Origin of the sequence: Clostridium tunisiense TJ (assembly GCF_000300195.1) — a bacterium.
Lineage (GTDB): Bacteria > Bacillota > Clostridia > Clostridiales > Clostridiaceae > Clostridium_J > Clostridium_J tunisiense.
The window spans coordinates 346,027-403,697 of the sequence record NZ_AMQH01000006.1; the positions used below are offsets into that span (position 1 = coordinate 346,027).

54 protein-coding genes and 1 other RNA gene (2 of these 55 only partly in view) are annotated in these 57,671 nt (G+C 32.0%); 5 read left to right on the plus strand and 50 right to left on the minus strand.

The annotated features are described in order from the left end of the window. The 12 genes from C661_RS0107075 to C661_RS0107130 form a co-directional block, all read right to left on the minus strand. Positions 1–117 carry the start of a hypothetical protein gene (locus C661_RS0107075; protein ID WP_017414623.1) on the minus strand. The gene continues 669 nt to the left of window position 1, outside the view, so only the first 117 of its 786 coding nucleotides appear in the window; it begins with the start codon at positions 115–117; its stop codon lies beyond the left edge, outside the window. 59 nt (positions 118–176) lie between these two features. Continuing rightward, positions 177–626: a DUF2712 domain-containing protein gene (locus C661_RS0107080; protein WP_017414624.1), complete on the minus strand. Its 450-nt coding sequence runs from the start codon at positions 624–626 to the stop codon at positions 177–179. A gap of 267 nt (positions 627–893) precedes the next feature. Beyond that, a complete protein-coding gene (locus C661_RS0107085) occupies positions 894–1,397 on the minus strand; it encodes a flavin reductase family protein (RefSeq protein ID WP_017414625.1) in 504 nt (167 codons plus the stop codon). 322 nt (positions 1,398–1,719) lie between these two features. Next, entirely contained in the window at positions 1,720–2,628 is a 909-nt protein-coding gene (locus tag C661_RS0107090; RefSeq protein ID WP_017414626.1) for an AEC family transporter, read from the minus strand. A gap of 616 nt (positions 2,629–3,244) precedes the next feature. After that, positions 3,245–4,315: an ornithine racemase Orr gene (gene orr, locus C661_RS0107095; protein ID WP_017414627.1), complete on the minus strand. Its 1,071-nt coding sequence runs from the start codon at positions 4,313–4,315 to the stop codon at positions 3,245–3,247. Then, positions 4,312–5,640, minus strand: a complete 1,329-nt coding sequence (locus tag C661_RS0107100; RefSeq protein WP_017414628.1) for a GlmL-related ornithine degradation protein — start codon at positions 5,638–5,640, stop codon at positions 4,312–4,314. Before C661_RS0107100 ends, orr begins: the two co-directional genes overlap by 4 nt. A 138-nt stretch (positions 5,641–5,778) precedes the next feature. Continuing rightward, positions 5,779–7,956 (minus strand): D-ornithine 4,5-aminomutase subunit OraE, encoded by a 2,178-nt coding sequence (gene oraE / locus C661_RS0107105; RefSeq protein WP_017414629.1) that lies wholly within the window; start codon positions 7,954–7,956, stop codon positions 5,779–5,781. Further along, positions 7,956–8,318, minus strand: a complete 363-nt coding sequence (locus C661_RS0107110) for an ornithine aminomutase subunit alpha (protein WP_017414630.1) — start codon at positions 8,316–8,318, stop codon at positions 7,956–7,958. Before C661_RS0107110 ends, oraE begins: the two co-directional genes overlap by 1 nt. 148 nt (positions 8,319–8,466) lie before the next feature. Then, the gene (gene ortB / locus C661_RS0107115; RefSeq protein WP_278243998.1) at positions 8,467–9,888 is read right to left on the minus strand and encodes a 2-amino-4-oxopentanoate thiolase subunit OrtB; all 1,422 of its coding nucleotides are present in this window, start codon (positions 9,886–9,888) and stop codon (positions 8,467–8,469) included. Positions 9,889–9,901: 13 nt separating this feature from the next. Beyond that, the gene (gene ortA / locus C661_RS0107120; protein WP_026050975.1) at positions 9,902–10,201 is read right to left on the minus strand and encodes a 2-amino-4-oxopentanoate thiolase subunit OrtA; all 300 of its coding nucleotides are present in this window, start codon (positions 10,199–10,201) and stop codon (positions 9,902–9,904) included. 232 nt (positions 10,202–10,433) lie between these two features. Beyond that, positions 10,434–11,480 carry a 2,4-diaminopentanoate dehydrogenase gene (ord, locus tag C661_RS0107125; protein ID WP_017414633.1) on the minus strand — a complete coding sequence of 349 codons (1,047 nt, stop codon included), beginning with the start codon at positions 11,478–11,480 and terminating at the stop codon, positions 10,434–10,436. Between the two features lie 347 nt (positions 11,481–11,827). Further along, positions 11,828–13,186: a sigma-54 interaction domain-containing protein gene (locus C661_RS0107130; RefSeq protein WP_017414634.1), complete on the minus strand. Its 1,359-nt coding sequence runs from the start codon at positions 13,184–13,186 to the stop codon at positions 11,828–11,830. Positions 13,187–13,654: 468 nt separating this feature from the next. Here C661_RS0107130 and C661_RS0107135 point away from each other — a divergent pair, with 468 nt between their 5' ends. Then, complete coding sequence (locus C661_RS0107135; RefSeq protein WP_017414635.1) at positions 13,655–14,422, plus strand: threonine/serine exporter family protein; 768 nt, start codon at positions 13,655–13,657, stop codon at positions 14,420–14,422. Between the two features lie 2 nt (positions 14,423–14,424). After that, a complete protein-coding gene (locus C661_RS0107140; RefSeq protein WP_017414636.1) occupies positions 14,425–14,871 on the plus strand; it encodes a threonine/serine exporter family protein in 447 nt (148 codons plus the stop codon). 760 nt (positions 14,872–15,631) lie between these two features. Here the strand turns inward: C661_RS0107140 and C661_RS0107145 are convergent. From C661_RS0107145 to hflX, 28 genes are all read right to left on the minus strand, one after another. After that, positions 15,632–16,936: a helix-turn-helix transcriptional regulator gene (locus tag C661_RS0107145; protein ID WP_017414637.1), complete on the minus strand. Its 1,305-nt coding sequence runs from the start codon at positions 16,934–16,936 to the stop codon at positions 15,632–15,634. A 636-nt stretch (positions 16,937–17,572) separates the two neighbouring features. Further along, a non-coding RNA gene (gene ssrS / locus C661_RS23105) (6S RNA) lies at positions 17,573–17,767 on the minus strand. A gap of 380 nt (positions 17,768–18,147) precedes the next feature. Continuing rightward, positions 18,148–19,929, minus strand: coding sequence for an aspartate--tRNA ligase (gene aspS, locus C661_RS0107150; protein ID WP_017414638.1), 1,782 nt, complete (start codon positions 19,927–19,929; stop codon positions 18,148–18,150). Positions 19,930–20,182: 253 nt separating this feature from the next. Then, entirely contained in the window at positions 20,183–21,439 is a 1,257-nt protein-coding gene (hisS, locus tag C661_RS0107155) for a histidine--tRNA ligase (RefSeq protein ID WP_017414639.1), read from the minus strand. Between the two features lie 50 nt (positions 21,440–21,489). Then, on the minus strand, positions 21,490–22,956 hold the full coding sequence (locus tag C661_RS0107160; RefSeq protein ID WP_017414640.1) for a coproporphyrinogen III oxidase: 1,467 nt from the start codon (positions 22,954–22,956) through the stop codon (positions 21,490–21,492). A 33-nt stretch (positions 22,957–22,989) separates the two neighbouring features. Then, on the minus strand, positions 22,990–23,592 hold the full coding sequence (locus C661_RS0107165) for an MBL fold metallo-hydrolase (protein ID WP_017414641.1): 603 nt from the start codon (positions 23,590–23,592) through the stop codon (positions 22,990–22,992). A gap of 11 nt (positions 23,593–23,603) precedes the next feature. Next, positions 23,604–24,053: a D-aminoacyl-tRNA deacylase gene (gene dtd / locus C661_RS0107170; protein ID WP_017414642.1), complete on the minus strand. Its 450-nt coding sequence runs from the start codon at positions 24,051–24,053 to the stop codon at positions 23,604–23,606. Positions 24,054–24,139: 86 nt separating this feature from the next. Further along, positions 24,140–26,320 carry a RelA/SpoT family protein gene (locus tag C661_RS0107175; RefSeq protein ID WP_017414643.1) on the minus strand — a complete coding sequence of 727 codons (2,181 nt, stop codon included), beginning with the start codon at positions 26,318–26,320 and terminating at the stop codon, positions 24,140–24,142. Between the two features lie 117 nt (positions 26,321–26,437). Continuing rightward, positions 26,438–26,956 (minus strand): adenine phosphoribosyltransferase, encoded by a 519-nt coding sequence (locus tag C661_RS0107180; RefSeq protein ID WP_017414644.1) that lies wholly within the window; start codon positions 26,954–26,956, stop codon positions 26,438–26,440. 142 nt (positions 26,957–27,098) lie between these two features. Next, entirely contained in the window at positions 27,099–27,944 is an 846-nt protein-coding gene (locus C661_RS0107185) for a DHH family phosphoesterase (protein ID WP_017414645.1), read from the minus strand. Between the two features lie 128 nt (positions 27,945–28,072). Further along, positions 28,073–28,957, minus strand: a complete 885-nt coding sequence (gene secF / locus C661_RS0107190; protein WP_017414646.1) for a protein translocase subunit SecF — start codon at positions 28,955–28,957, stop codon at positions 28,073–28,075. 4 nt (positions 28,958–28,961) lie between these two features. Then, positions 28,962–30,200: a protein translocase subunit SecD gene (gene secD, locus C661_RS0107195; protein WP_017414647.1), complete on the minus strand. Its 1,239-nt coding sequence runs from the start codon at positions 30,198–30,200 to the stop codon at positions 28,962–28,964. Positions 30,201–30,300: 100 nt separating this feature from the next. Continuing rightward, complete coding sequence (scfB, locus tag C661_RS0107200) at positions 30,301–31,668, minus strand: thioether cross-link-forming SCIFF peptide maturase (RefSeq protein ID WP_017414648.1); 1,368 nt, start codon at positions 31,666–31,668, stop codon at positions 30,301–30,303. A gap of 58 nt (positions 31,669–31,726) precedes the next feature. Continuing rightward, positions 31,727–31,864, minus strand: a complete 138-nt coding sequence (gene scfA, locus C661_RS21460) for a six-cysteine ranthipeptide SCIFF (protein ID WP_017414649.1) — start codon at positions 31,862–31,864, stop codon at positions 31,727–31,729. 66 nt (positions 31,865–31,930) lie between these two features. Next, positions 31,931–32,305: a TIGR04086 family membrane protein gene (locus tag C661_RS0107210; protein WP_017414650.1), complete on the minus strand. Its 375-nt coding sequence runs from the start codon at positions 32,303–32,305 to the stop codon at positions 31,931–31,933. 61 nt (positions 32,306–32,366) lie between these two features. Continuing rightward, positions 32,367–32,642 (minus strand): preprotein translocase subunit YajC, encoded by a 276-nt coding sequence (gene yajC / locus C661_RS0107215; protein ID WP_017414651.1) that lies wholly within the window; start codon positions 32,640–32,642, stop codon positions 32,367–32,369. Between the two features lie 18 nt (positions 32,643–32,660). After that, positions 32,661–33,791 carry a tRNA guanosine(34) transglycosylase Tgt gene (gene tgt / locus C661_RS0107220; protein WP_017414652.1) on the minus strand — a complete coding sequence of 377 codons (1,131 nt, stop codon included), beginning with the start codon at positions 33,789–33,791 and terminating at the stop codon, positions 32,661–32,663. Positions 33,792–33,971: 180 nt separating this feature from the next. Beyond that, positions 33,972–34,997, minus strand: a complete 1,026-nt coding sequence (gene queA / locus C661_RS0107225) for a tRNA preQ1(34) S-adenosylmethionine ribosyltransferase-isomerase QueA (RefSeq protein ID WP_017414653.1) — start codon at positions 34,995–34,997, stop codon at positions 33,972–33,974. Between the two features lie 26 nt (positions 34,998–35,023). After that, positions 35,024–36,034, minus strand: a complete 1,011-nt coding sequence (gene ruvB, locus C661_RS0107230; RefSeq protein WP_017414654.1) for a Holliday junction branch migration DNA helicase RuvB — start codon at positions 36,032–36,034, stop codon at positions 35,024–35,026. Positions 36,035–36,092: 58 nt separating this feature from the next. Next, a complete protein-coding gene (gene ruvA / locus C661_RS0107235) occupies positions 36,093–36,686 on the minus strand; it encodes a Holliday junction branch migration protein RuvA (protein WP_017414655.1) in 594 nt (197 codons plus the stop codon). Between the two features lie 193 nt (positions 36,687–36,879). Continuing rightward, complete coding sequence (locus tag C661_RS0107240) at positions 36,880–37,545, minus strand: hypothetical protein (RefSeq protein WP_017414656.1); 666 nt, start codon at positions 37,543–37,545, stop codon at positions 36,880–36,882. A 534-nt stretch (positions 37,546–38,079) separates the two neighbouring features. Then, positions 38,080–39,855, minus strand: a complete 1,776-nt coding sequence (locus C661_RS0107245; protein WP_017414657.1) for a M3 family oligoendopeptidase — start codon at positions 39,853–39,855, stop codon at positions 38,080–38,082. A 218-nt stretch (positions 39,856–40,073) separates the two neighbouring features. Next, positions 40,074–40,484 carry a DUF3785 family protein gene (locus C661_RS0107250; protein ID WP_017414658.1) on the minus strand — a complete coding sequence of 137 codons (411 nt, stop codon included), beginning with the start codon at positions 40,482–40,484 and terminating at the stop codon, positions 40,074–40,076. A 37-nt stretch (positions 40,485–40,521) separates the two neighbouring features. Beyond that, complete coding sequence (locus C661_RS0107255; protein ID WP_017414659.1) at positions 40,522–41,262, minus strand: YebC/PmpR family DNA-binding transcriptional regulator; 741 nt, start codon at positions 41,260–41,262, stop codon at positions 40,522–40,524. 268 nt (positions 41,263–41,530) lie between these two features. After that, complete coding sequence (locus tag C661_RS0107260; RefSeq protein WP_017414660.1) at positions 41,531–42,178, minus strand: YigZ family protein; 648 nt, start codon at positions 42,176–42,178, stop codon at positions 41,531–41,533. 15 nt (positions 42,179–42,193) lie between these two features. Beyond that, positions 42,194–42,862, minus strand: coding sequence for a HEAT repeat domain-containing protein (locus C661_RS0107265; RefSeq protein ID WP_017414661.1), 669 nt, complete (start codon positions 42,860–42,862; stop codon positions 42,194–42,196). Between the two features lie 332 nt (positions 42,863–43,194). After that, positions 43,195–43,419 carry a hypothetical protein gene (locus tag C661_RS0107270; RefSeq protein ID WP_017414662.1) on the minus strand — a complete coding sequence of 75 codons (225 nt, stop codon included), beginning with the start codon at positions 43,417–43,419 and terminating at the stop codon, positions 43,195–43,197. A gap of 133 nt (positions 43,420–43,552) precedes the next feature. Continuing rightward, on the minus strand, positions 43,553–45,340 hold the full coding sequence (gene hflX, locus C661_RS0107275) for a GTPase HflX (RefSeq protein WP_017414663.1): 1,788 nt from the start codon (positions 45,338–45,340) through the stop codon (positions 43,553–43,555). Positions 45,341–45,534: 194 nt separating this feature from the next. On the opposite strand from hflX, the gene hpt reads away from it, so the two are divergent. Further along, entirely contained in the window at positions 45,535–46,068 is a 534-nt protein-coding gene (gene hpt, locus C661_RS0107280; protein ID WP_017414664.1) for a hypoxanthine phosphoribosyltransferase, read from the plus strand. A gap of 117 nt (positions 46,069–46,185) precedes the next feature. Here hpt and C661_RS0107285 read toward each other — a convergent pair whose 3' ends face one another. Together C661_RS0107285 and yunB are read right to left on the minus strand one after the other, a co-directional pair. Beyond that, positions 46,186–46,746, minus strand: a complete 561-nt coding sequence (locus C661_RS0107285) for a hypothetical protein (RefSeq protein ID WP_017414665.1) — start codon at positions 46,744–46,746, stop codon at positions 46,186–46,188. A 181-nt stretch (positions 46,747–46,927) separates the two neighbouring features. After that, positions 46,928–47,587, minus strand: coding sequence for a sporulation protein YunB (gene yunB, locus C661_RS0107290; RefSeq protein ID WP_017414666.1), 660 nt, complete (start codon positions 47,585–47,587; stop codon positions 46,928–46,930). Between the two features lie 158 nt (positions 47,588–47,745). On the opposite strand from yunB, the gene C661_RS0107295 reads away from it, so the two are divergent. Then, a complete protein-coding gene (locus C661_RS0107295; protein WP_017414667.1) occupies positions 47,746–50,226 on the plus strand; it encodes a transglycosylase domain-containing protein in 2,481 nt (826 codons plus the stop codon). Between the two features lie 143 nt (positions 50,227–50,369). Here the strand turns inward: C661_RS0107295 and spoVAE are convergent, their stop codons facing one another. The 6 genes from spoVAE to spoIIAA form a co-directional block, all read right to left on the minus strand. After that, entirely contained in the window at positions 50,370–50,735 is a 366-nt protein-coding gene (gene spoVAE, locus C661_RS0107300) for a stage V sporulation protein AE (protein WP_017414668.1), read from the minus strand. Beyond that, the gene (gene spoVAD / locus C661_RS0107305) at positions 50,728–51,744 is read right to left on the minus strand and encodes a stage V sporulation protein AD (RefSeq protein WP_017414669.1); all 1,017 of its coding nucleotides are present in this window, start codon (positions 51,742–51,744) and stop codon (positions 50,728–50,730) included. The genes spoVAE and spoVAD overlap by 8 nt, the downstream gene beginning before the upstream one ends. Before the next feature lie 5 nt (positions 51,745–51,749). After that, the gene (gene spoVAC / locus C661_RS0107310) at positions 51,750–52,202 is read right to left on the minus strand and encodes a stage V sporulation protein AC (protein WP_017414670.1); all 453 of its coding nucleotides are present in this window, start codon (positions 52,200–52,202) and stop codon (positions 51,750–51,752) included. Between the two features lie 218 nt (positions 52,203–52,420). Further along, a complete protein-coding gene (gene sigF, locus C661_RS0107315; RefSeq protein WP_017414671.1) occupies positions 52,421–53,176 on the minus strand; it encodes an RNA polymerase sporulation sigma factor SigF in 756 nt (251 codons plus the stop codon). A gap of 9 nt (positions 53,177–53,185) precedes the next feature. Further along, positions 53,186–53,620: an anti-sigma F factor gene (spoIIAB, locus tag C661_RS0107320; RefSeq protein WP_017414672.1), complete on the minus strand. Its 435-nt coding sequence runs from the start codon at positions 53,618–53,620 to the stop codon at positions 53,186–53,188. A gap of 13 nt (positions 53,621–53,633) precedes the next feature. Beyond that, on the minus strand, positions 53,634–53,969 hold the full coding sequence (spoIIAA, locus tag C661_RS0107325; protein WP_017414673.1) for an anti-sigma F factor antagonist: 336 nt from the start codon (positions 53,967–53,969) through the stop codon (positions 53,634–53,636). A 303-nt stretch (positions 53,970–54,272) separates the two neighbouring features. On the opposite strand from spoIIAA, the gene speE reads away from it, so the two are divergent. Further along, positions 54,273–55,100 carry a polyamine aminopropyltransferase gene (gene speE, locus C661_RS0107330; RefSeq protein ID WP_017414674.1) on the plus strand — a complete coding sequence of 276 codons (828 nt, stop codon included), beginning with the start codon at positions 54,273–54,275 and terminating at the stop codon, positions 55,098–55,100. Positions 55,101–55,226: 126 nt separating this feature from the next. On the opposite strand, the gene C661_RS0107335 is transcribed toward speE, so the two are convergent. Both C661_RS0107335 and C661_RS0107340 read right to left on the minus strand, forming a co-directional pair. After that, positions 55,227–56,978, minus strand: coding sequence for an Eco57I restriction-modification methylase domain-containing protein (locus tag C661_RS0107335; RefSeq protein ID WP_017414675.1), 1,752 nt, complete (start codon positions 56,976–56,978; stop codon positions 55,227–55,229). A gap of 155 nt (positions 56,979–57,133) precedes the next feature. Further along, a protein-coding gene (locus C661_RS0107340; protein WP_017414676.1) for a cyclodeaminase/cyclohydrolase family protein crosses the window boundary here: on the minus strand, positions 57,134–57,671 show its 3' portion. Its footprint extends 98 nt past the window's final position; 538 of the gene's 636 nt are visible here — the last part of the coding sequence; its start codon lies off the right edge, out of view; the stop codon is at positions 57,134–57,136.

The window sequence follows — 57,671 nt, forward strand, 5'->3', positions numbered from 1 at the left end:
AGGCAATTTAATTACATTATTACTTAAAGCCTCTAACAGCCCCATTAAAACTCCAATTATCAAAACTATCATTACTGAATTTCTTCTTAAAGCTCTTTTAAATTCAATTCCTAACATTTTAATTCTCCTTCAAATATAGAGATAAGGATAACTGCAAAGCAATTATCCTTATAAAATTAGTTTCCTCCAACTGAGTCAGGGCTCCAAACTCCAGAAGCCTTCCAAGCATTATAGAAAACTGGATCACTTTTAGCTTCTATTCTTATATTTACTGGTGTTCCTCTGTCCTCTGCAGCGTAGTTTGTAAGAAAAACATCCTCATATAAATTATCAGAAAAATAATAATACCATGATTTAGAAAACGGATATCTAGCAGAATCAACTACTTTTGCTACATATCTAGGTGAGCCATCATAAATAGACATTAATTTCATATAAGAACTTGTGTAATCCTTCTTTTCTCTAATATCAGTATAGTTGTATCCAATAGTATTAGCTGGAAAAGTAAAAATATAATCTGTATCTCCAACATTTCCTGCTGCATAAGCATTACTTACTATTGCACTTGTAATTACACTACCGCAAATAAGTGTTGCTACCATAATCTTTTTAAAATTCTTGTTCACTACTATTCTCCCCCGATTTTTTTATTTTTTTTTACATTTATAAAAGATGCATCTTTAGTTCTTATTCTACATTTATCAACGATTTTATCAATCAGTTTGACATAACAGGGATATTTTTGGACATAAAAGGAATAAATTCACCAAAAATATCACTCTCTCAAATTAAAAATTGGTATAAATACTCACTTTTATTTAAAATAAAAGAGCTCCTTATTAATAATAAGTCAGCTCTCTTTTTACTTTATAATATACTATAATTATTTTATTTTAACTTCTATAACTCTCTACTATTTCACCATAGTAAATTGTATGGTAATCCCCTTCATCATAACACTCTTCTTGTATAGATTTGCTTAGAAGACTTGGATCCATAGCTTGTTTGTAAACTATCTTACATTCGTAGTGAACCATATCCTCTCCTCCGATTATTGGAGTTTCCACAGCTTTTGAAGGTGCTAATTTTAAATTAAATTCTTTAAACTTATCCATATCTCTTCCTGATTTTGAACCGAAAAAGCCTAGCTCTTTTCTTAGGTTATTGTTTACTGGAACACTTACAGTAAAGCTTTCTGCTTTTTCTATTAAGTCGAAGGTATATCTAGATTCTCTCACTAGTACTGTAAATATTGGTCTTCTCCATTCAAAGCCTATGTTTCCCCAGCTAATGGTCATAGTGTTAACTCTGTCTCCTTCCTTAACTGTAAGAAAGGCTCCTACTTTATGTAGGTTTTCCATTGCTAATTCTAAGTTTTCAATAAATTTTGCACTCATTTTTTTCACTCCTTATATTTATAATGTAGATTTTCTCTACACTAATTAAATTCTTTACAAAATGACTTATAAAATGGTTAAGCGAATTATATCAATACTTATAAATAATTTTAATGCTTATATTTAGTTGCTTTTATTCATATTTAATTCGCAATTAATTTTAGATTTTTCCTATTAAATTACCCTCTATTAGATTGATATTAAAATTTTATAACAAACGACAATCCCTGTCATTAAAATAAATACTTGCCTTTGCTTTAAAAATAATTGTTATATAACTTTGGGTTTCCCTGATGGTCAAATATAAACCTTTTAACATCAGTTATAATAAAGTCACTATTATTAATGGTATTGTAATTACTGAAAGTATTGTGCTCAAAAATACACATTGGGATGCATACTCTGCATTTCCTCCATACTTTGAGGCGATTATTGGTGCCATTACTGCTCCTGGCATAGCAATTATTGTGACGCACACTCTTGTAAGTTCTCTATCTAACCCTAACGTAGTCATAACTAAATAAACTAAAAGGGGAGCAACTATCAAGCATATAAAAGAACCTAGATATATAGTCCAATCAGAAAGCACTTCCTTAAAGTTGGCGGACGACAGCATAGCTCCTACTATTAACATTGATATCGGTGTAGTTGTATCTCCCATTAGTTTAAGAGTTTTATATATAGGAGTTGGTAACTTAACTGGAGAAATAAACAACACTAATCCTAGGCAAACAGCAATAAAAGCTGGATTTTTCAATACTTGTATAAAAGATTTCAAGGACTTTTTGCCACTATATAGGGATACACCTAAGGTCCTCACAAAAGCATTAAACACCATATTAAAGATTGCTCCATAAAACACACCCACATCTCCAAAGATACTTTGAAGCACTGGGTACCCCATAAAACCCACATTGGAAAAAGTGGTTATAAATCTTAATACTGGCTGTTTCTCCTTGGAAGCCTTAAAGAAAAGTAGTTTACTTAAAGTATATAGTCCTAAGTGTATTACTATGGAATAAATTACAATTTTCTTTGCACTATCTAGTAAGTTGCTGTCAAATTCTAGGTTGAAGGTACTGACAATCAGAAAAGGTAAGGTTATATTAAGAAGTAAACTGCTTAGCCCTTTTTCCACTTCCTTAGTAATAAACCCTCTTTTAGTTGCATAAACCCCTACTAGCATCATTAAAAACAATATTATTACTTGATTTATCACATCAATATTCATCTTTCTCTTCCCCCCTACTTATTGCCCCATTACGCTTTGCTCATTAATTTTATTTTCATTAATAAACATTAACTTTCTTCTGTCATAGAAAACTTCTCATAAAAACCCTTGTAATTTCCATGATTTCTGTTAAGATTTCAATTCTTAACTCCAGCATACTACAAATTCCCACCTAAAAAACCATGGAATTTAAGCAGCATTCTCTGTTAACATACACAGTTTTCCCAGGAAATATATAGAGTTCTATGTAAATAAATGGAAATATGTTGAAATTTATTTCCTGGAAAATATATTCCATTAACTAACAGACAAATTTCTTTATTTATAACCTAATTCTTTATTCAAGAAAGAAGCTCCACACTGACTCAAAATATTAGATAACCAAAGCTAAAATTTAAAATACCCACTAACTTCTTTTGGTTATCTTAGGATTTTATAAGCAAATAAGTAAAAGCTTTTCTTCGAAAATCCTTACCTTCTCTCACTTATTATAATATATTAGTTTCTATGGTTTTACCACTGCCCTATAAGCTAAAAGTTTCAGTCAAAAAAATAAAACTGCTGACAAAATACTCTTGTCAACAGCCTTATTACTACCTATTTATCAAAGCCATTGTTAGCCTACATAATATTTACTTACATAAGGTGAGGTCATAGCTTGTAGTAGGCAGCCATAGTCCATATAAAAGTCTACTACATCTCCAACTCTATAGTCATATTTACTTTCAGTTACATCTAAAATTAGATGATCGCTGCTAGCACCTAAGACTCTAATTCCATTATCTAAAGGAGTTATTCCATCTACTTTAATATCCTGTCTTCCAAGGGCAATAATTGCTCTTTTTATAACTCCTCTATCCTCAAACTTTGGAACCTCTCCAAAGGCATCTAACCCTATTTTCCCTGTAGGTACAGAGGGTTTATTTTTAATTTCTATGATTTCCCCTTTAAGAACAAAGCAATCCTTATGGGCATTAGGAACTTCCTTTCCATAGGCAGTTTCTCTTCCTAGTACTATGGACTCCCCAAGTCTTAATTGATTAATTCCCTTTGGCATAGTATTATCCATTACCATATAAAGACTGCTGGAGTTTCCACCTGATATAATTGGAAGTTTTATTTCTAAAACCCTCTCAATTTTCTCTTTAATTGCAATAAGCTTGCTTAGGTTTTCTTCATCAGGCAATACTCCACCATAGCAGGTTAAGTTTGTTCCTACTCCTACTAGCTCTATATTAGGAAGTTTATTTATTTCTTTTGCCGCATCTAAAACGTCGTATTCTAAAACTCCCTCTCTTAAATCTCCTAAGTCTATCATTAATATGATCTTATGAATCTTGCTTGCTCTTTTAGCTGCCTTTGATAGCTTTTTTACTGTTTCAACCTCTGAGTTTAAGGATATATCTGCATATTTTACTACTGAAGAGGCATCACTTTCCATTGGAATTCTAAGTAGAAGCTTTTCGCACTTTGCTTCATTCACTCTCTTTAGGTTTGAAAGCCTAGAATCTCCTATAACCTTTAATCCACCTTCTATCATGGAGTTAACTATAGGTTTTTGTGCACAAAACACCTTTGTAACTCCAACCACATCTATACCTAGTCTTTGGCATATTTCAAGAATTGTTGATGTATTGTGTTTTATCTTATTTAAATTAGCTTCTATACATGGATAGCTCCTCTTCATAGCTTAAGACTCTCCTTTAATAAAGTAATTGCTGCTTCTTTATTTTCTCTACTTAAAACTCCTGCGCAGGCCATAATATACATATTATCTATAAGCACCTTGGCTTCCGCTCTTGGATACATAGTTAAATCCTCTTTAATTTCTTTTATTCCTTCAAGAGTTTCTTCACCCTTTGGAAGTCTTGTTAAAGCTCCACCAGTACCCACGATATATTTCACCATGGATAAATCCTTTCCATAGGCTAAGAAATTCTTTCCTGCCCCATAGACTCTTTTTATATATCCAACATGCCTGCTGATTGCTACTTCCACAGCTTTTTTAGTTAAAACTCCACTCCACTTTCTCTCTTCTTCCGTAGCTGGAATTGGCTTAATTTGATTTTCTATATATTCACTTGAGTTTCCTTCAGTTTCATGGTGTGTTAAAAGTTCTATTACGTTAGATCTATTAACATAAACCCCAAGATCCCCTTCAACAGTTCTTTTTGCTTTAGGTTCTGGAGTTACAAGGATGTCTAACACTTCTAAACTTCCCTCTGTAACTGAATGTACATCTGTAGTAGCTCCACCAACATCAAAAACTAATACATCTCCAAGGACATCATATAAAAGCTTAGTAGCTTCCATTACGGCTCCAGGAGTTGGCATTATTGCTCCATCCACCATTTCTTTGATTTTGTCCATGCCCCCAGCCTTTACAATGTTTTTCTCAAAAGCATCTTGTATCATAGCTCTTGCTGGTTCCACATTTAACTCATCCACTCTAGGATAAACATTCTCTATAACATAAAGCTCTTTTCCTTCAAATATTTCCTTCACTTCATCTACATTTGCACAATTACCACAGTAAACTACAGGAATTCCAAGGTCTGCTTCTGCTAAAACCTCTGAATTGTAAAGAGCAGTTTCTCTTTCACCGTAGTCTGTTCCCCCTGCAATCATAATTAAGTTTGGGCTAATTTCTCTTATCCTTTTTATGTCAGACTTTCTAAGCCTTCCTGCCGTAACCATCTTAATAATTCCACCCGCACCAAGGGCAGCTTCTCTGGCAGCCTTTACTGTCATATCTTGGACTAAGCCATGAACAGTAATTTTTAGCCCCCCAGCAGCACTGCTAGTAGCAAGCATTCTACCATACTCTAGCTTTTCTCCTAAAGCATCCTCAATTTCCTTTACTGCACTTTTTAGTCCAATGGTCACATCCCCTTGTAGCACAGAAGTAAAGGCTTTTCCTTGTCCAATCACTTCTACCCCATTTTTAAAATTAAAGGCCGTAACAAGGGTAGTAGTACTTCCTATTTCCGCAATTAAATACTCTACCTTCATAAGCACACTCCTATGATTAAGGGCATACAGTAATTTTGTATGCCCTTAGTTTATTTTAGTTAAAGGAATAATTTCATTTTCTTTTAACTTATTTGTGTTTATATTTACTCATGAAAATTTTTAATGAATAGTTAAACCTTACTGTTCTTCTTTCATTAAAGTTTCAATGATAAATGAAGCCACATGGTGTCCCTTGCTTCCACGACCAAAGCCTGCATCCATTCCATTTGCTACAGCAATTTCATTAGTAACCTGAGTTCCTCCACAAGCTAATATAAGCTTATCTCTAACTCCTTTTTCTATACAAAGATCATTTAATTTTCTCATGTTCTTCATATGAACATCGTTATGAGTAATGATTGTACTCATTAAAATTGCATCAGCCTTCGTTTCAATAGCTGCATCAATTAACTTTTCTACTGGGCAAGAAGTTCCAAGGTAAACAGCTTCAATACCGTACTTTTCTATTCCTCCGTGCTTAATGTCAATTACTTCTCTTAAACCAACAGAGTGCTCATCTTCCCCTGCAGTAGCTGCTACGACTTTAACTGGACGATTTTTAACGTAATCTCTCATTACATCATCTGCAAGAATTTCTTTAACTTCTGGAAGCTTTAATTCATCTCTAACAATTTTAAAGTTAACTCTTCCTTTAATCTCAACTAAAGTTCCTTCAGCATCTTGCATAACTTGCTTATGGATAATTTCCACATCTGTTAAGTTCATGTTTTTACCCATTTCAAGTGCTGCTGCTTCTGCAATTCTTGGGTCTTCTGGAATGAATAGAGTTACAGATACATAACCATCTTTTTTCCATTCAACCTCTGGAACAATGGTTCCATCTTCCTTAACTTTTTCCATTCTCTTAATAACATTATCTTCTTCATCTAACTCATCAATGTAAACAATCTTGCTTCTATCGCAGAAAGTACATCCTTTTATTGCATCACAAGCATGCTCATATTTTTCTGGTACATTGTTGTAACCAAAGTGCGCACAAACTGGTGCAAAGTAATCCTTATCTCTTGGAACTACAGTATCTACTGCAAGTCCTCCATCTATTTTACGAGCAATACCATCACCGTTTCTTGCTGGATATTCTCCAGAGTCAACGAAGAAGCCATCTTCAACTGCTTTGAAGTATCCGCCATTTTCAATGATTTCCTCTAGGAATAATACAGCTCTTTCTTTAAGCTCTCTAACTTTTTCTGGTAGATATCCTTCTTTTTTAAGTTCTACCATATCCATTAATCCATCCATACCAATTAAGGCTTGTTTTGCAGTATTTACTGCATGGATGTTATTGTAATGCCATGGCACGTTTCTTCCTTCATCAGGAGTAATTGTACTTTGAATATCAGCTGAAGTAAGCTCAGAAATCAGTAGATTTAAGCTGTGAGTTACTGTAGCCTCTCTTGTACAAGAATCCATGTACTTAGTGTTCATTTGAGCTCTCATTTTATAGTTTCTAAATAAGTCTCTTAATGCCACTGCATAAGGTAAGTCATATCTTAAGCATGGAGCTGGTGGCGCTGTTGGTGGTACTGTTGAAAGAGCAATATTGCTTGGCTTCATTCCAACCATTTCAGAGTATTTAGAGTTTATAGCATGTTGAACCATAAGCTCTGGCATTACCATGTAGCCTTTCATTGCTGTTGCATTAGCATTGTGAGCTCCGTCTATTTGAAGCATATCTGCCCAAGCCATCATGTGCTTAGCTACAGCGGCATCTACGAAGGATCTTACCATGTTAATATTTCTGTATAAAACATTGTATTGTGGGTCTTGGTGAGCACCATTAACTCCCTCTTCAGCAAACATAACTGCTATATCAGGACCTGCAACCCCTGATACGTAAGAGTGGAAGTTAATTTCTCTTCCTACTTCTTCTTCTATTAAATCAATAGCTTTTCTTGTAGCTCTTACTTCTTTTCTTGTGATTGGAACTCCACCAATTCCCTCTGGTGAACCTTCAATTAATCCATCATAATGGCTTTGTCCAGCAGTTCTGATAACCATGATGTGATCAGCTCCATGCCATGCAGCCATTCTCATTCTTCTTATATCATCTTCAAATCTTCCTGAAGCAATCTCAGTAGTAATTACTGGTTTTGGTTGAGGATCTATGTTGTTAAAGCTTCTTGCTGATGGAAGAGCTTTACTGTTTTTAAGTGGTTTTGTGATTTCTCTGTACTCAAATTCTCCCATTGGCTCATTGTGAGCTTCTCTCCAATGCCAACCTCTTCTTTTTGGCTCATACTTATCTAAATCCTTAAGTATCTCTTCCACATTTATTTTCTTGTTTTCTTCTAGCATTATTTATCCCCCCTAAATAACCCTGATACTTCAGCCCAACCTTTACCTTCTCCTAGTTCACGGCCTGCTTCTAAGTAGTTTATTCCTTTAAGCTCAGAATATTTTAAAACCACATTTCCCATGCCTTTTCCTAAAAGCTTTGCCTTCATGCCTTCTTGAACTATTTTTGAAGATTCTATACTTGAAAAACCCATTCTTAAAAGCACAGATCTTTCTATGGAAGAAGATGTGTTGTTATAAGCTAAGTCTACCATTGGGCTAGCTATTTGTTCAGTTAGTGCCCAGAATCTTTCATATAACTCCTCATCAGTTAAGTTTTTTAAATGCTCTCTTCTTTTTTCAAAATCATCTTCTCTTTTCACTGCTTTTCCCCCCAATTATTTATTTAACAACATTTTGGAAGCTTTAAGGCTCCCATCTTCTTTTAGTGACAGTTGCTCTGGCTATTTAAGCTGCTTTAGTAGCAGTACAAATTAGCTTCCAAAGTTGTGAACAAAATGAACTTGTTCATTATTTAACGAAAATACCATGGCTAGAAAGTATATCTATTACTTCCACCTTGCTTAATTTTGTTTCTTCACATAGGAAATCTATATCAAGAATATCTACTGTGTTGGTTTCTAGTTTTTTGATACTGTTTTTAATAAGTGATTTTCTGTACCCATTTAAATCCTTATCATCCACTTGAAGCATAACTGGACTTTCTGGAAGCACAATATTCTTCCCTGGAACCTCTGTTTTTGGATCACCCTTAAGGATTTCTATGCCATTATTCTTTGCAAAGGTAAGTTGAGGTAAAATGTGTTTTCCTGCTCCAGTGTATTCTGTTTCTTGAATTACTATAATTTCATCATTATCCATCTCTTGAGCTATTACAAAAGCTGCTGCAAGAGAAGTATTTCCTGCTGGTCCTCTTTCTAAGCCTTCAAGTTGAGCAAGAAGCTCTGTCATATAGAAAACTTGTCCTTGAGCTACCGTTACATATCTATCTAAATATCTAAGCGGTCTTGCTGCACTTCTTGGTACGTCACTTCTATCTGGCCAAACCATAAATGGTATTCCAAAGCCAGTGTGTCCTGTAGTGAAGGATTTTCTGTTAAAATCCTTATCACTTGCCATATGAAGTCCTTCTAAATTTACAGAAGCTCCTACCATTTTTGTATTTGTAGCTCCAGCCTTTATAAGACCTCTTGCTGTACCAGTTACGTTCCCCCCACCAGCATGGGTTGCAATTACCACTTCTGGATCCTTGCCGAATTTTTCTCTACATTGAGTTGCAATTTCATAACCTAGGGTTTCTACTCCTGCAATACCATAAGAAGAGTATAAAGATGCGTTATAGAAGCCTGTTTCTTCTAATACATTTAAGTAAGTATAGAAAAGCTCTGGACCTACAGTAAGCTGAAGCACCTCTGCTCCTAAGCCTTCACACTTTCTTCCCTTTTCTAAGATTTCTGGTTGACCTACTTTTTTAGAGTCATAGCATTCTTGCACTATTATACATTTTAATCCCTGCATAGCTGCTTGAGATGCAACCGCTGCTCCATAGTTTCCTGAAGTTGCAGATGCAACTCCCTTATAGCCTCTTTGCTTTGCATCATAAACTGATACAGAGGCTCTTCTATCCTTAAAGCTTCCTGAGGGGTTACAACTTTCGTCCTTTATAAAAATTCTAGCTGCTTTTCCTGTTTTAGAAACTTTTCTCGCTAGGGCTGTGATATTTTTTAACTCTAGAATAGGAGTGTTACCTACCCCAACTTCCCTTTGAATTTTCATGATGTCACTTAAGGAATATCCAGTGTCTCTCATCATAGCTTCATAATCAAAAGCTAATGCCCCTTTTTCATACTTACTAAAGTCAATTCCTACTGACTTTATCATTATTTCATTTTTTCTCTCCATGAGAGCTTCATATTTATTCACCTTATTCACCTACTTCCTTACACTATTTGAAAATCATTTCCTTTGCCTGCTTTCCTATATATGCGATTTCACTTACATATCTACCAAAATCATGAGTGTAAGCTGGCTCTACTGCGGTTACTACCCCTCTAACTTTTCTTCCACTAGGAGTTTCAACTTCTGTTTCTTCTCCTAGGTTACATTCTGTTGTAGTAAAACCTCTAACCCACATCATAAGTGGAGTACTTTTTGTTTCCTCTGGTATAACAGGTGATCTATCCTCTGGATCTAAAACTTTGTTTGTTATCTCAACGAAAGTTCCTACCTTAATCAAGTTATCCACCTCCAAAATTCTTTTAATATTTATTTTATTTACCCATATTTCTCTCATAAATTCTCAATTTATATATAGCTGAAAGTAACTTTATAATATGCTTCCTTGGATTAAATCTCTCATTTATTTTTCAAATTTACTCCAAGGAAGTTTAATTTAAATTCTAAATTAATTTTACATATCTTACTGGCTTTTAACCATAAAGCCTTCTAATTTACTAACTTAAATTTAACACTCTATATTATCTCTTTATAAAAGTTCTAAAGTCTCCCATAATAGCTCTTGGTACTGGTAAATCTATCATTGTTTTTAAGCCTGGATCTGCATTAATAACATGAGGAATCATGTTAACACACATAGCTATTGTTCCAAGTCCTCCATCAACTTCTGGCTTAATAGACATATTAACTTCTGGAGTACCTTTTATAGTGATATAATCTCCTGTAAAGGTGCCTTCCATTTCAGGCTCAATTTGTTGTGGGTGGATCATGTCAATTTTAACCTGTCCATCTACAAAACCTTGTCCAGTCATGTTAACTCCCGCTACATCTCCAGCAGCTGCAAAACCAAATGGTGATTTTCTATCTACTGATGTAACTATTGGAGCCATTTGTTGCTCAAACTTATCAACCTTCCAGCCAATAGCATCAGCAATCATGTTAATAGACTCAGAGAAACCAACGTGTCCTGCTAAGCTTCCATCAGCAACCCCTTTATTGAAATCATCTACCTTCATTCCAACACCTTGCTCTTCCATTACTGCTGGTCCAAATGGTGATAGACTGTTTACTCTCTTAGCTTCAATGTGGTCTACATCTGTCATGCAGCCAGTTAAGCAAACTACTAATAAATCCATGATGAGTCCTGGGTTTATTCCTGTTCCAAGAATAGAAACTCCATTTTCTCTAGCAATTTTATCTAGCTCTGCTGCAAGTTCTGGATTTTGAGCTTGTGGATAAGACATTTCCTCTGCAGTTGAAATTACATTTATTTTCTTCTCCAATACTTTCTTTAATCTTGGGAAGGCATTTTTAGTGAAAGAGTCTGTTGCACAAAGGCATATGTCACAGCACTTTTCAGTTAATACTTCATCTATGTTAGGATTAATTATAACCTCTGGTCTTTCTCCTCTTTCTACACCTAAAACTTCATAAATACTTCTGCCAGCTCTTTCTGGGTGTAAGTCACATACTCCTACTATATCTACACCTTTCTTCTTTAAAAGCATACGAGCCATTCCGCTTCCCATAGCCCCAAAGCCCCAAATTGCTACTTTAACATTTTCCATATTCATATTCCCCCTTAGAATTTAATTTTCACTTTACTCTTTTAATACAGCAATTTCCATGCCAAGTATTTTTTGCGAAAGATTAGAAATTTCCTGTAGTTATAACAATTATTTTGTATAATATTCTAAATATTTTAAATCTTATAATGAAATTATTTTTTTACCGCAAAATTTTTTTCTTCATTCTTTGAAACAAAACAAGTTTACTTACATAAATTTCAAATAAAAAAGGGTAAATGCATATTTTTTTGCACTTACCCTGCCGAATTTACGGCACTTGTATATCTTTTATAATTATTCACACTATTATTTAATTATAATATTTAGAAATCAAAGGTTTCTTCCCATTATAAATTGTATTTTTTTAATTTATACTGCAAATTCTGCCTAGAAATTTTTAATTCATCTGCTGTTCGGGTAATATTCTCTCCATTTTTTTTATATATTTTTGTTATTATGGCCTTTTCTACTTCCTCTAGATGATTATTTAAAGATAAATCCCCAGTAAACTTACTATCGTTATTTAAATCTCCCACCATAGTAATTTTATTTTCAAAGAATTCTTTAGTTAGCACTTCACCATCATCCACCATGTTCATAGCTGATTCAATGGTATTTTTAAGCTCCCTGATATTTCCCGGCCAATTATATTCGTAAAACTTTTCCCAAACCTCTTCACTAAGACCCTTTATATTTTTAGAAAGAAGAGTGTTATAGTGACTTATAAAGTTCTCTGTAATTTCTTTAATATCTTCTTTTCTTTCTCTAAGAGACGGTACATCAATTCTCATTACACTTAACCTATAATAAAAATCTTTTCTAAGCTTTCCTTCTCTTATAAGCATTTCTGGCTCTTCATTTAAGGTTGCAATAACTCTTACATCTATATCAATGATTTTATTACTTCCAACAGGTCTTATATATCCATCTTGAAGTACCCTTAAAAGTTTAGATTGAAGATAAGGTTCCATGGAGTTAATTTCATCTAATAGCACAGTGCCCCTATGAGCTTCTTCAAATAATCCTTTTTTATTTTCTGCTCCTGTAAAGCCACCTTTCACAGTTCCAAATAGCATTCCTTCTAAAAGTGCACTAGGTATTGCTGCACAGTTTATAGGAATAAAAGGCTTATCCTTTCGAATTCCATTATAATGGATGCTTTGAGCAAATAATTCTTTACCAGATCCTGTTTCTCCGTAAATTAGCACAGAGGAGTTTGAAAGACTTGCTTTTACAGCCTTGTTAATTTCATTCCTTATTTTTGGGCTGTTACCAATTATATCTTTAAAGGTATAGTTATTTTCTTTTTCTTTTATGGCATTCTCTAGCATGCATATCTTTTCATTTAACTTTTTAAGCTGAGTCATATCTCTTGCAATTTCAATGGCAGCTACAGTTTTTTCCCCTATAACCACTGGCACTGTGGTGTTGATTGATGTAATATTCTTACCATGATTATTGCTATATTGCTGAACCACATCTTTAAACTCCTCATTATTATTAAGCGCATTCATCAGTGTAGAGGTGCCTTCCATGCCCTTTAAGTATTCATAAACTTTTTTGCCAAGAACATCTTCTCTTTTTAACCCTTCCATTGTTGCCATAGCATTATTATAATAAATAGTTTTGCCCTTACTATCGACTACATGTATTCCTTCTTTTAAGTTATTGATAAGATTTTCTAAAATACTTTCAATCTTATTCATTCATATCCCCCATTTTATATTAATTAACTAAGTTAATTAAATCCCTTATTTTGTGTTATAGCTAACTTTTAAGTAATTAAATTAATATTATCTCAATAGAAATTAAGAATTAAAGTCCTTAACTTGTACATAAATCCCTGTTCTTCTTTCAAGTGTTTTATAGCTGAGTAAAATTAATTATAACCCTATATTACTATATTTACATCACTATAATTTAATTATAATTATACCTTTGTAATTAATCAATTCTAACAAAACAAATCTACTCTGCCACCTTTGAATAATGACTAAAACTTAATATTCTAACAGATTACATTTTATTAAGTTTTTGATATATAATAACAATGATATAGAGTTAAAAGGGAAATATTTCATATGTTTCTATATGAAGGCCTTAAGGGAATTAAAATGTTTATTAAGTTTAATCATTTGATTTAGTTCCCTATATTACTATAGGAGGTGTTTTCAATGTATAATGATGAAATTGTCCATATAGCTGCTGAAGCTGGGAAAATAATGCTAGAAAATGGTGGAGAGACCTATAGAGTAGAACAAACTATTTCTATGATTTGTAATGCTTATAATATTAAATCTACTGAAAGTTTTGTTACCCCTACAGTAGTAATGATTTCTATCACAAATCAAATGGGGGAAACTACCACTGTTATAAGAAGAATTACTTCAAGAACAGTAGATCTTGAAAAAATATCTGCAATAAATAATTTGTCTAGATCTTTGTATTCAAAACCTCTTTTGATGAAAGATTTAAAAGATGAAGTAAAAAAAATTGAAAGGCACCAAAGATATGGTAATAAAATCACAATAATTGCTGCCGGCGTTACTACTGCCTTTTTCTCCCTTTTATTCGGAGGAAATATTAGAGATTTCTTTATCTCCTTTATTGCAGGAATTTTAATTAAGCTCCTTAGTAATTATTTAGATAGATTAGATGTGAATGGGTTCTTTGTTAATGTATTAGGTGGGGCTTTAGCTGCTCTTATTGCTTTAATGGTTAGTACCTTCTTGCCAGGCTTTAACGTAGATAAGATTATTATAGGTTCTATAATGCTTTTAGTTCCTGGTCTTGCTATAACTAATGGTATACGTGATACCATTGCAGGTGACTTATTATCTGGATTATCTCGTTCCTTAGAAGCCCTAATGATTGCAGGCGCAATTGCAGCTGGAACAGGTATAGTATTTAAAACTTGGATATATATCTTTGGGGGAGTGTAATTATGATAAGTGTTTTATATGCCTTTATTAGTTCCTTAGGTTTTGGCATTTTATTTAATGTACGGGGTAAAAACTTGATAATTGCTTCAATTGGTGGAGGACTTGGATGGCTTTTTTACCTAATAACTAAGAATTCTACTGGTTCAGAAATTGTAGCTTTATTCGTTGCTTCTATAGTTATAAGTGTGTTTTCAGAAATCTTTGCAAGAATAATGAAAAATCCTGTAACAATATTCTTAATATGTGCTCTAATTCCCTTAGTTCCTGGAGGCAGTATGTACTATACAACCTTTGAAGCAGTTCAAGGTAACGTAAGCAAATCTATTGTTCTGGGCATCCAAACCCTTTTCAACGCCGCTTCTATTGCTGTAGGAATAATTTTAGTTTCTACTATAAGTAAAATTATAAATAAATTGAAATTTAATAAATTAGAAAGTTTGAAGAAATAATAAAAATCTAGTAAGATTTAAAAATCTTGCTAGATTTTTTTGAAACTTTTTAATTATAGCTTTTAACCTTTATATACTTTTCTAAATATCCTTAGTATTTACTTAAGGTATCTACATATACTTTTTAAACTTATACATATATTTTATAACTTGAAGGAAAATTATATTGTTGATTAGTTAAATTAGTCTCTTAAGGGTTATAATTTTAACACTTTAATTTTAATATATTAAAAAATACTTTCAATATTTTTTATATATGAAAATCACATTTGATATTGTAACCTTATTTTTTTATTCATAGTTTCAATTCAGTTATTTGTTTCAACATTTTCCTTTTGCATATTTATACCAATAAGCATTATATTATTATCTTGATTTTGATACTAAATCTTAACTTTATGTGTAAATAAATTTTATAACTTATAACTTACTTATGTTACATTTGCTTTTTAAACTTCTTAATATATGTAGACTCCAATATATAACTAACGGCTTTCTTTCTATCTAAAATCTTTCTGGAGATGTTTAAATTCACCTTCAACATAGGATTGCTTTGTGAAAAATTTAATTTATTCACTTTTAAAAGCCTTAAAATAATCAAGATAGTAGGAATTCATAAATTAAATGTTAAAGTGATTTTTCCATATAGTATAATGGATTCTTGTACTCAATAATATTTATAATCTTTAATATCTTTATTAGAGGTAAATAAACTAGCAAGCTCAGCTTCCTTGCTAGTTTATTTGCATCCATGATAATACTATTTATTTTCTAAGATAAATAACAACATATTATCTATGCTTTCTCTATCCTCTATACTATTATAAAACTGTATTAATTTAATTATATTTACATCATTATGATCTATAATTTTAAGAGATAATAACTCTAAAATATTATTTTTAAAATCATTTATGGACTCTAAATTCTTTTCTAAAACTAGAGCATTTAAATACTCTCCTAATGCTTTTCCTAGCAACTCAAGGCTCTTGCCACTTTTGCACATACTTATTACCTTTTCAAAATGCACCTTAGCCTGTTCTATGTCCTGTAATAAAGTTGATGCTATCCCCACTTGAAGATGTGCATTAACAATACAACAATCATTATCTGTATTAGTACCATTGCTTAATTCATTATTAAGCTTCTTTAAATAAGTTTTAATATTTTTGTAGTCCTTTAAAATTATGCAAATGTCTAATATATCAGTCAATATTAATATCTTTCTAACTACATTATTATTAATAAATTCATCTAATATTGCTTTACTTAACTTAAAACTATCATTAAATAACTTCATTTCTTTAAGACAATTAGCCTTAAATCTATGAATTTCAAATAGTTCTTCATATGTTAACTTGGGAAACGCACTTAAAATTTCTTCGATTTCCTCTAAAGCCTTGTTATATTTTTTTAAATTTATATTTGCTAATATATTATTAAAAATTAATTTATATTTCAGCTCCCTATTTAAAGCTCCACCATACTTTAGGGCTAAGTTGTTAAAATGTATAGCTTCCTCATATTTCATTAGTGTTAAACATAAATCACCAATTTTTTCAAGAATTATTGCTAATTCTTTAGAATCTTCTACTCTTGTAGCGTTCTCCAAAGCTTTGACATAATACATATAACTTTTATCATAATCTTTTTGTCTTCCATATATCTCCCCTATTTTTTCATAAAGAGCTAGATTTTTTTCTGGTTCCCCGTACTTCATGCAGAAAACCTCTATTTCATCCATTTCTTTAACTAAACTTTCAGAGAAGCTATTCTCATTTTTAACTAAAAATTCTATATAATTATCTGCAATTTTATTAGATTGTTCTTTAATATCCTCTAATAAATAACTAGCTTCAACAGAGAAATCAATGTCTCTCTCTTTGCAGATTCTATTAATATTATCTGCAATTATTTGTGCCACATTGGGTGTAAGATTAGTTTTATTGTTTTCGATTATGCTTATAAGTTCTCTTGTTATTTCCCCACCAGTAATGTCTTGTTGTCTAATTTTAAAGTTTTTTCGTATTCTTTTTATTTTTTCTCCTTGTGATAAAATTTCCATAACCTATTCTCCTCATCCAAAACCTTTGTGTTAAATAATACCGACATAACCACCATATTAACCCTTATTTTACCAATTAGCTAATGAATTTTATTTTGTTTAGCAACCTTCTTAGAAGTTTCCTCCACCAATACCTAATTTGCATAAAAGCCCCTCTTGTAAAGAGATAGGTGATTTAATACCTCAAAATGTTGCTAATCAACTGCTTTAGTGTAAGAAATAGAATTAGTTATTTAAGTTTTTGCAAAACCTTACAGTAGAGTAATTTAATTTACTTACATTTAGTAACCTGTACTGTAAAATTATACTAGTAAACATATCTCTATTATACTATTTTTTATAAAAAAATAAAGTATATTTATAGAAGGTTTTCTTATTATGAAGAGTTTTTTTCAGAAATTTCAATTCATTATTATGAATTTATTACTTAACTTATAAATTCCTTAATTTTTTTAGTTGCTTTTTTTAAAATCCTTTCACTACACTTCCTTTAGATAATAGACTTTATATAAAGAATTATTGGAAATCCAATTATGCGTATAAAAAATACCACTCAAATGAGTGGTATCTTAATTCTCATAATGAGAGTTAGCAAGAATAATCTTGCTAACTCTATTATTTAAAGTAAAATCTTTAATATAAACCGCTGTGCCGTTTATGCTGGTATATTTGAACCCGTTCTCTTACGGGTGGATTCCGCCTTTTTACTTCTGGTACCTATCAGTTAATATTAATAATAAAGGATAGGTCAACACTCCATAAAAAGAACTTCTTCCTTTTAAATCACTGTTGGCTCAACATAGACCAGTTCCGCGCACACAGCAGATCATTTCTAACTTGTAACTACATTATATAATAATTTTAGTGTAATTGCAAATAGAATTAAAATTTCATACTAAAGATTTTACAATAATAGTATATCCCCTATGCTGGATATTATTCTTTTTAAAATCTGGATAAGTTTCTTGTATTTAACAACTTAAACTTAAAAACCTTTCATCCTATAAAGGACTATTCTTCAAACCTAATAACTCCTAGCTCCAACCAAGTATACATTATATAATTAATATTTTTCTTTATATAGAATGCAATAAAGAAACTACACTAATAATAAACCTACTTTTATATTCTATTTCATATAAGTTGTCTTTGATTTATTAAGTAATGTAGGAATACTTTTTCAACTTATATAATTAACTTACAATGTAAAATTAATTGTTCTTAGCTATATTAATTCCAAGTTCTTTAAGTTGTTTTTCTTCAACCACGTTTGGCGCCTCACTCATTGGGCAGTATGCATTTTGATTCTTAGGGAAAGCAATAACATCTTTAATGTTATCAGTGCCTGCTAAGAACATTACCATTCTATCTAATCCATATGCTAAACCGCCATGTGGTGGTGGTCCATATTTGAAGGCTTCCAATAAAAATCCAAATCTTTCCCAAGCACTTTCTTGACTAAAGCCAAGAAGACTGAACATCTTTTCTTGAAGATTCGTATCATGGATTCTTATACTTCCTCCACCTAACTCCTCACCATTTAATACAATGTCATAAGCCTTTGCTCTAACTCTCTTTGGATCAGTGTCTAAGTACTGTAAATCCTCATCCATTGGTGATGTGAACGGATGGTGAAGAGCCACATATCTATTTTCTTCTTCATCATATTCAAGAAGTGGGAATTCTGTTATCCATACAAAGTTAAACTCTTTGTTATTTTCTAAAATTCCTAGTTCTTTTGCAAGTTCTAATCTTAATGCTCCTAGTGATTGTAATACTACATTATCCATATCAGCTACAATTAGTATTAAATCCCCTGTTTTTGCACCAGCAGCTTCTATAATAGCCTGCATTCCAGCTTCATCAAAGAATTTAGATATTGGAGATTTTATTTCATCTTCTTTATAAGCTATCCAAGCAAGTCCCTTTGCCTTGTAAGTTTTCACAAACTCTCCAAGTTTATCAAGTTTCTTTCTTCCCATATCTGCAGAGTTCTCAGCAACTATGGCTCTTACTGATCCACCATTTTCTATAGCATTTTTAAATACAGCAAACTCTGTACCTCTTACTGCCTCAGTAATATCTTTTATTTCCATGCCAAATCTTAAATCTGGCTTATCACTACCGTATTTATTCATAGCTTCTGCATAAGGCATTCTTCTAATTGGAAGTTTTACTTCCTCACCAATTACTTCTTTGAATACTCTTTGAATTAAGCCTTCGTTTAAAGCAATGACATCGTTAAGTTCTACAAAGCTCATTTCTAAATCTATTTGTGTGAACTCTGGTTGTCTGTTTGATCTTAAATCCTCATCTCTAAAGCACTTAACAATTTGGAAGTATCTATCAAAACCTGATACCATTAATAATTGCTTAAATATTTGTGGAGATTGTGGAAGTGCATAAAACATTCCTGGATAATTTCTACTTGGAACTAAGTAATCTCTAGCTCCTTCTGGAGTACTTTTAGTTAACATCGGAGTCTCCATTTCTAGGAACCCATTCTCATCTAGATAATCTCTAACTATCTTAGCTGCTTTATGTCTTATCATAAGAATTTTTTGCATATCCGGTCTTCTAAGATCAAGATAACGATATTTAAGTCTTATATTTTCTGATGCATCTAAATCCTCTTTTATGTAAATTGGAGGTGTTTCGGACTCAGAAAGTATTTTAATATTTTCACCCTTTAACTCTACCATTCCTGTTGGTAAATTTGCATTTGGTGCTTCTCTCTTTATTACTTCACCAGTAACTGCAATACAGTATTCTGACTTAGCTAAGTCTGCTTTTTCAAAAGCCTCCTTATTTATTTCTTCACCAAACACTACTTGTAAAAGTCCAGTTCTATCTCTTAAGTCAATAAAAACTAAACCTCCTAAATTTCTTTTTCTTTGAACCCATCCCATTACAGTAACTTTTTGTCCAACTTGACTTTCTCTAAGTTCACCGCACATTAGGTTTCTTTTAAGTCCATTAAGTGACTCACCCATTTATTTTTCCTCCCTTTATGTTACAAGAAGCAAGTTGCCTCTTTATTTCCATTACAGCTTTTAAGTTTAGGCATCTTCAAAAAACAAGTAAGTCAGTATGCTCGGCTATTTTGTGTTATGCTGCGTCAACAGAACCCTTAGATAGCGCTACTATCTGCTGAACCTGTTTCCTTGCCTGCACAAGCGTGCTTGTGAACTCAAAATATCCTTCCCATCTTTGACTTGTTATTTATTTTCAGATGCCTTATATAATTTAAATATAAGCTTTTATGATTTTAGCTATAGCTTCTATACTATCTAAGGAAACCTCTGTAGTTTCTCCATCACTCATTCTCTTTAGCTTAGCTACTCTATTTTTAACTTCATCTTCTCCAAGTACCATAGTATATCTTGCAGCAATTTTATTAGCAAATTTCATCTGAGCTTTTACACTTCTAGCCATATGATCACATTCGCACTTAACTCCATTACCTCTTAGGCTATGAATAACCTTTATAGCCTCAACCTTACCCTCTTCTCCCATAGAACCAACATATAAATCCATATAAGTTTCTTCTGGGATTTCTACGCCTTTTTCATCTAGGGTTAGAAGTAATCTTTCCATCCCCATACCAAAGCCTATAGCTGGCATAGATGGTCCACCAATTTCTTCAATTAAATTATCGTATCTTCCACCACCACAAAGAGTAAAGCCCTTATCCATGATTTCAAAAATGGTTTTGCTATAATAATCTAAACCTCTAACTACTTGAGAATTAACTACATATTCTATTCCCATAGCTGATAAATAAGTTTTTAAACTTTCAAAGTGCTCACTGCACTCCTCACAAATATAGTCTAGTATAATTGGAGCTCCCTTAACCACTTCTTTACAGCTATCAACCTTACAATCTAATATTCTTAAAGGGTTCTTATCTAACCTTGTTAAGCAGGTTGTACATAGCTCATCTTTTTTGCTAGATAAAAATTCTGTTAATGCTTCATTATATTTTTTCCTACAAGTTGGGCATCCAATACTATTAATATTAAGCTCTATACCTTCAACTCCTAGCCTTTTATAAACATCCATTACAATACTTATAACTTCGGCATCTACTGATGGTTCCTTTGAACCAAAGACCTCTACGCCAAACTGATGGTGTTGTCTTAATCTTCCCTTTTGCATTTTTTCATAACGAAAGGCCGGAGTAAAGTAAAACATCTTAGTTGGTTGAGCTTCGCTATAAAGAGTGTTTTCTACAAAAGCCCTAACTGTTGGTGCAGTTCCCTCTGGCTTTAAGGTTATACTTCTTCCTCCCTTATCTTCAAAGGTGTACATTTCCTTTTGAACCACATCAGTAGTTTCTCCTACTCCTCTTTTAAACAGTTCTGTATGTTCAAACATAGGAGTTCTTATTTCTCTACAGCCATAAGTTGCAGCAATTTCTCTCATTATCTTTTCAATAAAATTCCACTTATACACACTACCTGGTAAAATGTCCTTTGTACCCTTAGGTGCTTTAAATTCCATCTAAATTCCTCCTTATTACTTAGGTTACTTCAAATTACTAGTACCTGTATTTATTGCTCTGGCTTATATAAGCTATCTAATAACTTCACCTTTTTGTCTATCATTTCATCAATTCTGTTTACATATTCTCTAACATCTTTTACATTGCCAAATCTTTCAATTCGGTTTTCTTCTAAAAATATTACTTTAGAAACTGCATCTGCACCCAAAGCAACAATAGTCTGCTTTTCTTCTATCATTTGGATGTTATAGATACCTTCTTTACCCTTTTCTGAGTAACCCACATTTTCCATGTTGCCAATCATGTTTTTTTGCCTATACATGTAGTAAGGAATCATTCCAAGGTCTTTAGATAATTCCACTGTAGCCTTATACATTTCATTTAGCTCTTGTTGACTAGGTATCTCATACTGAGTATTATTAACCATATTTTCATAAAGCTTAGATGCCCTCTTTATAGACATTCCATGGATTGTTAAGCTATCTGGTTTCAGTTTTAAAAGTTCTTCACAGGTATAGTTAATTTCCTCTATACCTTCTCCAGGAAGCCCTACAATAACATCCATATTTATATTATTAAATCCTAACTGCCTAGCCAAATTGAACTTATCTACAGCATCCTCTGCGCTATGATTTCTTCCAATGAGCTTTAAGGTTTTATTATTCATAGTTTGGGGATTTATACTAATTCTATGAACTTTATATTTTTTCATAGTCCTAAGCTTTTCTTCAGTGATACTATCTGGACGTCCACACTCCACTGTAAATTCTTTTACATTATGATTATGTACAAAATAATTATAGATATCCCTTAAAATCATTTCAAATTCATCATTATTTACAGCCGTGGGGGTTCCCCCTCCAAAGTATACGGATTCTATATTTAGATTACGGGATTTTATGTAATCACTTAGGGCCTTAATTTCTTTAGATAAGGCATTTAGATATGGTTTAACCAAACTCTTGCACCCTGAGATTGGATTAGAGGTAAAAGAACAATATACACAACGTGTAGGGCAAAATGGCATACCTATATAAACACTTATGGTATTTTCATCCTTATTTACTATATTTCTTTCATATTTTGCAACTTCTATGCAAAGCTGTGCTTTCTCTTCTGATGTTCCATTAATTTCCTTAAACTTTTTTATAATTTCCTCTTCAGAACAACCTTTCTCTAAAAGTTCTAAAGCTTTTTTAGATGGCCTAATCCCAACTAAAGTTCCCCAAGGAAGTGCTTTTCCCGTGTCCTTAGAAAGAAACTTGAACACTGCTTTTCTAACTTCTTCTTTAATCTTATAATCTTTATTTATAACAAACTCTTCGATTCTTTTCCTGCTTATAAGCTTAATGGTATCTTCATGAACTTTAACAAACAAATCAACTTGTTCATCACTGTTAAGTTCAATAAAATTAATATCTGCAAAACTATAAAAAAGGTTAATCATTTGAAATACATCATATCTAAATTCAGGATTATTAAGTTTTATTTTAAATTCTTTATCAGTGCTATACACTTTATATCAAGTCCTTTATGTTTATATGTAAAACTATAAAAATGGATTATAAATTTCTTCGTCTCCAATGGTAGTACTTGGACCATGCCCTGGATAAACTATTGTTTCCTTTGGTAATACCATCAACTTTTCCTTAATACTTCTTATTAAAGCCTCTCCATCTCCGCCAGCTAAGTCACTTCTTCCAACAGATCCCTTAAATAAGGTATCCCCTGAGAAAACCATGTTTTCTGTTTGAAAGCATACCCCCCCTGGTGTATGACCTGGAGTATGAAGTATCTTCAGATTACTTTTCCCAAAAGTTAAAGTATCTCCATTATTTAAGGTTATATGTGCTCCTCCCTCAATAAAAGGTCCATAGTACTGAACCTCCTTTAATATCATTTCGTTATCAGCTATTCCTATGGCAACCTGAGCCTTTGTTATGGTTTGAAGCCCATCTACACCTGTAGTATGATCAAAGTGACCATGAGTAAGTAGTATATACTTAACCTTTGCTCCTAAAATATTTAATGCCTTTTCTATATCATCTACATCCCCACCTGGGTCTAAAACCACAGCTTCCTTAGTTTCTTCATCCATTAGAATATAGCAATTAGCTCCATATATTCCTGCCATTAATTTTTTAACTATCATTGAGTTCACCTCTAAAAATCTTTTTTACTTTCTAAAAGTAGAGTCACTGGTCCATCATTTTGTATGTATACCTGCATATCTGCTCCAAACTCTCCAGTTTCAACTTTGTTAACTTCCTTTTTAAAAGCTTCTACTAACTCATTGTAAAGTTGCTCCGCTGCTTCTCCACCTTGAGCCTTCATAAAATCTGGTCTTTTTCCCTTACGGCAGTCTCCATAAAGGGTAAATTGAGAAATAATCAATAACTCTCCATTTACATCTCCAAGGGAATGAGTCATTTTTCCAGTTTCATCTTCAAATATTCTCATTCCAACAATTTTACGAACTATGTATTCTATATCTTCTTTAGTATCTTCTTTGCTTATTCCTACTAAAACATTTAAACCTAAGCCTATTTCTCCGATAACTTTATTATCAACTTCAACTCTAGAAGCTTTAACTCTTTGTACTACTGCTCTCATAATCATATCTCCTTTATACTATTTTTTTATTATTTAAGTAATCTTAAGATAATTTTATAATATAAGGCTCATGTAAAACCCATATTTTAATGCTTAATTCTGTATACGTCTCTAACACCCTTTAATCTTCTAATCTTACTTTGAACTTGTTTTAAGTGCTCTACATTAATTATTTTTATTTTTATATTAACTAATGCTTCTCCACTCTTTAGGGTCTTCCCATTTATAGATAAAATATTAGTTTTTGTTAGTCCTAAGATTTCTATTATATCTGTGAGAAGTCCTAGTCTATCTTCCCCTCTTATTTGTATATCTGTTATATAATTTTCACCAGTTTCATTCCCCCAAGAAACTTCAATTATCTTATCTGGCTCAGTTTCTTGAAGGGATAAAAGATTCTTACAATCACTTCTATGAACAGATACACCTTTTCCCTTAGTGATATAACCTATAATCTCATCTCCTGGTACTGGGCTACAACATTTTGCAAACCTAGAGTGAACATTAGAAGTCCCCTTTACTTGTAGTCCTGAATAGTTATTATAACTAGTAGTTTTTCTTGGTTGTTCTTTATTAAACTGTTCTATTACAGAACTGTTACTCTCTACTTCTTTTTCTTTAGCTTCATAAGCTTCCCTTAATTTAGTAACTAAATTAAAAGGATTTACATCACCTACCCCTACGGTAGCAAATAGGTCTTCTAAATTCTTTAAATTATATCTTTTAAGAACTTTTTCAAGAGTTGCAGACTTTGAAATTACTCCAAAGGAATATCCTTGTTTTTTTGCTTCCTTCTCAACAACTTCTTTGCCCTTTTCTATACTTTCTTCTCTATTAGCCTTTTTAAACCAAGCTTTAATTTTACTTTTTGCTTGGTTACTCTTTGCAATATTAAGCCAATCAATACTAGGTCCCTTAGTATTTGGTGAAGTTAGCACCTCAACTATTTCCCCAGTTTTTAAACAATATTCCAAGGTAACTATTTTTCCATTTATCTTTGCACCAGTACACCTATGCCCAACATCGGTATGAATAGCATAAGCAAAATCTATAGGTGTTGAATCACTTGGAAGACTGATAACATCACCTTTTGGAGTGAACACAAAAACTTCGTCCGAAAACAAGTCTATTTTAAAGCCTTCCATAAATTCCTCAGCATCAGAAGTTTCTCCTTGCCATTCTAGCATTTCTCTTAACCACGATAACTTTGAGTCTAAGGAACTATCTCCATCTGCATTGTTAGTTTCTTTATATTTCCAATGGGCAGCAATACCGTATTCTGCCGTTCTATGCATATCATAGGTTCTAATCTGTATTTCAAAAGGCTTTCCAAAAGGACCAATTACAGTAGAATGGAGTGATTGATACATATTTGGTTTTGGCATAGCAATGTAATCCTTAAACCTACCTGGAATTGGTTTATACATAGTATGAACTATTCCTAGCGCTGCATAGCAACTACCAATATCATCAACTAAAATTCTTATAGCTGTTAAATCAAAAATTTGATCTATATTTTTATTTTTACTCTCCATTTTTCTATAGATACTATAGAAATGCTTTGGTCTACCTTCTATGTCTGCCTTAATGCTTACCATAGCTAAATGTAGTTTTAATTGAGAAATAATATGATTTATTTGTTCTTCTCTCTCTGCTCTCTTGTCAGAAATAAGTTTTACAAGCTCATAATATTTTGTTGGTTGTAAGTATCTAAGAGCTAAATCTTCTAGCTCCCATTTAATTTTAGAAATTCCAAGTCTATGAGCCAGTGGAGCAAAAATATCCAATACTTCTTTAGCTTTTTCCTTTTGCTTACTTTCTGGCATATACTTTAAAGTTCTCATATTATGTAATCTATCTGCAAGCTTTATAAGAATTACTCTAATGTCCCTTGCCATAGCAAGAAGCATTTTTCTCACATTGTCAGCTTGTTGTTCTTCTTTAGATTTGTATTTAATCTTTCCAAGTTTTGAAACGCCCTCTACCAAATTTGCAATTTCTACACTAAATAATTCACAAACTTGCTCATATGTATATTCTGTATCTTCTATAACATCATGTAAAAGGCCTGCAGCAATAGTTGAGGTATCAAGTCCTAACTCTGCCAATATGCACGCCACCTCTAAAGGATGAATTATGTATGGTTCTCCGGATTCTCTTTTCTGATTTTTATGGGCATTAAGAGAAAAAGTATATGCTTTATGTATAAAATCCACATCTACATTGTGACAATTATTATTAATTTTCTCAATTAGTTTCTCAATCATTGGATTCACTCCTAAAACTAAAGGCTGGTTACATAACCAGCCAACTATTTTTACTACATAATATTATATACCACAACCTAAATTAATGCAATTTTTAGTTGAGCTAATTGTCAGATTTTATAAATCGTATTGTACTACTGACATAATGTCGTGATTACCTAATTTACTTCTTCCATTTAACTCTGTAAGTTCAATTACAAAGTTTATTGATACTAACTCTCCACCAACTTCTTCAATAAGCTTAGCAACAGCACCTACAGTTCCTCCTGTAGCTAATAAATCATCTACAATAGCAACTCTTTGACCTGGTTTTATAGCATCTTTGTGTATTTCTAAAACATCACTTCCATACTCTAAATCATATTCTACTTTCATTGTATCGTAAGGAAGTTTTCCTGGTTTTCTAACTGGTACAAAGCCTGCACCTAAAGCATAAGCTACAGGTACTCCAAATAAAAATCCTCTTGCCTCTGGTCCAACTACGATGTCTATATTTTTATCCTTTAAATACTCTGCTATAGTATCTATTGTTACCTTTAACGCCTCTCCATCTTGTAAAAGCGTAGTTACATCTTTAAAACTAATACCTTCTTTTGGAAATCCATCTATAACTCTAATTTTTTCTTTAAAATTCACTTCTATTCCCCCTCATGGATTTTTACGAACATTTTCTGTTTTTAAGTGTTCATTATACTTTACTATTATATATTACTTTTATGTACTTATGCAACAAAGCACAAGTAGTGCATTTGCTGTTCCTGCTACAATCATAGCACTTTTAATTTTTAGCTCTTCTTTTAATTTCACTATAAAGATATTTAGAAATTTGCGCTGCCCTATAGCTATCGTTAGTAGTTAAAAGCTCTACAATAATCCTAGAGTTATTTATCCGCTCCTCTGGAATCATTTCCGGAAAAATACTAGCTATAGTTTCAAGGTTAAAAAAATCCTCTTTATAATGGGTATTATGTTCTTCTAACAGTGCTTTTATTCCATAATTATTGGTGGATTTTAACTGTTTTAACCCTTCTTCAACGAAGAATTTGTTCTCTCCCCTAATTGAAAGTTTTTTAGTTACTGTACCAATCATCACTAAATCTAAATATTTTTGTAAACAAGTCATTTTATAATAAAAAGAAATGGTTTCAGCTAACTTATAAGCAACTCCCGCTGAGCCCAGCTCCTTAAAAGGATAGTTACACATAGGGTTATTAGGGTTTATCACTATACCTTCTGAATAACATGAATTATAGCTATGATAATCTGTAACTATTACATCTATATTGTTTTTTTCACAAAACTGAATACCTTCTTCAGAACTTGTACCGCATCCAACTGTAATAATTAAATCAGCTCCTAGATATTTTATATAACTATTTACATCATTTTTACTTAGAATCCTTTCAATTCTCACTTCACTTGGAATAAAGTATTCAACATCAGCATTTAAATACTTTAAAACTAGCATTAAAAGTGAAACTGCAGTTACTCCATCAAAGTCATAATATCCATAGATAACTATTTTTTCTCTTTCATTTATTGCTTTCACTATTCTATTCAATGCACTTTTCATATTTCTTAAAAGTAGTGGATTATACTGATTAACCTTGAAAATCTCTTCCATGTGCTCTCCTCCAAATAAATAGAAAACACATATATTATAATTTAAAATTCCCCTTATTACAAACATTTTTCGAAAAAATAAGCCAGAAATCTACAAGAAGTAGTTTCTGACTTGTCTAAATATAAATTTTACGCTGCTATAGCCTTTTTATTTTTACCTTTTCTCTTCTTTAATACAACCCAAAGTGGGCTAGCTATAAATATTGAAGAATAAGCTCCACAAGCTATACCAATTATTAGTGGTAAAGAAAATTCTCTGATAGATGGAACAAAGATATAAACAGCAGTTATTGTAATTAAAGTTGTTAAAGTAGTATTAATAGATCTTGCCATAGTTTCATTTATACTAATATTAGCAACTTCCTCTGGAGACATTCTTCTGTTTTTCTTAACATTTTCTCTTATTCTGTCAAATACAACTATAGTATCGTTTATAGAATAACCTACAATAGTTAATATAGCTGCAATGAAAGGAGTGTTAACTTGTATTCCTAAGATAGAATAGAAAGATACTGTTAAGAATACGTCATGAACAAGTGCAATTATAGCCGCTATTGCAAAGTTTAATTCAAAACGCATTGTAACATAAAGTAAAATAGCCCCATTAGCCACAATTAATGCCCAAATTGCCTTTTGTTTAAGCTCATTACCTACACTAGCACCTATAGTTTCACTTCCTATTACGGCACTATCTTCTAAGGAATACTGAGTTTTTACATCTTTAATCAGATTGTTAACCCCTTCTTCATTAAGTACCCCTTCTTGCACAATAATTTCTATTTCTTTTCCTTCATTGGCAACCTTTGTAGAATATTTTCCCTTTGCATACTTATCTACAATAGCATCCACATCAGCTTTTTTAAATTCTTTATTTATATTCATAGATATTAAAGTACCACCTTTAAAATCTATACCATAATTCAATCCCTTAGTAAGAAGGAAGGATATTCCAATCATTGTTAATATTATTGAAATAGTAAACCAAACTTTAGTCTTTTTAATTATTTGTAACATAATCCTACCCCCTTTTTACACCGAAGTGTGATGGTTTAGTTATTATTCCCGCCTTTATTGTATGTTTTAATAAGAATTTAGTAACAGTAAGAGCTGTAAAAATACTTACTATTATACCTATCATTAAGGTTACAGCAAAGCCTTTTACTGCCCCAGTTCCCATAAAGTATAATACTAATCCACCAATTATAGTTGTTATGTTAGAATCTAAAATTGAAGATAAAGCTCTATCAAACCCTGAGTCTACAGCTGATCTAATAGATTTTCCCATCTTTAATTCCTCTTTAGTTCTCTCGAATATAAGTACATTTGCATCAACAGCCATACCTATGGTTAGGATTACAGCTGCGGCACCGGAAAGAGTTAATACAACTCCAAAAGCTGAGAAAACATATAGTACTAGTACTACATAAAGAGATACTGCAATTGATGCAATTATTCCTGGCGCTCTATAGTAAAGCATCATAAATAGCATAACGCAGATTAATCCAACCATTCCTGCTTTTACACTAAGTCCCATTGCTTCAATACCTATAGTTGGTCCTACAGTTTTAACAGAAACTGCTTCTACTGGCACAGGTAATGCACCAGATTGTATTATATTTGCTATTGAATTTGCTTCTTCGATATTTTTCATACCAGTAATAACTGCTTCCCCTGCATTTATTACTTCATTTACTGTTGGTGCAGTTAACACATCTTCATCCATTTTTATAGTAATTTGCTTACCAATGAATTTTTCTGTTGCCTCTGCAAACTTTTGTTTTCCTTCATCATTAAGCTTTAAATTAACTACATTTTGGTTGTCCTTTGTAATATAAGCTGTAGCTTCCTTAACTTCTTTTCCTGTTAAAATTACATTTCCATCTGGATCTACAAAGGTTAATTCTCCTGTTTTACCAATAGTGTTTAACACTTTCTTTGTGTCAGACTCACCCGGTATTTCAATTCTTATCCTTTTATTTCCCTCTGGAACTACTGAAACTTCACTTGTTCCCTCTTTGTTTACTCTTCTAGAAATTAATTCTACTGTTCTATTTAAAACATTAGAATCCACATTATCTGCTTTAATTTCCATTAATAAAGAGGTTCCCCCAACTAAGTCAAGACCTTTACTTATTGATTGACCAAAGGACTTAACCCTATAGTCCCCTAGTTTTAATCCGAAAAGTCCTGAATAAGCTAATAGGGCAATTAATAAAACACTAATAATTAATAAAAATCCACTGTTACCCTTTTTCATTTTTATCCCCTTTCACGTTATTCAAAATTAATATATATAATGTAGATTATAAATCTTCCTAAAAAAATAGTCAATCATAGGTAATTAGTGGAGATTTCCACTAATTACCCATTATCTTACTTTTTAGTGCTATAGCACATTCAATTCTTTTCTTCTGCATTTCACAGCCTACCTCATAAGGAACATGGATATCACCATTAAAGTTAAAGTTATTAGCTTGACACCCTCCACTGCAGTAGAATCTAGCCCAGCAAGTTTTACAGGTTGGCTTATTATATATATGAGCCTCTTTAAAATTCTTGACTAAATCAAAGTTTTTTACACCTTCTGAAATATTTCCCATTAAAAATTCATCTTTACCAACAAATTGATGGCAAGGGTAAATATCTCCATCTGGAGTAATAGCTACATACTCATGACCTGCTCCACAACCTGAAATTCTCTTATAAACACAAGGTCCTCCCTGTAAGTCTATATTGAAATGATAAAATTTAAAATCCTTACCTTCTTCATGACGCTTTAACATTTCGTCGTAAAGCATATCATATTGATTAAATATAGTAGGCAAATCTTCTTTTCTTAAAGAAAGAGGGTGTTCATCTGGAAGAACTACAGGTTCAATAGAAATCTCTTCAAAACCTAAGTCTGCCATGTGCTTCACATCTTCAAAGAAATCAGTATTTTCTCTTGTAAATGTACCTCTAACATAATAAGACTTTGACTTATCTCTAACTTCTACCATCTTTTTGATTTTAGGAAGTATACTATCATAGCATCCAGTTCCATCAAATCTTATTCTTACCTTATCGTTGATTTCTTTTCTTCCATCAATGCTAAGAACTATATTTCCCATATTCTTATCTAAATAATCCATGGTTTCATCATTTAAAAGAGTAGCATTAGTAGTCATAGTAAATCTAATCACCTTTTTATGAAGCTTCTCTTGCTCTCTTGCATAATCTACTATTTCTTTTATAGTATCAAAGGCCATTAAAGGCTCTCCCCCAAATAGGTCTACCTCAATATTTCTTCTTGGTCCTGAGTTTTTAATAACAAAATCTATAGCTCTTTTTCCTATTTCAGCAGACATAGGTTTTCTACATCCACTGTTATATTCTCCTTCATCAGCAAAGCAATATTTGCATTTTAAGTTGCAATCATGAATAATATTTAAGCATAAAGCCTTAATATTCACCTCTGCTTGTCCGCTCTTCATAGCTATATCTTCATATAAATCCTTAGAGTACAGAACTTCTTCCTTCACTAATTCCTCTAACTCATTATATACTTCCTCTATTTCTTCTAAAGAATATTTATTGCCATATTCTTTAATAATTTCTTCCTTAGACCTTAGCTTGTCTTCATCTAGAAAGTCATAAACTATTTCATCTACTAGGTGTACTGCTCCAGAATTAACATCTATAATATAAAAATCATTTCCTTGTATAAATTTATGAACTAATGACATTTTTTTCCTCCCAACTAAACACAAAGCAGTAACCCTTAGTTACTGCCTCTTTAGATAATTAGTTTTCACAAGCTAAATTAGCTACTGTGCATGAAGTTTTGCATGCTGATTGACAAGAGTTAGCGCACTCTTTGCAACCTGGTTTCTTTAAACTTTCTTTGATGTTTGATTTGTTGATTGTTTTGATGTGTTTCATTTTTGTTCCTCCACTTGCATGATTATTATTTATAACAAAGTTAGCATTTTTGCTAACCTTACTATTTTAATCTCCTAGATTTACTGCTAACATTCCTGATAATGATCCTACTGCCATTGCAAGCAATAATCTTATAAAGTCTCCTCCATCAACACCAAAACCTTTTCCACATAGTACAGATACTATGTAAAGTATTAACATGTAGAAAACTGCTACTAATAATCCAATAAGCCATCCTTTATTTCCCGACTGCAAAGTTGCATAAACTGAACCATACAATACACTTAATAAAGTCAACACTACAATAAATGCAGAAGTAACCTTAGGGCTAAAGGGTGTAAAGGCTGTGATTAAAGAATAAATTAGTACACAAAGCATTGTGGTGATTGATGCTCTTAGGACTCCTTGACCTATACATGAGTATTTTAATTTTTTATACATATATAATCCCCCCCATCTATATAATAAATATGAGTAAATAGGGGGAATTATTCACAATATATTATTTTTCTGTCTCGTTAGTAGTAACTTGACCAATACCCATTTTAGCTAATTTTATTCTAGCTCTGTCTGGACCTGTCTCTAAAATGATATAGTCTTCTTGGATGTTTATAATTTTACCCATTATACCACCCTTTGACACAACCTCATCATTTACTTTTAATGATGATAACATATCATTGTATTGTTTTTTTCTTTTCTTTTCTGGTACGAAAATCATAAGATAAAATAATCCAAGAACAATTATCATAGGTGCAAAAGCCATTATTTGATTCATAATATTTCCTCCCTTCTCTTATGCTCTTCCGTTCCATTGATTTAGCTTTTCTTCTTTAAAAGCCTCAAAGTAATCTCCATCAATGGCACTTCTTATATCTTCCATAAGCTTATTATAGAAATATAAATTATGCAATACACAAAGTCTCATAGCTAACATTTCCTTAGCCTTAAATAAGTGTCTTATATAAGCTCTTGTGTAGTGCTTGCACGCTGGACACTGACATTCTTCATCTATAGGATTGCTGTCTAACTCGAACTTTGCATTCATTAAATTTATTTTACCATATTTAGTGAATACATGTCCATGTCTTCCATTTCTAGCTGGTAACACACAATCAAAAAAGTCCACTCCCCTAGAAACAGCCTCTAATATGTTACTTGGAAGTCCTACTCCCATTAAATATATTGGCTTATCTTCTGGAAGATGAGGTACTACTGCATCAATAACTCTATACATTTCTTCATGGGTTTCTCCAACAGCAAGGCCCCCGATAGCATATCCATCTAAATCCATTTTAGTAATGGTTTTAGCATGTTCTATTCTTATATCCTCATAGGTTCCACCTTGATTTATACCAAATAGCATTTGCTTTTTGTTTATGGTGTCTGGTAATGAGTTTAACCTATCCATTTCAACTTTGCATCTTTCAAGCCATCTAGTAGTTCTTGCCACAGAGTTAATTACATATTCTCTAGTTGAAGGATTTGGAATACATTCATCAAAAGCCATAGCAATTGTTGAAGCTAAATTGCTTTGTATTTGCATACTTTCCTCTGGTCCCATGAATATCCTTCTTCCATCTATATGTGAACTGAAGTAAACGCCTTCTTCCTTAATCTTTCTCATGGAAGCTAAGGAAAACACTTGAAACCCACCAGAATCTGTTAAAATTGGTCTATCCCAATTCATAAACTGATGAAGTCCTCCCATCTGCTTTACTACTTTGTCTCCTGGTCTTAAATGTAGGTGATATGTATTTGATAGTTCCACTTGACATTCTATTTCCTTTAAATCCATAGAGGATACAGCACCCTTAATAGCTGCTAAAGTACCAACATTCATAAATACTGGAGTTTGTATCACCCCATGAGGAGTGTGGAACTCACCTCTTCTAACTTTTCCTGATTTTTTTAGTAACTTATACATGTTATCCCGTCCTTTTAGTTACTTATATATTTTATTCATCATAAATATTAGTTCTATTTCCTAAAAAACACTTATAGCATCATTCGCAAAACATTCCTTGTTAAATTGTAAGTACTTCTAATGTGGCTCAAACTTATATCTACAAAGCCTTGTTGAAAATCAACTGATACTTCTTAGGAATTAGTGGATAAACATAGCATCTCCAAAGCTAAAAAATCTATATTTGTTTTCCACAGCAACATTATAAGCATTCATAATAATTTCTCTGTTTGAAAAAGCACTAATTAGCATTATTAATGTAGATTCTGGAAGATGGAAATTGGTTATTAAGGCATCTACTATTTTAAATTTATAACCTGGATAAATAAATATACTAGTATAACCTGAAGCTTCTCTAACTCTGCCATTTTCATCCGCAATGCTCTCTAAAGTTCTGTTAGAAGTAGTTCCTACCGCGATAACTCTTTTTCCTTTTTCCTTAGTGCTATTTATAATTTCTGCATTTTCACTATTTAAGTAGTAGTATTCTGCATGCATTTCATGTTCTTCTATATTCTCAGCTTTTACCGGTCTAAAAGTTCCTAAGCCTACGTGTAAAGTTACAAAGGCAATATTAATTCCCTTAGCTTTAATTTCCTCCAATAATTCCTTAGTAAAATGAAGCCCTGCTGTAGGTGCCGCTGCTGATCCTACTTCTTTAGAATATACAGTTTGATATCTTTCCTTATCTTTCAACTTTTCTGTAATATAAGGTGGAAGTGGCATTTCTCCTAGAGCATCTAGTACAGCTTCAAAAATCCCTTCATAGAAAAACCTAACTTTTCTATTTCCATTATCTAAAACTTCTATAACTTCAGCTTTAAGCTCTCCATTTCCAAAAGTAAAGATAGCTCCAACCTTAGCACGTTTTCCTGGTTTAACTAGAGTTTCCCATATGTCCTTTTCTAATCTTCTTAGAAGAAGAAACTCCATTTTTCCTCCAGAGCCTTCCTTTGAACCATAGAGTCTTGCTGGCATAACCCTAGTATCATTTAGCACTAGGCAATCACCTTCTTCAAGGTAACCAATTATATCTTTGAAAATCTTATGTTCAATATGTCCAGTACTTTTATCTAACACCATTAATCTTGATTCATCTCTTTTTTCTAAAGGATGTTGTGCTATTAATTCTTCTGGAAGATGAAAACTAAAATCTTTAACCTTCAATGTTAACACCCCTTTTTTTCTTAGTTTTAAAACAATTTCCCTTCTGGAATTGCTCTATTTAAATGATTATAAGCCTTATTAGAAGCAACCCTTCCTCTAGGAGTTCTAATAATAAACCCTTTTTGAATCAAATAAGGTTCATACACATCCTCTATGGTTCCAACTTCTTCCCCTATATAGTAAGCAAGAGTTTCAAGTCCCACAGGTCCTCCTCCAAAATTATCAATGATAGCTTCTAAAATCTTATTATCAACTCTATCAAAACCTTCACTATCTATCTCTAAAAGCTCTGCTGCTAATTTTACAGTATTAAAATCTATGTGTCCATGACCTTTTACTAAACAATAATCTCGGACTCTTTTAAGTAGTCTATTTGCAATTCTTGGTGTACCCCTTGAACGCTTTGCAACTTCAATTGCAGCATCTTCATCCATTCCCACATTTAAAATACTTGAAGATCTTATAACAATTTCTTTTAACTGCTCTTCATCATAGTATTCCATTGGACACATTACCCCAAACCTATCTCTTAAGGGAGAGGTTAAAAGTCCCGCTCTCGTAGTTGCCCCAATTAAGGTAAACTTAGGTAAGTCAAGTCTTATAGACTTTGCAGAAGCTCCTTTACCAATAACAATATCTAAAGAATAATCTTCCATAGCTGGATAAAGAATTTCCTCTACAGCTCTATTCAGCCTATGAATCTCATCTATAAAAAGCACATCAAAATTGCTTAAGCCCGTAAGTATTGCTGCTAAATCTCCTGCTCTCTCAATAGCAGGACCCGAAGTTATTTTTAAGTTGCCACCCATTTCTTTAGCAATAATATTTGCTAAAGTAGTTTTTCCAAGTCCCGGTGGTCCATACAATAATACATGGTCCAAAGGCTCTTTTCTGATTTTTGCTGCTTGTAAAAATATGCTTAATCTTTCCTTAACTTTTTCCTGTCCTATGTATTCCTTAAGCCTTTGGGGTCTTAAAGAATATTCTACTTCTACATCCTCTTCTTTAAATTCAGAAGAAATAACTCTTTCCTCCATAGCATCCTCCCCTTTTTAAAGAGTTTTTAATGAATTAAATAATGAACAACTTCATTGTTTAATTCATTAAAAATTGCAAACATCCTTTTATCATATCTTCTATGGATTTGGATTTATCCACATTGCTTAAAGCTTTTTCCGCTTCCTTCTCTGAATACCCCAAAGCAATAAGAGCTCCAAAAACTTCTGAAATTCTTTCTTCATTGCTTTCAACAGCTGAGATGCTAGTATTTTTAGAAACTGCATCTTCTAATTTAATCTTATCCTTAAGTTCTAATATTATTCTTTGGGCTGTTTTTTTGCCAATCCCTGGTGCCTTAGTCAAAGTTTTTTCATCTCCACTGAGTATAGCATATTGAAGATTAGTAACATTACAAATAGACATTAAGGATAAAGTAGCTTTAGCTCCTACACCATTAATAGTAAGTAGTAAATTAAACATCCCTATTTCATCTTTAGTTAAAAATCCATATAATCCAATAAAATCTTCTCTAACCACTTGCTGAAGATACAGAGTAATTTCTGTACCTACAGAAGGTAAACTAGATATGGTGCTGCCTGAGGTAAATATCTTATAACCTATTCCCATATTTTCAACTACTATATAATCTTTAGCTAATCCTATAAAAGTTCCCTTTATGTATTCGTACATATATAATCACCTGTTATCTTATTTATTTTATAAAAAATGAAAATTCAAATTTAAACTATATTGAAGTATTCCAACTTAGATTTCTTAATTATGTTTACATTGGAAGCCTATAACAACTATATATTACTTTACCATCTATAATACCACAATTCAACAAAAAACCTTAAGGAATAATCATCCTTAAGGTTTTTTGTTATGTGCTACAAAGTGACTGACCATATTCTACAGCATCTTGTATATTTGAAAACTGATAATCTTTATCCCCATAATACAAGGATTTTAAAAGATTACCTTTGTCTTCTATGTCCTTTAATGTTATGTTGGAATTGTCTTCTCTTTTAGGATTTATAATTTTGCTTTCAACTACTCTAATGCTTTCATCCTTTTCCTTCTTATATATAACCATATTATTATCTTTAATACCTATAAAATAACTGTCCGGAGAATAATTATAACCTGCTACCTCTTTAATGAAAATAGCATCATTTTTGGTGAACTGTTGAAGTTTATAGCCAAACTTCTTAAAAATTTCTTCTAATTGACTTTCATTAAGCCCTATTAGTTTTTCCTTTTCAATTTTAATACTTTCATCAATCTTATTATCAGCTTTAATGTAGTCCAAACAATTAGCATATCTTACTAAAAATTCTAGTTTTGTATCTTTTGTAATAATAACACCATTTTCTTTTATAAAACTAGTTTCCTTTGTCTCTGCTAATACACTCTCATCTGGATTATCACCATGGGTTCCTTTATTTATGAAGCTCAAACTAAGAGCATAACTAGCAGTAAAAAGACATATTGCAATGAATGTTATAACTATATAAAACATCTTATTTTGTTTAAATTCTTTTAACATAATATCCCTCCTATAAGGGATTATCACCACTCTAAAGAATTTTATACAATTATTCATTGATTTTTTTAATATTTTGTGAAATATTTCTTTAATTATTCATTGATGTAAATACACACAATGTACCTGACCTGGACCTCTATATTTAGGATCATAAGTTACTCCATTAGCCGACCCCCATAAACACTACATCTTCTTATATTCATATTTATACTGTATCCATGAAATTACACTAACACTAAACACAACTCTTATATTTATTTATCATTTTACTGTGGCTTAACTATTTTTCTTAACTTATATGGACTTAACTTCCCCTTTTGCACCCAAAAATACTTCATCTCTACATAAATAAAAAGGAACTGTTTACAATGCACCCTTGTGCATTATAAAACAGTTCCCTTATTGGCAATTATTAATTCCTACAATATTTTAACTAACACTTAAAAGGGTAAATGTCCCCTGCTGTTTAAGTTAGAGTTAAATTTCCTTCTAAAGTGATTTACCCTAGCAAACCTGTTTATTCCTTAATAATTTCTATCTCTTCAAGCTTAGCTCTAAGAACTTCTCAATATCCTCTTCAATGATACTTAAAGAACCTCTCCAGAAATCTACTGAATTAATATCAATGTTCATTATTTTAGTAACTTCAGCTACTTTTAACTTTCCTGTAACACTAAGTAACTTATCATACTCTTCAACAAAGGATTCTCCTCTTTTTAAGTATTCTGCATATAAGCCCTTTGCAAATAATAATCCAAAAGCATATGGGAAGTTGTAGAAGTTATATCCTGCTTCATAGTAGTGTGGTTTGCATACCCACATGTAAGGATGCAAATATTCCTGATCTAAGCCATCTCCGTAAGCTTCCTTTTGAGCTTCTATCATTAAGTTTTTTAATTCCTCACTGCTTAATGAGCTTACTTTTCTATTTTCAAACAAATTGCTTTCAAAGATAAATCTACTTAAGATATCTACAATTATTTGAGTGCTATCTGAAATTTCATTTTCTAAGATTGAAAAAGCTTCTTCCTCTGTAGCTGTTTTTATAGCAGCCTTCTTTACTATAGTTTCACAGAAGGTTGACGCAGTTTCTGCAATTGGCATTGGATAGTCACTATTTAAATATAACTCATCCTTTAAGCACTCTCCATGGTAACCATGTCCAAGTTCATGAGCCATGGTTATTACATCACTTAAGGTATTGCCATAGTTAAGCATTATACGGCTTTCGCCTATCATTTGAAGATTGCTGCAGAAAGCTCCTCCTACTTTTCCTTCTCTTGGGTACACATCTATCCAGCTATTATCAAAGGCTCTTTTTGCAAAGTCCCCTAACTTATGGCTAAAGCTTCTAAAGTTTTCCTCAACAAAAGCCTTACCTTTTCCATATTCAAATTCCATTTCTACATTTCCCATTGGTGCAAATAGTTCATAAAAAGGAAGTCCGTTATTATGCCCTAATAACTCACCTTTTCTTCTTAAGTACTTTCTGAAGATTGGAAGACTTTCCTTCATAGCAGTAATCATTGCATCTAGAGTTTCTTTACTCATTCTAGATTTAAATAAACTCTCATGTAGTGGAGATTCAAAACCTCTCAAGTTAGCTACAGTTATAACCTCACCTTTAATTCCATTAAGAGCTGCAGCCACTGCCTCTTCAACCTTTGAATAAGCTTTCAGTTCTGCCTCATAAGCAGCTTTTCTTACTTTACCATCCTTATGATGAGCTAAATTTCTAGCTACAGTAAGTGGTACAGATTTTATTTCTCCATTTTCTTCAATTTCAACTCTTAAGTTAGAGGTTACTAAGTTTTTCATCTTCGACCAAGCACTTGAACCTGTAGTTCTCATCTTGGCAATAATTCCTTCTTCTTTATCACTTAGCATATATTTACTTTCTTCTGCTATGGATGTTAAGAAGAATTCATATACCTTTAATTTATCTGAGCTTTGGATAATTTCTTGTAGATTTTCTATGCTACCAATAAATTTGTAAACCTTAGCAGATGGTTCTGCAATTTTACTATACTTTTCTTCCCCAATTTCCATGTTCTTCTGTGCTTCTGTGTTATTAGTATCCACACTTAAAATTAAAGATGCAAAGCTTAAAACTTTATTAAAGTTTATTATCATCTCTGTATTAAGAGTAATATACTTTTCTAACAGTTCCCTTTTGCACTCATAAGTATCTAATGAATTTGCAAAATCTATATAAGTTTTAACATATTCATCACATTTTGCCATATCACGATTATATTCTTCACTATCAAAAGAAGAATATAATTCTTTTAAGCTCCAATTTTCTTTCATTGACTTCGCCCCCTATAAAAATTAATGTTATCATTTCCCATTTTATCACTTTTTCTTAATAATTTGAATATTTTTATATGCATACACAAAAGTTTTACATTTGTAAACTAAAGTGCACAGTAACATTTATTTTTTTATAATAATGAATTATATTAAACTTTTCTTATAAATTTTTATAAAATAAAAAGAAGCTTTAAATAAAGCTTCTTAATTAGGAATTACATATCACATTGTTCAACTTCAATAGCCCAAGTACCACAGTTTTTGCAAACTAAGATACTTACTATATAACTGTTATCTATTTTTTTATCCTTAACTAAAGAGGTTAAAGTAACATCCTTATATTCAGGGGATATTGTGCTTAAAACATAATTATTGTCCTTTGTAAACATATAAAAATGATATTCAAAAAACTCAAAGAACTTAGTATCATCTTTTCTATTGAACTTACATTCTTCACAACAGCTGTCATAATACTCAGCAGTAAAGCCAACCTCTTCACCTTTATTTAATAGGTCTAACACCGTTGAAATATTAAAGTTTTCCACTTCCTCATTATTTATATAATCACAATTCTCTTCCTTAAGTTCAAATTCTTTATCTTCATATTGAAGTTTATAGTTACTCATTATTAATCAAACCCTTCTATATCCTATGATTTTTCAACTAACCTTCAAAGTCCTCTGGGAACTCTGCGTTGTGCCAAACATCTTGCACATCGTCATCATCCTCAAGTGCATCAAGCATCTTTTGGAATTTAACTGATGTTTCCATATCTAATGCAGTAGTTGTATCTGCTACTAGCTTAACTTCAGCTTCCAAGAACTCTATTCCATTACTTTCAAGATTTTCTCTAACTGTGCCGAAATCTTCTGAAGTTGTTGTTACAACATAAACTTCTTCCTCAGATGAGAAATCCTCTGCACCAGCATCAAGGGCCATCATCATTAACTCATCTTCGTCAATGCTATCAGTTTTTTCTATGATTATTTCGCCCTTCTTTTGGAACATAAAGCCTACACAACCACTTGAACCCATGTTTCCACCATGTTTAGAAAATGCATATCTTACGTTACCAGCAGTTCTGTTTTTGTTATCAGTTAGTGTTTCTACTATAACTGCCACTCCATTTGGACCATAGCCTTCATATGTAATTTCTTCATATGTTACACCTTCAAGCTCTCCTGCTGCCTTTTTAATTGCTCTAGTAATTGTGTCTTGAGGCATGTTTGCAGCTTTTGCTTTAGCAATAACGTCTCTTAATTTGTTATTAGTTTCTGGATTAGAACCACCAGTTTTAGCAGCTACCATTAACTCCTTACCAATTTTTGTGAAAATCTTCCCTCTTTTTGCATCTACTTTGCTTTTTTTAGCTTGTATATTATGCCACTTTGAATGTCCTGACATATTATTTCCTCCTAACTATATATAAGACATTTTCAAAAAATAAATAAGTCAGTATGTTTGTCTATTTTGAGTTATACTGCGTCAACAGAACCCTTAGATAGCTCTACTATCTGCGGAACCTATTTCCTGGTCGCACAAGCTTGCTTGTGAACTCAAAATATCCTTCACATCTTTGACTTGTTATTTATTTTCAAACGCCTAAAGTTTCCTTATTATACAAAATAACCTAAACATTATATCATACCCACCATATTAATTTCAAATCTGGTTAATTCACTACATAAAGCCTATTATCCTGTTTAAAGAAATATTCTTCATCCCCTTCACTAATAACCAGTTTTCCATTGGTATTTTCAGTTAAGGTGTCACTTATTTCTTTTATCATAGTTGATTCACAGTACATTAAAATTTCTACCTTGTCTGTGTAAATAGTATCTTCAATATGCCACTGATTAGTGCTACAAACATATTGAATCTTTCCTAGCAACTCATAATCTATGGTAATTCTTAAGGGCACTCCAAGAACTTTTTCCACTACTCCACTTTCCCCTATTGCCAAAGAAGCTCCCTTAGAATATGCCCTTGCGAGACCTCCTGTACCTAGGAGAATTCCTCCAAAGTATCTTGTTACTACCACAACTATATCAGTTAAGTCACTTTTTTTAAGAACTTCCAGCACTGGAATTCCCCCCGTTCCCTGTGGCTCTCCATCATCACTATATCTTTGAATTCCTTTATTTACACCAATTGCATAAGCATAAACATTATGTCTTGCTTCTTTATGCTGACCTTTTACTTTATTAATAAACTCTTTAGCTTCCTCTTCAGTATGGACTCTTTTAACATGTCCAATAAACACGGACTTTTTCTCCTCAAACTGAGCAACAGCTTCATTTTTTACTGTAAAATAACTCAAAATTCTCCCCCTCTCCTAAAGTTTTGAATTTACCTCTAGAGCTACTAAAAACTCTTCACAAGCCTTTTGAATATATGGCTTATCACTTGCATCTAAAATTTCCTTAACTTTTGGGACCGCTCTCTTGGATTTAAGCTTTTGAAGTGATTTTATAGCATAGGAAACCACTTGAGAATTAGCATCATTTAAAGCTCTAATTAGTGCAATTTCTCCTTTTTCATGAGCAAGCTTTCCTAGTGCAGATACGGCTAATCTTCTTATATTAACATGATTATTTACAGTTCCCTTAATTAAAATATCTACACATTCCTCTATTCTCAATTCTCCTATAATCCAAATTGCTGACTCTTTGTCCTTTAGAGTTAATTCCATATAATTTCTTTTTATAAAGTCTTTAAGTTTTTCTTTGTTCACCTTATCTAAGCTGTTTAAAACATAAATCCTTTCTGATTTATCAGCCTTAGCTAAGGATTTAAATAATTCATCTATGCTGGAACTTTTAACTAAATATCTATATTTAATTTTAGCATTAATTATTTGCTTTTGTATTGTGACCTTATCTAAGTTTCTAATCTTACTGATGGCCTCTAAAGATTTCCCCTCTAAATGCAGGAAATAGGTTATTTCTTCTTCGTTATAGTTTTCTATGAAATCCCAATTGTATTTTACTAATCCACTACTCAAACTCTTACCACCTTAAACTCTATTTATAAGAATTAAAAATTATGTGTCTACTTATAGGAAACCAGAGTTAACACTTAACTTATACATTAGTCCTACCCTGGTTCCCTTAAGGGTCTCAGGATATGAATAAGTAAAAATCCCATCACGGAACCCTATATACTGAACTTACTATACTTTGCTTAAGATTTCAGAATAACCAAATTAAATTTTCACCCCAAGCCAAATATTATATAAGAACTTTATATAATAACTTATAAGTAAATCTCTCTATAAAATATAAGATATGAACTATTAAAAAGTCATATCTTATATTTCACATATTAATTTTACGACTATAAATGGATTTTCTCAATGTTTTTCCTTTCAAACCCTCCACATTTATTACATTTAAATATATGAACACAATAATTTCCATTGTCATCTATGGGATCATCAGCACTGTAGTCATCAAAATATTCTTGTTCTCGTCCTTTATTCTCCATGACACCCTCACAGTGATGGCATTTATAAACTGTACTATATAAGTCATTGCACAATGGGCAAATTACTTCCTCCATAAATTGATCCTCCTACTAAAAACTGATTTTTTATTTTCTGCTGGTTTCTTAATATGATTATTCTACAAAAACCTTTAAACTATTCTGCTAGTGTAACTTACAAATAGAAAAAGCAGAGAATCCTCTGCTTTTTCTATTCTACAATATAATTTTTACATTTATTGTAAACTTCTTCATCACCTTGAACCTTTACTAAAGTTCCTTCTTCTAAATATTCTTCTCCTTCAACCTTAGCATTTCTATGAAGATAAGCTACTGTTGAGGAATCACTATAAGGTATTATCACCTTAAAGCTCTTTAATTTATATGGTAATGTTTTTGTACACTCTTGAAGTAACTCATCTAAATTTTCACCAGTTTTAGCTGAAATCTCAATGATGTTGTATTTTGAAAATTTCTCTTTAAGGCTAGTTAATTGTACCTCTGAAGTTTTATCAATTTTATTAAATACTAAAATTGTAGGCTTCTCACCTGCACCTAATTCTTTTAATACTTCTTCAACTACTTCTATTTGAAGAGCTGCAGTAGTACTTGAAGAGTCTACTACATGAAGAAGTATATCTGAATACACAACTTCTTCTAAAGTTGACTTAAAGGCTTCCACTAAATCATGTGGGAGTTTTCTTATGAATCCAACAGTGTCAGTTACTGTTGCTTCTCTATTATCTGGAAGCACTATACCTCTTGTAGTAATGTCTAGGGTTGCAAATAGCATATCTGCTTCAAATACCTTTTCCTTTGCCACCGCTGACTTTTGAGGTGAGAAATCAGTAAGAACATTTCTTAAGGTTGACTTTCCAGCATTGGTATAGCCCACAAGAGAGATTCTTGAAATATTATCTTTATTTCTACCTTCTCTTTGTGTAGCTCTGGTTGTTTTTATTTTTTCTAACTCTCTATTTAAATCATAAATAGTTTCCTTTATATGTCTTCTATCTGTTTCTAATTTCTTTTCTCCTGGTCCTCTAGTTCCAATCCCTCCTCCAGTTCTTGAAAGAACAGTTCCAAGGCCACTTAACCTACTCAATCTATATTTTAATTGAGATAACTCTACTTGAATTTTTGCTTCTTTTGTTTTAGCTCTTCTAGCAAATATATCTAAGATTAAAGTAGTTCTATCAACTACCTTAACACCTAAAGCTTGCTCGAGATTTCTCACCTGAGATCCTGATAATTCCTCATCGAAAACTACTACATTAGCTCTTAAGGATTGTCTTAGTTGGGCTATTTCTTCAACTTTTCCACTTCCAATATATAAGGCTGGATCTATTTTATTTCTTTTTTGCAGTATGCTATATACAGGTTCCACATTACAAGCCTTTGTTAATTCTTCTAGCTCTTGAAGGCTTTCTTCATCTTCAACTGCTACTAAAATTGCTCTTTCGCTGTTATCCTCAATAATCTCATTATCTTTCATCAAACTTTCAATATGTTTTACTCTATCTAGAAAATTAAATTCTAGTATTTTTCCTATACTTAAAGGTCCAATTTCCTCTTCAATTAAAATATTATCTCTTACATCGCAAAAACCTAAATTAAAATAAAGGGGATTATCCTTAGATACTCCAATAGCTACTATACAGTCCAGTTTCAATTTAAGCAGTGCTGAAATATCTAAAGCAGATAGTTTTGGATTCCCATTAGGATGAGTATGTATTACTCTCACAGAAGATAATTTACCTTCTTTTATATTAATTTCAGGCATATCTACAGTAGAACTATCTCCTATAGCTACACTTACTACAGAACCTTTTCTATCTATAGCTACACTTACTTCTCTTTCTAATTCTAATGTAACTTCTTTTAAAAGATTTGCTAGTTCTTCTGTAAGTACTTCAACTTTTCCGAATTTCATATCATATATTTCATCTAATTTGTTTAATATAAACTTTTTAACACCTTCTGTATTTCCATTTACCATAAAATCATCTCCACCCTGTTTAAAATAAAGTTATTGTAGAATAATATAGTTTGAACCTAAAAAGTTATTTTATCTATCTTATTCTTTATAATAAGTATTTATATTTTTATAGTCTTATATACCCTTGACAACTTTCATATTATTTTATACTATAAAGGCATTATTGTAAATATAGATTAGAGGGTGTGAATCTTATGGAAAATAAACAAAGAAATATATTGTTTTCTAAGGAACAAATCGATGTAGCAATCACTAAAGTTGGTGCACAAATCTCTAAAGACTATGCAGATAAAAAGTTATATGTTCTTTCACTTTTAAGAGGAAGCTTCATTTTTACTGCAGATTTAGTTAGAGAAATCGGAGTTCCAACTAAAATTGGATTTATGACAACTTCAAGCTATGGACATGGCGAGGAAACCTCTGGGGTTTGTAAAGTTGTTAATGATGTTCCAGATAATATAGAAGGTTATGATGTTCTAGTGGTGGATGACATAATAGATAGTGGGATAACTATGGATTTTGTAATGAATCACGTTAAAAACCTTGGTGCTAACAGTGTTAAGTGCTGCACACTATTAGATAAGCCTGAAAGAAGAAAAATTGAAATGAAACCTGATTATTGTTGTTTCGAGATTCCTGACCTATTTGTAGTAGGTTATGGACTAAATTATGGTGACTACTACAGAAACATACCATACGTATTTAATTGGGAAACACCTGAAGAATAATTTTGTACATAAAAACACCACCTAGAAATATCTATGGTGGTATTTTTATAGATTTTTTTATAAAGCAATAAAAAAATAAAACCAACAGTAATGTTAAACCGTTGATTCCACACCTCTTTAAATAGCTGCTGTTGTAAAATTGAAATTGTCTTGTCTCTTATAATCACGTAAAAGTCCAGTATATATAACATCTTTGTTTTCCATGTTATAAAAGTGTGTAGGCTGCACTAATGCTGGTGGAATATTAAAATCCAAAACTCCACTCTTTAATAATACCTCAGATACAAATTGTGAGCAAAAATAATGATTTGTTCTTTCTATAGGGACGTTAACCAGTACCCCTAACAATCCTATCATATTATAATGAAGGTTATGTTTTTTTATTTCAAAGCCCTTTATTATATTTCTAATAGCTTCGTACTGTTCATCAGTTACCTCTATAGCATAAATACAACACTTTGTATTTTCAAACTTTTTATAAATCCCATCTTTTATATCTTCTTTTATAAAACCACCAATAAAAGGATTATTTACTTTCTTCCTTGCAAAACTATATAGTTCCTTTAGTTCAGAATCCAAACCAATAGAAACATGAGAATATTTTTCTCTGGAGAAAAGTTTAATTACCTTAGAAGGAGCTGTTCCTGTATATGAAAGCATAATATATATTTTTTTCATATGTTTCCTCCATTTAAATTAGAATTAATAAATTCGCTATAATTAATAAAACAATAATAATTATTAAGACTATATAATTGCTGAACTAATCACTTATTGATTTAATTTTAACACAGCTTTAATAGTTTGTCCTTATAAATCTATTAGAAATATTTCAATGAAATTCCAAATTAAGAAGAACCTACTGACCAATAGTTTCATTTTGGGAAAGACCTCTATTTAAATCCATTTGCAAAGAGGTTTGAGGAACTTTTCCTACAATAATAGTTTCAGCTATTGGAACCTGATTTACTATTTCCATATCACTACTTGCCATAGGAATTATAACCTTAATTTTAGTTTTAGCTTCTAAATATATTTTGTGTCTAGTTTGGTTTATTCCTGCAGTTTCAAATTTTGAAATGTACTTAGTTTCTATATGCCCTATGGGTTGCATTCTCACCGTAACCTTAGGACCATAATAAGCAAGTATATTATTTTTTGCTAAATACCCAAAAGGTAATCTAATTCCCACCTCTCCTATCCTTCGTATTTCCTCTTGTGCATTAAGAGCTACACCAGTGGCAATTTTATTCATTTTAAGAGTATCCGTTCTTATCATTGATATATTACCTTCCCCGTCCTTTTCTACATTGATTATTTCTCCATAGTTAAAGTTATTAGAATACTCCTCAAATATGGCTTTATTAATGATTTCTGTTGCCTTAGCTTTCATCTCTGCATCACAGGTTACCATAACTGTAGGCATAATAACTGCATCTAGTGCATAAATAGCAGTAAAGGATAATGATATTAGAAAAAATACTATAATTAATAATTTAAATTTTGTTATAGCTTTCATGGATAAACCCCTTTATAATTGTAATATAGTGGAAATAATTATACCTATGTATATATTTATATGTATGCTAGGAAGGGCAAAGAATAACTTTGTTTTTAAATTTTTAAAATTATGGTATAATAACTAAAAATGAAAGAAAATCTTAAGGAGGATACCTTATGGGGGAAAATAGACAAACCGAAGGAAAAAACAAAAAACCCATGAAAAAAAAGAAGAAAAAATTCTTTAAAATTCTATATATACTTCTTTTATTAGTTATTTTAACTTCCATAGCAGTTGGTGGAGGAATTTTTCTAGCAGTTATAAAAACTGCACCAAAGCTTGAAGTAAATAATTTTTTAAAGGTTAGAGAAACTTCGATACTTTATGATAATGCAGGACAAAAAATGGATGAATATATTTCTGAGCAACGAAGAATCGCTATAACCTTGGATAAGGCACCAGAAGATTTGAAAGATGCTTTTGTTAGTATTGAAGATGAAAGATTTAAATCTCATCATGGCATAGACTACAGAAGGCTAGCTGGTTCCACTTTAAATAATGTAAAAGTACTAGTTGGCATGGCTCGAGGAAGCTATGAGGGTGCTTCCACTATTACCCAACAGCTAGTTAAATACAAATTCTTTTTACAAGAATCTTTAGATAACAGATTATCCTTTAAAAGAAAAATTCAAGAAATGTATCTAGCTACAGAAATTGAAAAAAAATTAAGTAAGGATCAAATTTTAGAAGCATATATGAATACTATATTCTTAGGAGGAGACTCCCATGGAGTAGAAGCTGCTGCTAATATGTACTTCAATAAATCTGTTTCAGACTTAACCTTAAAGCAGGCAGCCTTTCTAGCAGGCGCTGCTCAAAACCCTTCATTATCCTTTACTATGGCTCGTACTGCCTCTGAGACTAAGCAGCCTTTTGACTCTCCTAGAACAAAAGCTGTTTTAGGAAAAATGTTGGAAACTGGTGCTATTACTCAAGGAGAATATGATACAGCTATGGCTGAGAATTTAACCTTCACTTTCTCTGAAGTGTCAATAGATAAGATGAACTATGAATGGTTTTCTCGCCCTGTGGTTGAACAAGTAAAAAAAGATTTAATGAAAGTTTATGGATACACTGAGGCTGAAGCCTATGAACATCTTAATTCTGGTGGATTACAAATATACACTACAATGGATAAGAACATTCAAGACTCTACTCAAAAGGTTATAAATGAATCTTTTCCTAATTACAAGGATTTACAAGCTTCTGCAGTAGTAGTTGATTATTTAAAAGGTGAAGTCAAGGCTATTGTAGGTGGTCGTGGAGAACAACCTGCTTTATCTTATAATAGAGCAGCTTCTGATAACTTCTTAAGATCACCTGGTTCAAGCATAAAGCCTTTAACAGTTTATGCACCAGCCATAGATTCAAAGAAGATAACTGCTGGTTCAGTGTTTGAAGATGCACCTATCCCTAAAAATGTAGGTTCTAAATATGCTGCACCTGGTGCAGAACCTTATAGTCCTACTAACCTTCCAAACAAATATGCTGGATATATTACTTTAAGGGATGCAGTAAGATATTCTAAAAATACTATTTCTGTTAAAATAGATGATGAAATTGGACTTCAAACTGCAGTAAAGTATGGCGAAAAGTTTGGAATTCACTTAGATAATACAGACAAAACAAGTATTTCTGCTCTTGCTTTAGGACAGCTAGATGGTGGGGATTTAAAGGGAACTAACCCACTTGCACTAGCACAGGCTTATGGTGCTTTTGGAAATCAAGGGATGATGTCTAAGGCAAGAATGTATACTAAGGTAACTGATAAGAGTGGAAAGGTTCTTTTAGAGCCAAAATTTGAGTCCACTCAAGTAATTTCACCTCAGACAGCTTATATAATGTATGACTTACTAAAAGAGCCAATTGCTGGAACTGGTCCTGGAGCTAAATTTGGGGATATGCCAGTTAGGGGTAAAACAGGAACTTCTTCTGACTTTAAGGATATATCCTTTGCAGGACTTACACCTTACTACTCTGCTGCTGTATGGATTGGTTACGATGATTACAAAAAACTTGATAGTGATGTTAGAGGTAGTAATAACTCTGCTACTCTATGGGGGAAAATTATGAAGCCTATTCATGAAGGCTTACAGTCAAAAGATATCCAAAAGCCCGAAGGAATTGTTAACGCTTATGTATCTAAAGATTCAGGGAAAATTCCTACTGAACTTACAAAACGTGATCCAAGAGGTAATAGAGCTTATTCTGAAATGTTTATAGAAGGAACTCAACCTACTACTCTTGATGATGTTCATGTTGAATTAGAAGTAACAAAAGGAGCAGATGGTAAATACTATCTAGCTACTGAATTTACACCAAAGGATAAAGTAGAAAAGAGAGTGTTTATTAAGAGGGAAAATAAATATAGTGTTAAACTTGAGGATGATGCTTACTTAGCTCCTACTGAAAAGGATCCAACAAAGCCTGAGGATAAGCCTCCAGTAACACCTGAAAACCCAGGTACAACTACACCTGGAACTACTCCTGGTGGTACTGGCACCGATCCTAATAAACCAGGCACATCAACTGATCCAACTAAGCCTCCTAATAAGCCTGGAGAGCCAACTATTCCTCCAGTAAAACCAAATCCTTAAAATTAAATTTAACTAATTTTAAAATACCCCCAATGCTTTTAATAGCATTGGGGGTATAGTTTATTTTGAATTTTAAAATTTATTTTATTTATAGGATTTTTTATACTTTAATTTAACCTTAAAATTTATTTTAAAACTGAAAATTATTTTGTCTTAGAGTTAAAACAAAGTGACATGATGTATCCAAATACAATAGCTACCGTAATTCCTCCTGCAGTACCCTTAACTCCACCAGTAAAAACACCTATAATTCCTCTTTCATCAACTTCTTTCATTACTCCCTTAGCAAGTGAGTATCCAAACCCTGGCAGTGGAACTGTAGCACCGGATCTCCCAACTTCAACTATTTTTTCATATATGCCAAATCCTTGAAGTATAACTCCAGCTGTTACAAAAATAACTAGTATTCTTGCTGGCGTAAGCTTTGTGGTGTCCATTAATACTTGTGCTATAACACAAATTATTCCTCCCACAAGAAAAACTCTTAAATACTCCCCTATGTTAATCACCTCCACATTCCACTACAACAGCATGAGCTATTCCTGGAATACTTTCCCCTTGAAGGGCAGATGTTGAACTTAGAAGGGCTCCTGTAGCAATTAATAGTACTCTTTTATACTTTTTACTTAATAAACCTTTATATATCATGCTAGACATTACAGTGGCAGAACAACCTGCTCCACTTCCACCACAGTTAGTTCCTTGATTTTCCCCATGAAAAATCTCATCTCCACAGTCAATATAATTGCTTTCTATGTTGTAGTCATATTCCTTTAGTAGCTCTATGGTAATAGTTTTTCCTACTTTCCCTAAGTCTCCACTTACTATCAAGTCATAATCCTTATCAGTTCTATTAGTATCCTGAAAGTGTTGTTTTAAGGTATCAACAGCAGCTGGTGCCATAGCTGCGCCCATTTCATTGGGATCCTTTATACCATAGTCCTTAACCTTTCCTGTAGTAACATGTGTAATGTAGGGATACGCTCCCTTTTTTCCAAGGAGTAATGCTCCTGCACCAGTTACTGTCCATTGGGATGAAGGGGCTCTTTGACTTCCCATTTCTAAGGGTAATCTAAACTGACGTTCAGCAGAAGAAAAATGGGATGAGGTTGATGCAATAGCATAAGCCGCAAATTCAGCTTCAATTGCCATGGCTGCCATAGTTATAGCTTCAGTAAAAGTGGAGCAGGCTCCATAAAGTCCAATAAAGGGAATTTCTAAGTCTCTTGCCATAAAGGTAGATGACATTATTTGGTTTAATAGGTCCCCTGCAAAAATATAATCAATGTCTGATTCCTTCATTCCTGCTTTTTTAATACAGGAAGTCACGGTGTTATAGTGAATTTTGCTCTCTGCTAGTTCAAAGCTTTTACACTCACACATATCATCACTGAGTATTTCGTGAAAATATTCTTTTAAGGGTCCTTCACCCTCCTTGGGCCCTACTATTGTATAAGCTTCAATGATTTTAGGTTTACTTTCTAACTCTACAGTTTGAAGTCCAACTTTTCTTGCCACAAACATCACCACCTAAAAAAGTAATATAATATTCCTAAAATAAAAGAAGATGTTATTCCATAGACAAGTACTGGTCCAGCCACAGTAAACATTTTTGCCGCTACACCAAATACAAAGCCCTCTTTCTTAAACTCTATAGCGGGTGAAACTATTGAGTTAGCGAATCCAGTAATAGGTACTACTGAACCTGCCCCTGCATAATCTCCAATCTTATCATATATACCAACACCTGTAAGTAATGCTCCTATAAAAATCATTATTATTGATTCAAAAGCTGATGCTTCTACTTTTGATATTCCTAAGTTAATGAGAACATCATATATTATCTCTCCAACTATACATATTAACCCACCAGTCCAAAAGGCTCTAAAACTATTTCTCACCAAATTAGGCTTAGGTTTAGACTGTTCGTAAAGTTGCTGAAACTTTTGTCTTATGTTTTTTTCCTTAACTTTCATAGTGAACAACTCCTTACAATCTTTGTTGTTAGATTAATTAGATGATTAGCTTATTTATTTTCCTTTTACCTAGGAAAGTTTCACTATTGTAATAATGATTTTTTCTAGTAAATTATTTTTTGCTCTGGCAATAAATATATTATCTGCAAATATCTTATTTTTACTCAAAAATAAGATACTATTGAGTATTACCCAATAGTATCTTATTCAGCGGTGTCTTATCCACTTAACTTTTCTTTCATTATCTTTAAGACCTTTTTTTCAATTCTTGATACTTGAACCTGACTAATCCCCATCATTTTAGCTACTTGAATTTGGGTCTTATCCTTAAAGTATCTTAAAAGTATAATTTGTCTTGATTTCATATCCAGTTTTGTCAAAGCTTCTTTCAGTGCTAACTTATCAATAACTTCATTATCTTCTTCATAATCCTCACTTAGTTTATCAATTAGTAATACTGGCGCTCCATCATCTTGATGTATAGTATCATATAGATATTGCATACTACTAGAAGATTCTAATGCAGTGATAATTTCTTCCTTATCAATGCCTGAAAACTGTGAAAGCTCTTCAATTGTGGGTTCTCTTCCCAACTTTTTTGTTAAGGAATCCTTATCGTAATGAAGTTTTCTTGCTGTATTTTTTACACTTCTACTAACTTTAATAATTCCATCATCTCTTAAAAATCTCTTTATCTCTCCTATTATCATGGGAACAGCATATGTAGAGAATTTCACATTAAATTTATCATCAAAGTTATTTACTGCCTTTACAAGTCCAATACATCCAATTTGAAATATATCATCATACTCATATCCTCTATTCAAAAACTTTTTACTTATAGAAGACACTAAAGGTAAATTCATTTCAATAAGATAATCTAGAGCAACCTTATCTCCATCTTTCGCAAGCTTTATTAACTGCATGTTGTCATCATAATTGTAATTATTATTTTTAAGCCCCTTATCACTCATACTCTTCACCTATCTTACTGAGTTAAAGATCTTCTTCATTGTAATAGTTGTTCCCCTACCTTTTTCTGATTTAACTTCTAAGGAATCCATAAATGTTTCCATAACAGTAAATCCCATACCAGATCTCTCTAAATCTGGCCTTGAGGTATATAATGGTTGCATAGCAAGCTCTAAATTATCAATTCCCTCGCCCTCATCAGTGACACTAACAGTTAGTTCATTTCCATTTATTGCAGCTTCTACAGTGACAGTTTTGTCTTCGTTTTCACTACCATATCCATGAATTATTGCATTGGTTACCGCTTCTGAAATAGCTGTTTTTATATCGCTAATTTCATCTAAAGTGGGATCTAATTGAGCAGCAAATGCAGACACTACTACCCTTGCAAAACTCTCATTTTCAGAAATACTTTTAAATTCTACTTTCATTCTATTTTGCTTCATTACAATCCCTCCATTAAATGTTGTTGACCGCTTGTTCAACATCATCAAAAACTGAAATTATTTTAAACATACCTGATAACTCAAATACTCTCTTTACTGAAGCTCTTGGATTAGTAATACAAACCTTTCCATTTCTCATAGCTACCTTTTTATATCGGCCAATAACAGCACCAATTCCCGAACTATCCATAAAGTTTACCCCTGAAAAGTCTAATATCAACTTTGTGTACCCTTCTTTGTCCAACATATCATCTACTCTATTTCTAACTTCTTCAGCACTATGGTGGTCTAGTTCCCCTTGCAAGTAAACCACAAGCTTATCCGTAACTGGCTCAAATCTTAGTAACATGCGTATCCCTCCAAAAATTTTATATATATGCAAAACCTTTCCATTTATGATTATTAATTATACACTAATTATTCTATAAATTACAGTTTTTTCCTTCTTTTTAACAATATTTTTATATTTATTTTTAAAATTTATTTTTTTTAAGTAAAATTCTCGTAAAAAAGCTTGGTTTTCCTGCACATTATACTGTATATTGGGCAAGATACTATATATTGCAGAAAATATTTTATATTGTTATAATGGTGTTGTTTATTTTTTACAACTATATATAATAGTAGAAATTACAACTTGGAGGAATTTAATATGGAAATGTGGTTAAAAGAAGAACAAATAGAAAGTGCAGCTATGACTTATAAGATAAAAGAAACTTTAGTTAGAAGGAAAACTGACTTTCAAGATTTAGCTATATTAGATACAGAAGCTTTAGGAAGAATGCTTGTCCTTGATGGGATAGTACAAACAACTATTAATGATGAATATGTTTATCATGAAATGATAGCTCATATACCTCTATTTACTCATCCAAATCCTAAGAAAGTTTTAGTTGTTGGTGGTGGAGATGGCGGCGCTATCAGAGAGGTACTAAAGCATCCTTCAGTAGAAAAAGCTGTATTATGTGAAATCGATGGTGCTGTTGTAGAGGAATGCAAAAAGTATTTGCCTGAAATCTCTTGTGCATTAGATGACCCAAGATGTGAGGTTTTTATAGGTGACGGAATTAAATATGTTCATGAACATAAAAATGAATTTGATATAATAATTGTAGATTCTACTGATCCTTTCGGAGCTGCAGAGGGATTATTCGGCGGAAGCTTCTATAAAGAAATCTCTGAATGCTTAACTGAGGAAGGTATATTTATAGCTCAAACAGAAACTCCTTTCTATCTTCCAGAAGTAGTTAAGAGTGTATTTAATGACGCAAAAGCTGTCTTCCCTGTAACTAAGTTATTTATGGCAGCTATCCCTACTTATCCAAGCGGATACTGGAGCTTTACAGTAGGTTCTAAAAAGCATGATCCTGAAAATGCTGACCTAACTAATGCTTTAGACATAGATTCAAAATACTATACTAAAAAACTACACAAAGCTTGTTTTACCCTTCCTAAGTATGTTGAAGATTTAATTAAATAGATACTTTATATGTTACAAATTTAATAACTATAATATAGCATCAGTTTAATAATTAAACTCAAGTTATAACACAAGGCTAGTGAACTTTTCACTAGCCTTTAAAATTTAAAACACTTCATTACAACCTTATAAAGAACCTTCTATTATTTTTATTTCCTCATGATTTATATTAAAATAATTGTATAGCTCTTCTTCTGTTAAGGTGTTAAACCCATTAAAATCAGGTATTCTAAGCTTCATAACATTGTTAGGATAATACTCATATAAATCTTCACCTAACTTTTTAGCAAAGGTTTTAAAATAAAATTCATATAAGTTACTATTTAATATAAATAATAAAAATTCATAGGAAAAATCTATTTTCTCTTTTAACCTTAAAGCATAAACATCTGCACTAAAATAACTCCCCTCATCTAAAGCAAATTTGCTGCTAGCAGCTTTAAAAGGAAATATTATTTTTTTATCTTCAAAAATATTTTGAGTTCTTCCCCATTGAAGAGCGTACCATTTTCTTACACCTTTTACGCACTCTCTTCTCATTGATAACTTTTCTTTATAGTCCCCAATATACTTTATTGAGTTTGGATACTGACTTTCTTCCTTTATCAAATCTGAATATATAAGATAACTATTTTGCCTGTTTACTTCATTTTTTCTTATATAGCTTCCCTTGATCCAGGGTTTAAGTATATCTTTTTCTAGATGCTTTTGCTCTGCTGTTTGACCTTTAACCACAAAAGCTCTATCACATCCAGTAATAATCCCTTGGTGGCTTGTACAAATATCCGATAATAAATATTCACACTTACTTTCTATCTTTCTAACTATTTCCTTAATTTCATTATTCCTAAGAATCCATTCATCGCCCTTTAGTGATTCTTGAGGTATAAAAAATCTTTTATAATCATTTCCTTCATTTAAAAATAAGGAATTAAAAAACCTATTATCTTTTTTTCCCTTATCAGAAAGTGGTTTTATTATTTCTATATCCTTATAAGTATTCTTACTCTTTTCCATAAATATGATTACAGGATCAATACCTATCCCTTTGAAGGGTCTAACTCCGTAAAAATCAATAAGTTTATAAATAGACATGGATTCATTTATAATTCTTCTTAAATTCTTTCCACTTGAAGACTCTAGAAAATATCTTGAAGTAATAAAAGACAGTTTCCCCTGTTCTCTAAGAGTATCAATAGACTTTTTAAAAAAGCAGTAGGAAATATCACTTTTATCTTTAAAAACTTCACTGTATATAGTTTTTAATTTTAATGAGTATTCCTTATCTATAGATTTGGGTCCAACATAAGGTGGATTTCCAATTATTATGTTGAATTTATCAAGTTCTTCGCAAGTTAAAAAGTCTCCATTAATAAGATTCTTTGTAACTTCTCCACTTATTGAAAACAGGTCTAGTTTGAGTATATCCAGAGCCACACCATCTATATCAAACCCATATAAGTTGTGTGTCACTATATGACTATTGATATTGTTTTCGTTTAGTTTCATTTTATTTTCTTTGTTTATCCTACTTATATTTCTTAGGTATATGTCTTTAATATAGGTAAAACAATGTATTAATAAATTTCCCGTACCACAAGCGGGATCTAATATTTTTATATATGGATTTTTAATTATATCCTCTTCTTCTATTGTGTTTTCTATAAGGTATCTTGCCATAGCAAATGGAGTATAAACCGTTCCTTTTTCTTTGTTATTTTTTATTATTTCATAGTAATATTCTGCAACAGTTTGTTCATTGGGAATATTAATTTTCTTTTTAAAACTTCCAATTGCAATCTCCTTAAACATAAAATCTATAGGAGAATTTAATACTTCAATGACTTCTTTGATATTATCAACAAATATTTGTCCCATGGCTATCACTTCCTTACATAACTGCTATTTAACGAAACTTTGCTTTCTTGTTCACATTAAAATCAGTATAACATAACTGAACAATTTTTGTAATAATGTAAAAATTAAAAGAAAAATGTCCCATACTCTAAGAAATTAAAGTATGGGACATAATGTTACATATTTTCTTTTACTATAGTTAAGATTTCTTCTTTTCTTTTTAATCCTTCATTAGAAAGTCTTTCTATTTCCTTTTCCATGGCAGTTTTATACTCTTCATCTTTAATGCTTGAAAGATTTATTTTTACATTTAGTATAGCTCCTTCAATAGCACTTTGAGTCATTAAGGCTGCAACCCCACCATCAGAAATTGCATTTTTATTTCCATATTTAACTGAAACTAAAATGCTGTCATAAAGGTTAAAGGTTTTTCTTGCCACCTCTAGAGGAATTGCAATTGCCCCTTTATAGCCTTCTTGTATCTTCTCACTTCTAATTGCCTTTTCTTCTTCTGTTTCCTTTGGAAGTTTAAAGGCAGCCATTACAGAGTTAAAAGCTTCTACATCCTTATTCATTAAGTCTAAAAATTCATCTTTTGACTTATCTGTAATTTCTAAGTGCTTATCTACTAATGCTTTTTCCTCATCATTTAAGCTTGCATAAGCTTTTTTTCCCACAGTCAAGTTGAATACCATAGCACTTAATGCACTAGCT

What these genes read in the sequence shown, in the direction of transcription:
- C661_RS0107085 (WP_017414625.1), bottom strand. Translation starts at nt 1,397, where the DNA reads ATGAGTGCAAAATTTATTGAAAACTTAGAATTAGCAATGGAAAACCTA.
- C661_RS0107090 (WP_017414626.1), bottom strand. Translation starts at nt 2,628, where the DNA reads ATGAATATTGATGTGATAAATCAAGTAATAATATTGTTTTTAATGATG.
- orr (WP_017414627.1), bottom strand. Translation starts at nt 4,315, where the DNA reads ATGAAGAGGAGCTATCCATGTATAGAAGCTAATTTAAATAAGATAAAA.
- C661_RS0107100 (WP_017414628.1), bottom strand. Translation starts at nt 5,640, where the DNA reads ATGAAGGTAGAGTATTTAATTGCGGAAATAGGAAGTACTACTACCCTT.
- oraE (WP_017414629.1), bottom strand. Translation starts at nt 7,956, where the DNA reads ATGCTAGAAGAAAACAAGAAAATAAATGTGGAAGAGATACTTAAGGAT.
- ord (WP_017414633.1), bottom strand. Translation starts at nt 11,480, where the DNA reads ATGGAAAATGTTAAAGTAGCAATTTGGGGCTTTGGGGCTATGGGAAGC.
- C661_RS0107130 (WP_017414634.1), bottom strand. Translation starts at nt 13,186, where the DNA reads ATGAATAAGATTGAAAGTATTTTAGAAAATCTTATCAATAACTTAAAA.
- C661_RS0107135 (WP_017414635.1), top strand. Translation starts at nt 13,655, where the DNA reads ATGTATAATGATGAAATTGTCCATATAGCTGCTGAAGCTGGGAAAATA.
- C661_RS0107140 (WP_017414636.1), top strand. Translation starts at nt 14,425, where the DNA reads ATGATAAGTGTTTTATATGCCTTTATTAGTTCCTTAGGTTTTGGCATT.
- C661_RS0107145 (WP_017414637.1), bottom strand. Translation starts at nt 16,936, where the DNA reads ATGGAAATTTTATCACAAGGAGAAAAAATAAAAAGAATACGAAAAAAC.
- aspS (WP_017414638.1), bottom strand. Translation starts at nt 19,929, where the DNA reads ATGGGTGAGTCACTTAATGGACTTAAAAGAAACCTAATGTGCGGTGAA.
- hisS (WP_017414639.1), bottom strand. Translation starts at nt 21,439, where the DNA reads ATGGAATTTAAAGCACCTAAGGGTACAAAGGACATTTTACCAGGTAGT.
- C661_RS0107165 (WP_017414641.1), bottom strand. Translation starts at nt 23,592, where the DNA reads ATGATAGTTAAAAAATTAATGGCAGGAATATATGGAGCTAATTGCTAT.
- dtd (WP_017414642.1), bottom strand. Translation starts at nt 24,053, where the DNA reads ATGAGAGCAGTAGTACAAAGAGTTAAAGCTTCTAGAGTTGAAGTTGAT.
- C661_RS0107175 (WP_017414643.1), bottom strand. Translation starts at nt 26,320, where the DNA reads ATGATTGAGAAACTAATTGAGAAAATTAATAATAATTGTCACAATGTA.
- C661_RS0107185 (WP_017414645.1), bottom strand. Translation starts at nt 27,944, where the DNA reads ATGGAAGAGATTTTCAAGGTTAATCAGTATAATCCACTACTTTTAAGA.
- secF (WP_017414646.1), bottom strand. Translation starts at nt 28,957, where the DNA reads ATGTTACAAATAATTAAAAAGACTAAAGTTTGGTTTACTATTTCAATA.
- secD (WP_017414647.1), bottom strand. Translation starts at nt 30,200, where the DNA reads ATGAAAAAGGGTAACAGTGGATTTTTATTAATTATTAGTGTTTTATTA.
- scfB (WP_017414648.1), bottom strand. Translation starts at nt 31,668, where the DNA reads ATGTCATTAGTTCATAAATTTATACAAGGAAATGATTTTTATATTATA.
- scfA (WP_017414649.1), bottom strand. Translation starts at nt 31,864, where the DNA reads ATGAAACACATCAAAACAATCAACAAATCAAACATCAAAGAAAGTTTA.
- C661_RS0107210 (WP_017414650.1), bottom strand. Translation starts at nt 32,305, where the DNA reads ATGTATAAAAAATTAAAATACTCATGTATAGGTCAAGGAGTCCTAAGA.
- yajC (WP_017414651.1), bottom strand. Translation starts at nt 32,642, where the DNA reads ATGAATCAAATAATGGCTTTTGCACCTATGATAATTGTTCTTGGATTA.
- tgt (WP_017414652.1), bottom strand. Translation starts at nt 33,791, where the DNA reads ATGTATAAGTTACTAAAAAAATCAGGAAAAGTTAGAAGAGGTGAGTTC.
- ruvB (WP_017414654.1), bottom strand. Translation starts at nt 36,034, where the DNA reads ATGGAGGAAAGAGTTATTTCTTCTGAATTTAAAGAAGAGGATGTAGAA.
- ruvA (WP_017414655.1), bottom strand. Translation starts at nt 36,686, where the DNA reads ATGTACGAATACATAAAGGGAACTTTTATAGGATTAGCTAAAGATTAT.
- C661_RS0107240 (WP_017414656.1), bottom strand. Translation starts at nt 37,545, where the DNA reads ATGTTAAAAGAATTTAAACAAAATAAGATGTTTTATATAGTTATAACA.
- C661_RS0107245 (WP_017414657.1), bottom strand. Translation starts at nt 39,855, where the DNA reads ATGAAAGAAAATTGGAGCTTAAAAGAATTATATTCTTCTTTTGATAGT.
- C661_RS0107250 (WP_017414658.1), bottom strand. Translation starts at nt 40,484, where the DNA reads ATGAGTAACTATAAACTTCAATATGAAGATAAAGAATTTGAACTTAAG.
- C661_RS0107255 (WP_017414659.1), bottom strand. Translation starts at nt 41,262, where the DNA reads ATGTCAGGACATTCAAAGTGGCATAATATACAAGCTAAAAAAAGCAAA.
- C661_RS0107270 (WP_017414662.1), bottom strand. Translation starts at nt 43,419, where the DNA reads ATGGAGGAAGTAATTTGCCCATTGTGCAATGACTTATATAGTACAGTT.
- hflX (WP_017414663.1), bottom strand. Translation starts at nt 45,340, where the DNA reads ATGGTAAATGGAAATACAGAAGGTGTTAAAAAGTTTATATTAAACAAA.
- hpt (WP_017414664.1), top strand. Translation starts at nt 45,535, where the DNA reads ATGGAAAATAAACAAAGAAATATATTGTTTTCTAAGGAACAAATCGAT.
- C661_RS0107285 (WP_017414665.1), bottom strand. Translation starts at nt 46,746, where the DNA reads ATGAAAAAAATATATATTATGCTTTCATATACAGGAACAGCTCCTTCT.
- yunB (WP_017414666.1), bottom strand. Translation starts at nt 47,587, where the DNA reads ATGAAAGCTATAACAAAATTTAAATTATTAATTATAGTATTTTTTCTA.
- C661_RS0107295 (WP_017414667.1), top strand. Translation starts at nt 47,746, where the DNA reads ATGGGGGAAAATAGACAAACCGAAGGAAAAAACAAAAAACCCATGAAA.
- spoVAC (WP_017414670.1), bottom strand. Translation starts at nt 52,202, where the DNA reads ATGAAAGTTAAGGAAAAAAACATAAGACAAAAGTTTCAGCAACTTTAC.
- sigF (WP_017414671.1), bottom strand. Translation starts at nt 53,176, where the DNA reads ATGAGTGATAAGGGGCTTAAAAATAATAATTACAATTATGATGACAAC.
- spoIIAB (WP_017414672.1), bottom strand. Translation starts at nt 53,620, where the DNA reads ATGAAGCAAAATAGAATGAAAGTAGAATTTAAAAGTATTTCTGAAAAT.
- spoIIAA (WP_017414673.1), bottom strand. Translation starts at nt 53,969, where the DNA reads ATGTTACTAAGATTTGAGCCAGTTACGGATAAGCTTGTGGTTTACTTG.
- speE (WP_017414674.1), top strand. Translation starts at nt 54,273, where the DNA reads ATGGAAATGTGGTTAAAAGAAGAACAAATAGAAAGTGCAGCTATGACT.
- C661_RS0107335 (WP_017414675.1), bottom strand. Translation starts at nt 56,978, where the DNA reads ATGGGACAAATATTTGTTGATAATATCAAAGAAGTCATTGAAGTATTA.